Source organism: Streptomyces sp. NPDC033178, from assembly GCF_055577685.1.
Genome location: NZ_JBVIPT010000035.1, coordinates 1 through 57,671, shown reverse-complemented (window position 1 = coordinate 57,671; position 57,671 = coordinate 1). Strand labels below are relative to the sequence as shown.

Sequence of the window (57,671 nt, the reverse complement as noted above, 5' to 3'; positions counted from 1 at the left end):
CCGTCGAGACGGACTCAAGCGTCCGTACGACGACCTGGGGGAAATTTTGCACACCAGAACGAGAAGATCTCTGGCAGTGGTCGCAGCGTCAGTCCTCGCGTTACTTGTGCCCATCACGGCCAGTGCCGATACAACGTCTTCGGCTCGACCGGTATCCGCAACGGCGGATGACGGACGGACCGGCACCGGATTGGCTGCTCAGAAGGTAGGCGATCAGCCATCGGATTTCCAAGCTCTCCCTGAAACAGAGCAGGCTTCACCGCAGTCCAACTGTGCTGAGACAAAGCGCAACCTGAAGGCTCTCAGGGAGTCCGGCCAGAAGCGGGCCGTATGCTTCGAATGGCAGACCCCGCAGGAGCTCGCAAAGACGCAGGGCTCGTCAGCCTCGTCTGCGGCGAGCGTGGTGTGGTGCGGAGAGAAGGCAGAGAATCAGGTCTATGTGACGCGCGATTCCATTTGCTCGCGGCGTGGCGTTGTCATTGTCCTGATGGACACGGTCACAGGCATGATCTTCGGCAAGGCCTACGGCACCCTTGAGCAGGAGATCGACACCCAGAACACGAACCCCGAATTCTTCGAGTACATGAAGTTCGACCTCACATCGGCTGACATCACGTCGAGTGTGATGACAGTGAAGGTGGACGCGGTCTGCTCGCTCAACGCCAGCTGCAAGCAGAACGCAGACCCGTGGAACGCTCCTCGACCGATCACGGTCGGTGGGTCCATCGACGGCGGTTTCACCCGCCTGTGGACCGAGAACGCGGGGAACAAGTCCTTCCTCATCAGCTATGCGCTGACCGTCAACATCGGAGGGACGTACGGTACGGCCAGGTGGGGAGACGCGGGGGAGCCGAGCGCCGGCCAGTACATGGTGCGCTGCGACAAGGAGATCAACGGTTCCACCAAGGGGTGTGTCGTACCGGCGTTCACCCCCACCTTTGTGGTGGACCAGAAGTACAGTGAGGCCCGTCAGTTCATCGGCATGGTCCAGGCGAGCATGGCCACGCACCCGGGCTGGGAGGGCCGCGGGCAGCCTCTGCACCGCGAGTCGGACGAGAGCGTCGTGAGCAAGAACCGCGCCGTGGTCTGCGACAGTACGTTCAAGCCGCACACGAGTACTCCGCCGCCAGTTCAGTGCGACGAGTTCCCGTTCGCCAGGACGAAGGAGAGCGGCAGACAGTTGGGGGTCACCTCTGGAGCGTCCTGCCAGCAGTACATGGTCACCTCCCAGACCATCGAGGGCAAGCAGTACCTGTCTCTCACCTGGCCCGGACTCAACCAGGGCCAGATGCCTGCCGCAAACGCAAAGTGCGCCCGTGCCAGCATGCCGAAGAACCAGAATGAGGGCGTGGGCGGCGACCTCGGCAGGAGGACAGTGGAGTGGCGTCTCCTTGAGGGCGACGCCTACTGGGTGGACGCCGGCCAGCCGGTAAATTAAGATCCGCGCGGAATACGCGGTCCGGACGCTGTTCAGCGGTCCGGACCGCGCAGTGGTGGTTGGTTAATAAAACGAGGTAGCACCGTGAGCACCAGCATCTTCCCGAACTCGCAACTCTACGGAACCGGGTACTGTGCCCTCTTCGTTAGAGGGATTTCCCCCACCGAGCTTCTGGCCAGGGTGTCAGGAAGAGAGATTCAGCCGATTCCTTTGACCCGTCTCGAAGCAGATGCCATCAAAGCGCTCGGGGAAGACATTGACGAAGACGACGTCCCCGAGCTGAACATGGATGAATTGCACAGCAGCGGCATGCTCGACGGCACTGGTCCACTGCTGCGTGCCGGAACCCACGGCGACTGGTCCTTCGTTGTTGAGTCGGAAGGACCGTACCTTGCGAGTGACGAAATCCTCGCCTCCGTTTCCCGCGACGCAGTCGCCCTGTCTGTAAGACTGAGCGAAACAGGATCCACGTGGATCTCGTACGCGAAAAACAGCGAGATCCTCTCCTCCTTCGATCCGCTCTTCCCTCAGCATGACTACGGAAAGCGCCCGGCAACTCTTGAGGAACTCACCGGATTCCGGGAGGCTATCGACAGCGGGGACCGCTCAGAAGCTTACGAAAATGCAGTTCGGAAGATTCAACAGGAACTACGGTGCGCCGTGCCCCAAGAGGCAGACACCGCGCGCCTGCTTGCCGTCCGTATCGCTGGAGGGTATTGACGACGGGATCCTGCTATCCGCGCAGAGCGCGGCGCCGGGCTCTGCGGTTGTAGTGCCGTGGGCTGCCGCGTTCTGAGGCGTTCAGGCTGTTCAGCTCAAGGGCTTGGGCGCGCGCGGCGTGCTTGGATCAGCTTTCCGCCGTTGCATGTCCTGGTTGCTGAGCGCTCACAGTGCCTTAGTTCACCAGCTGTTTTGAAGCGAGGGTGTTGAAAGGCGGCGGGCCCGGTTCATGGGTGATGCTGGCTCGGGCGGCTGGTGAACTGCTCATGCGCCTGAGGGGCAGCCCGGCGAATTCGCAGGCCTACGCCGTCAACTGGCCCCGATGCGGTGTGGGCAGTTCGCCAACCACAAGCTCGCACGGATGCATCCTGTCGATTGGACTGATCAGGCCGGATAGTTGCCGTGGTGTGGGGCGAATACATCCGTGTTTTCCGATCATGGCTTGAAGTGGCCACGTCATGACGGTGTGTGTGGGAAACGTGTGCTGTCGTGCTCGCACTGTTGTCCTTCTGTGTGTACGTTGTGACGCCTCGTGTGGGGAGTGCGGTCTCACGTGCCTCGCGGGGTGCGTGAGCGTGCCTGGGGGAGGGCTCTGTGCGCATGCACAGCGAACGACTCGTCAGAGGACTGCTGTCGGCGCGCTCCAGAGCGATCGCCGCTGGAGCGCTGGTACTTGCACTGGCTGCGGGCACTGTCTCCGCACAAGCCCCGCCCGGCGCGGCGGCTTCCTCCCCGGAAGCGGCCCTGGCCAAGCCGCCGGCGGCCGCGCAGGCCGCGGCTGACCCAGTAGGCCCGAAGGCTGACGCGGCAGACGAGCCGACCACGAACGACGCCGTCTACGCCCACGATGCGGCCGGGCGTCTGGTCGGGGTGAGTGATCCTGACGGGCAGACCGCCCGCTACCGTTACGACGGGGCCGGCAACCGGCTCGGGATCGACCGCTTCCCGACGAGCCAGCTGTCGCTGCTTGCCGTCGTGCCCACGCGTGCCGCGGCGGGAGCCAAGGTGACGCTGTCGGGCACCGGCTTCTCCGCCGCGCCCGCAGGCAACACCGTTTCCTTCAACGGCAAACCGGCCGACGTGGTGAGCAGTACGGCGACGCGTGTGGTGGTGACCGTTCCCGACGGGGTGACGGCGGGGAGCGTGTCGGTCACCGTCGGCGGGACGACGCAGCCGTCGGCGGAAACATTCACGCCGACCGTGCCGCCGAAGCTCACGGGCATGACACCCGCAACCGGTGCCGCGGGGACGGAGGTTGTTCTCGCCGGGGCGAACTTCGCCGAGACCCGGACGAACAATGTGGTCCGTTTCAACGGCGGCATCGTCGCCGAAGTAACCGGCCAGTCTGCGACTTCGCTGACCGTGCGGGTGCCCCAGGGCGCAACAACGGGGCGCGTCACGCTGGACACGTCGGACGGACGTGCCACTACCGCAGGAGACTTCACGGTCCCCTTCACCGACGAGCAGCTGGAGATGTCGCTGCGGGCCGAGGCCACGGATGCACAGCCCACCCCGTTCGCGGTCACCCAGCCGGGCTTCCGGGCGCGCATCCTGTTCGACGCCAACCAGGGCGAAGACATCTCCCTTGCGCTGACCGAGTCGACGTTCCGCTCCGTGTCCGCGAAGCTCATCGACCCGCAGGGCACCCAGATAGGCAGCACCACCACCTACAACGGCGCGGCCTACGACTGGGACCTGCGTGATCTTCCGCTCTCGGGCACCTACGCCTTGCTCTTCGTCCCCGGCTCCAACGGCGTGGGATCGGCCAAGGCCACCCTGTCCTACCCCGTGGGCGGGAAACTGGACTTCGCCGCCGCCCCTGCCGCCACCGACATCCAGCGGCAGGGCCAGAACGGCCGCTGGACCTTCGACGCCACCGCCGGTGAACCCGTCAGCCTGGGCATCGACGCCCTCACCCTGCCCCAGACACTGACCGCCACCGTGTACGGGCCTAACGGGACCGAGGTCGACGACCTGACGATCGCGGCAAAGAACGTCGGCTCCATCGACATCAACCAGCCGGACAAGACAGGCACTTACCAGCTCGTCCTGGACCCCAGCAGCGCCGCCACCGGCACCGTGAAGGTGTCCGCCTCGCACTACGCGGACGCCGGCCAGCTGACCACCGACGGTGCGGCGACGAAGGTCACCATCGACCGCCCCGGCCAGAACGGCATCACGCGCTTCTCCGGCCAGAGCGGCCAGCGCCTCTCGCTCGCGGCGACCATCACCGGATTCGACACCCTGGCCGCGCTGGACATTCGCGGCCCCGACGGGAAACAGGTCGACAGCCTCAGCGCCGTGGGCGGACCCAAGGAATGGGACCTGGCCCCGCTCCCGGCCACCGGCACCTACCGCATCTACGTGGAACCATCCCGGCTGGGCACCGGCACCGTAACCCTCACCCTGTCCCGGCCCGTCAGCCTCCCGCAGCTGTCCAGCACTGCCACCGAGCCCGTCCGGGCCGTCATCTCCCGATTCGGCCAGGACGCCGAAACCACCTTCCCGGCCAGCACGGGCAACGACCTTTCTCTCGGCCTGACGTCCAACACCTTCACCGGCAACCTCTACGTCACCGTCCTCGCTCCGTCCGGCGCCGCCGTCATCGACGGCAGAGTCGTCGCGGCGGGCCAAGCGGCCTCCCTCACCCTCGGCGATCTGCCGGAGACCGGCACCTACCGCGTCGTGCTGGATCCCTTCCAGGACGCCACCGGCGCGGTCAGCCTCCTGCTGTCGGCGGATCTGCACAGCTCCCCGCCGCTTGACGGCGCCTCAGCACCGGTGTCGATCAACCGGGCCGGACAGCACCTCAGGGCCGACTTCACCGCCCCGCCAGGCGGCACCATCGGCATCGGCATCACCGACAACACCCTGACCGACACCCTCAACGTGGCGCTTCTCGCGGCAGACGGCACGGTGGCCGAAGACCTCGGCACGGTCACTCGCGCGAGCACCGGCGCGAAATACATGGCGGGCCTGATCCCAGGAGCCGCCTACACCCTGCTCCTGGAACCGAACAAGGCCGTCACCGGCTCCCTGACCCTGTGGCTGTCGAGCCCGGTCACCGCCGGAACCCTCTCCGACAGCGCCCCCACTGTGACCGGCAACCTCGCCCGGCCCGGACAGCAACTCGTCTTCCTCGTGCCCGCGACAGCTGGCAGCGGGAAGGCCGTGACCTTCACCAACAGCACCCTGGGATCCACCCGGATCGCCACCGAGACACCCGATGGCAGCATCACCAAGAACGCATCCACCCTCACCGCCGCCACCGGCGAGGTGGACCTGCGCGCCCCCCTGGCCGCCGGCACATACCGGGTACTGCTGCGTCCCGACAAACCCGTCACCGGCGCCGCCACAGCCACCCAGATCCGCGACATCGATGCGGGAGCTCTCATAGCCGGGGGAGCCAAACGGCCCGCCGCGATCACAGCCGGCGGTCAGAACGCCCACTTCACGTTCACCGGCACCCAGGGGCAGAAGGTCACCGTCACCACGGACACCCCGCCCTACGCCTGGGACCTGTCCGTCGCGAACCCTGATGGCACCTGGCTGGCCGACGCCCGTCGCATCACCCAGACCACCACCTCACTCATCCTGACCACCCTGCCGGCCACCGGCACCTACACCCTCACGGTGGACCCCTCCAACCAGGCCACCGGCACCCTTTCCGTCGGCATCACCGCCGCAGCCTCAGCGGCCACCTCACCGCAGCCGGTCCGGCCGCGCGACAACGCCATCACCGCCAGCGGCATGACCACCGGTCCGAAGGCCACCGGCCCCAAGGACCGGCCCGAAACGGAACGTCGCAGCGGTAGCGTGCCGACCGGCCCGGACACCTGGCAGCCCGGACAGGCTCAACTGGCCGGGCGCACCTGGAGTACCGGCCGGTCCCACACCCCAACCGCCCCGGCGCCACTGCCCGCACGGCGCGGCACGACCGCGCTCACCGGCCGGGTACTCAAACTCGACGGAAAACCACTCGCCGGCGTCATCGTCCGCATCGGCGGCACGACCCGGCGCACCGACACACGCGGCCGCTTCGTCCTCGACGGCCTCAAACCCGAGGCCACCACCCTCACCGTCGACGGACGCACCGCCAACACCCGCACCCGCCACTACGGCATCTTCGACATCCACATCCGCCTGCGCGACGGCCAAGCAACACGGCTGGGCTTCCCCGTATGGATGACCCCGCTGGACACCAAGCACACGGTCGCCCTCGACGCGCCCACACGCCACGACACCGTCCTGAAGACTCCCAAGATCCCCGGGCTGGAAGTACGCATCCCCAAGGGAAGCGTCGTCAGGGACCAGGACGGCAAACCGGTGACCGAACTGGGCATCACCGCCATCCCCATCGACCGGCCGCCCTTCCCACTGCCCAAGAACAGCGAAGTCCCCGTCTACTTCACCGTCCAGCCCGGCGGCACCTACGTCTTCCCCAAGGGCGCCCAGATCATCTACCCCAACTACACCCACCAACCGCCCGGGCAGCGCACCGACTTCATCAGCTACGACCCCAAAAAGAAGGGCTGGCACGTCTACGGACACGGCACCGTCTCCGCGGACGGCACCCAGGTCATCCCCGACGACAAGACCCGGGTCTGGCAGTTCACCGGGGCCATGATCAGCACGTCCGACCTGCTCCCGTTCGACATCCCTATGCTCGACGACGTCATCGACTGGCTCTCCGGCGACCCAGTCGACCTCGGCACCGGCCTGCTCACCGACGCCCGCACCGACCTCGCGGTCGCAGACGCCTTCTTCCCCGGCGAGGTGAACCGGACCTACTGGCAGGGGGACAGCCGCACCCGCGCCTTCGGAGTGGGCCGGGACCTCTCGTACAACATCAGCTTGTACGACACCTCCCAGAGGCGGCGGCAGTCCCTCGACATGATCTTTCCTGGAGGAAGGGTCGTCCCCTTCAAACGCACATCACCAGGTGACGGTTTCGTTGACGCCGTCTTCGAACCGCTCAGCAATGCCACAGCACTCCAAGGTGCAAAGATCACCGCGAGTTACGACGTCAACTGGGGGTTCTGGCGCCTACGCATGCGTGATGGCACCGACTGGTTCTTCCCGCAATACGGCCCGATGAACGGAATGCGGGACCGCTACGGCAACGTCCTGCGCTTCACCCGATCCAATGGCGGCCGCGGCGATTTGACACACATTGCCACGCCGACGGGTCGGTGGATCGACCTAGCCTACGACGACAAGCATCGCGTCACCTCAGCAAAGGACAATGCCGGCCGCGGTGTCTCCTATACCTACGACGCCGCCAGCCGCCTCGAGACAGTGACCGACCCGGCCGGAAAGACCAGCCGGTACACCTACGACGGCACAAGCAACCGCATCAGGACGGCGGTAGATGCCCGCGGCGTCACCTACATGACCAACGACTACTACGCGGACGGCCGGGTCGAAGAGCAGAGACTCACCGAGGGTGCGGCCTACTCTTTTGTTTACACCACCGGCACCGACGGCAAGATCACTGCCACCGAGGTCACGCAGCCGGGAGGTGCCGTCAGACGTGTGCAGTTCGGCACCGGTGGATTTGCCACCTCCGACACCCAGGCTCATGGCACCTCCCTTGCGCGCACGACTGCCTACCAGCGTGGCGGCACCAATCACCGCATCGAGAGAATCACCGATCCCTATGGGCGTCGCACCGACCTGACCTACGACGCCCAGGGACATGTCACCGCCACCACACAGCTCGCCGGAACGGCCAAGGCCCGTTCCTCTGGCACGACCACTTACCAAGGCCCTTTCGACCAGGTCGACTCTCTGACCGACCAGCTCGGCCACACCACAACCGTCGGATATGACGGCACCGGCCAACTGCAGAAGATCACCGACCCCGAAGGCCGCCCTCTGACGTTCGCCTTCACCCGCGAAGGCCAAGTCGAGACGGTCACGGACGCCTCCGGCGCCACCACTCGCTACACCTACCGGAACGGTGACCTTGTCTCCGTCACGGACGCGGAAGGCCACACCAGTAGCCAATTCACGGACGCGGCCGGTCGTCCCACTGCCGTGGCAGACCCCGCCGGCTCTGCCACCACGGTCACCTATGACGAGCTCAACCAGATCAAGCTGACGACTGACCCCCTGGGACACGCAGTCAGCTTCGGCTACGACGAGAACGGCAACCTGACACAGCTGACAGATGCCCGGCGCAACACGTCCACATGGACTTATGACAACGCCGACCGGCCCAAGACAGCAACCGACCCGATGGGAGCCCAGGCGGCTTTCGCCTACGACGGGACAGGCCAACTCGCCACGGTCAGCAACCGCTCCGGGCAGACGTCCACCGCCGCCTACGATCTGCTCGGCCGCCCCAAGGAAGCGAGCTTCGGCGTCACGGCGGGCACAGCCCAATCCAAGGTCACCTACGGCTACGACGACGCCGACCGGCTCAAGGAAATCAACGACACCCAGTCCGGCACCCAGACCTTCACCTACGACGACTACGACCGGCTCGATTCCACCACCGGGCCCACCGGCACGGTCACCTACGGCTACGACGCCGCCGACCGCCGCAAGCAGATGACGGCAGCCGGAGCCACCACGCTGTACGCATACGACGACTCAGGCGTCCTCACCTCCCTCCAGCGCGGCACCGACCAGATCACCTTCGACCTCGACACCGTCGGCCGGGAGCGAAGAGCGCACCTTCCCGGCGGCTTCACCCGCACCACCGGATACGACAAGACCGGCATCCCCACATCGCTGGACTACACCCGCGGCACCGCGAACATCGGAAACCTGACCTACGACCGGGACAACCGAGGTCTGCAGACCTCGCTGACCGGCAGCCTCGCCAACACCGCGCTGCCCGCCCCCGAGACAGGCACGGCCTTCGACAAGGACAACCGCATCACCACCTTCGACGGCCGGGACTTCACCTACGACAGGAACGGACAGCTCAAGACCGACGGGCTGCGCGCCTACAACTGGGACGCCCGCGGACAGCTCACCGGCCTCACCTCGCAGTCCGGCCAGCCCTCCGCGTTCACCTACGATCCCCTCGGCAACCGCACTGGTCTGACCACTTCCGGAAGCCAGAAGAAGTTCCTCACCGACGCCTCAAACCCGCTCATCGAGCAAAACGGCTCCGGCGACACCACCGCCACCGTCACCACGTCGGGACTGGATCAATTCCTCACCCGGACGGAGAACGGCAAGACCCAGATCTACCTCACCGACGCCCTGGGCACCGTGCGGGGCCTGGCCGACGACGACGGCTCCATTGCCACCCGCTACACCTACGACCCCGCAGGCCAGCCCACCCCCAGTGGCGCCACCAGCTCCAACCCTCACACCTTCACCGGCCGCGAAGACGATGGAACAGGGCTCCTCTACTACCGCGACCGTTACTACGACCCACAGACCGGCCGCTTCATCTCCCAAGACCCCATCGGCCACGAAGGCGGCCCCAACCTCTACGAGTACGCGCTGTCCTCCCCGACCGCCTACACCGATCCCACAGGAGACAGCCCGCTGTTCGCGGGCTGTGCTGTGGGCGGTGTGCTCGGAGGCGTCCTCGACTGGGGCGTACAACGACTGTCCGGACGCAAAGTGAACTGGGGACAAGTCGGTGGTGCCGTTGCGGTCGGATGTCTGGAAGGGGCCTTGGGGGCACGGGGGATGTGCACGCCAGGAAACAGCTTCACCACCGACACACCCGTCGTCATGGCAGACGGCACCCGCAAACCCATCCAGGACATCCGAATCGGCGAACAAGTGCTCGCCACTGACCCGGAGACCGGTGAACGCGGACCTCGCAAGGTCACCACACTCATCGCGAGCCAGGGAGAGAAACGCCTCGTCACCATCACCCTCCACACTAGCGGCCCAAGGGATACCAAGGCCACCTCTGTCACAGCGACGGAAGGGCACCCCTTCTGGGTGCCAGACCTGCGCCGATGGGTTGATGCAGGGGACCTTCACTCCGGCCAATGGCTGCAGACCAGCGCTGGCGCATGGGTCCAGGTAACCGCGGTCGAGCGGCGCACCGCCTCCGTCGAGGTCTTCAACCTCACAGTTGATGGTCTGCATACCTACTTCGTTGGAGTGGGCACGCAAGACCTCCTGGCTCACAACGCCACATGCCTCCTCGGGCGTAAGACAGACATTGAGGACTACATCGCCGCGAGGCCGGGCGGCGGGTTCGATGCCGACTTCCTCAACATCCGCGGCACTATGGCCAATGGAAAGAAGGGTGTTGGGGGATGGAACTGGACCCGTAACAAGCGCTACATGGATGATGCTCTGGCCAGCGGAACACCGATTCGGTTGGTCACCGATCCGAACAAGCCGCTGTATCGCGGAGGGAACGTTTACCAGCGGGAGCTTAAGTACTTGAGGGACAAGGGGTACGGATGGCGGCAGGTCGGCGACTACTGGGAAGTCTTCAGAATCCGCCCCTAGGTCGGACCGGCAGATGAGAGTTGGAAGGCGTGAATGGTCCCTGCAACGAGGCTCTTCTTCGCAGAGGTACGCGCGGCCTACACCGAGATTGCCGACAGCTTGCGACTGGCCGGCCCGAGTGAGACCGAGCGGGTCATGCCAGTCGTCACATACACGGGCAACGGTGCGGAATACCGGGTACGGCTTGATGCCGCGGAAGGAACCGTGGAGTGCAGTGTCAAGACCGAGACGGATTCGGTGATGCTCACGGTGGACATCGAGGCGCTGGCCGTTGCCGCGCAGGTTGTCGAGCGGCCGGGAGGGATCTCGCGCAGCGCCCGTAACCTGAAGCAGCTGAGGAAATCTCTGCTGGGCCAGGCAGAGTACGTCCGGCTCGTCCACCCGTTCCTTGCAGGAGCCGCAGCGGAGACCCTGATGCGCCGGGCCGGAGCCCGTGAGTGGCATAAAAGCGCGGATACATGATGCGGTGCCCAGTGGCCGTGACGGCTTCATTCACCGCAAGGTGCGGTCAGGACAGACGTTCATGTCGCTTTCCTGCCGGGCCACCAGACGAGGATTCAGCCAAGTGCGCTTCCTCTGCGCTCAATTGACAGCACCGCAACCCCGACGGCCTATACCTAGGAGGTTGGAGCTGGGTTCAGCTCGGCGCTGCAGTGCCGTATTGGCAGGCAACAGACCAGGGCAAGCACGGTCCCGACGAAAAAGAATGATGGGGGAGTCAGTGAGAAGGCGGACAGCCATACTCATACCATCCCTAGTCGTGCCCCTGGGCGCCGCAGGCCTAGCAGTTTCCGCCACAAGGAACGACGGCACACCGATGCCCACCGCGCCGGAGACTCTGCGCGATGTTCTGCCCCAACCCCACCTGGCCCTGGCGGCCCTGGACAGAAAACCCGGCACTCCGTTACGCCACGCCACGCGTGAACTGGCCGATGCCCTTCAGCAGGCACGTCGGCACAACCTGTGTGTGGATCTCGGGATCGGTCACTCAATGTTCACCGACGGGGCCACCCGCCCCCGGCAACTGCGGGCCATGCCTGCCTACCCTGGCGACGTGCTTGATCCGGCCCGCAGTCACGGAGACATCCTGATCCAGATCGCCGGCCCCACAGCCGAGAGGACCCGCACCGCCCGCAAACGGCTGCTGGCTGAACTCCCGGGCTGGACGGTGCGCTGGCAGGCCACAGGATTTCGGCCGGACAACCGGATCGAGAACAACAAGGCGCTCACGCGTAACCCCTTCCACTTCGAGGAAGGCTTCGGCAACCCGCCAGACCTCCGCAGTATCGCCGATACAGCCCTCGTGCGTGCTGACCAGAACGAACCGCCGTGGGCAGTCGGAGGCAGCTATCAGGTCGTACGGGTCATCGAGCTGGCCACCGAATTCTGGGAAAAGGATACTCTCGTCACACAGCAACAGATCATCGGCCGCCGCCGAGACGGTCGCTGGCTCGACGGCACACCCGCCAACGAACGCCCCGACTTCGCAGCCGACCCCCGCGGCAAGATCACACCCCTGGATTCCCACGTCCGGCTCGCCGCACCCGACCGCCGTAATCCGCCTCCTCTCGTACGTCGCGGTTACCGCTATGACCGAGGCCAGGGAAGCACCGGCATGCTCTTCTCCTGCTTCCAACGGGACTTGGCACGCGGCTTCGAAGCCGTGCAGAAGCGACTGCAGCACGAGTCCATGGCCCAATATCTCCTGACCACTGGTGGCGGGTACTTCTTCGTTCCGCCGCCCGGTAATTCCTGGACTGACGCACTGACTGATGAATGAAGCTGTCTGTCTGTGATGCGGGGGCGTGAGTCTGGAAAGACCGCGGGTCACGCCGGAGTGGCTGGTGGTGCCGGTGTTGAGTTCAGGTGCAGGGTGGGGTGAACGCGAGGCCGGTGAGGTGTTGTTGCCAGGCGTCGCGGGTGAGGGCGTCGCGGGTGGTGTTGCAGATGTGGCGTTTGTTGTCCTGGGCGTTCAGGTGCCACAGCCACACGGAGCCTTCCAGCGATCCGCTGGCCAGGGATCGGCCGTCCGGGCTGAAGGCCAGTGCGGACACGGGGTCCCGGTGACCGGTCAGGGAGCGGTCGACGTACGTCGGGTGGGCGCGGTCCGCGATGTCCCAGAGTTGCACAGCGGTGTCCCTGCCGCCGGTCGCCAGCAAGTGCGCGTCCCTGCTCACCGCTACGGTCAGTACGTCGCCTGCGTGGCCGGTGAGGGGCTTGCCGAGCGCTTTGGGGTTGTCTGGGTTGGCGACGTCCCACAGTCGTGCCTTCCCGTCGTGTCCGCCGCTGACGAGGGTTTGGCCGTCAGAGGTGAAGGCGAGGGACGACACCATGTCGGTGTGTCCCTTCAGGATTTGGCCGTGCCGGGGGTGTGCCGGATCGGTGACGTCCCACAGTCGGATGTGATGCAGACGGTTGGCGGTAGCCAGCGTCCGCCCGTCCGGGCTGAAGGCCAGCGCATTGTTCGTCTCGGGTTGACCGGGCAGGGGGGAGCTGAGAGGCCTGGCGTGGCGCGGGTCGGTGACGTCCCACAGTCGCAGCGTGCCTCTCTGGTCGAGGCTGGCCAGGGTGTGCCCGTCCGGGCTGAACCGCACGGCCTGAAGCGTGGCGGTGTGTCCGGTGAGGGGTTTGCCGAGCGGGGTGAGGCGCGGCAGGTCGGTGGCGTTCCACAGCCCGACGGTGAGTTTGTTGCCGCCGGCCAGGATCCGTCCGTCCGGGCTGAGCGCGATGGCTGGTCCGGTTTCGGCCTCTGTGGGTGAAGGTTTGGCCGTATTTGTGGTCAGTAGCCGGGGGCGGAAGGGGTCTTTCAGCGTCCACACGCTGGCTACCCCGAGGGCTGTGCCGGCCACCAGGAAGGGACTTCGTGGGCTGAAGGCCAGTGTGAAGGCGCCCGTGTCGTTGTCCGGCAGGGCTGTGGGGAGGGTCCACAGCATGATCGCCCGGTCATCTGCACCGCTGGCGAGCGTCTGCCCGTCAGGGTGGAACGCGACCGCGTTGACCGGCGCGGTGTGGCTGTTCAGTGGCCTTCCCCCGGGTGCGGGGTACTCCGGCTGGTCGACGTCCCAGAGACGGACGGCACAGTCCTCCGAGCCGCTGGCGAGCGTGTCGCCCGCCGTGTTGAAGGCCACTGACCGGACGGCCCCGGTGTGCCCGGTCAGCCGCTTGGCCAGCGCCTTCGGGCGGTCGCGGTTGCTCACATCCAAGAGCCTGATGGTGCCGTCGGAACCGCCGGTGGCCAGGGTGTCGCCGTCCGGGCTGAAGGCTGCGGACAGCACTGAGCCGAGGTCGGCGGCGTTCACCGGCGTGCCCAGGGCCGTGGGCTGGCCGACCACGTCCCAGAGCCGGATCTCGCCGTTCGTGTCGCCGGTGGCCAGAGTGTTGCCGTCCGGGCTGTACGCCAGGGCAGAGGGGAAGTACCCCGGGTAGGTGGCGAGTTGCTCGGCCGGCGGCTGTGCCGCCCCGGTGGGCCCCACTTGCCACAGCCGTAGCTTCCGGTCCCCGCTGACCACGGCGAGGGTGCGGCCGTCCGGGCTGAAAGCCGCGGTCATCGCGGCACTCTTGAGGGATGCCAGGGGGCCGCCCAGGGCTGTGGGCCGGGCCGGGTCGGCCACGTCCCACAGCCGCACCGTGCCCCGGCCGCCGTACGCGCCGCAGGCCAGCAGGTGCCCTTTGGCGGACAGGGCCACCGTCGTGACCGTCTCGGCGCCGCACTTCAGGGGCGTGCCCAGGGCCTTGGGCCGGGTCGGGCGGGTCACGTCCCACAGCCGGACTGTGCCGTCGCCGCCACCGCTGGCCAGCAGCCGTCCACCCGGACCGTACGCCACCGTCCGCACCACGCCCTCGTGCCCGGTCACCGGTGTGGCCAGCGGTCCGTTCGCGTCGGAGATCAGGTGCAGACGTACGGCGGCGTCCGGGCGCATGCGGTGGGCGACCAGGTCGAGTTGGGCTGCGAGTGCGGCCTCGGGGAAGCGGACGTTGTCGGCCTCCGCAGTGATGCGCTTGAAGATCGCGTCGTCGCGCTGGTCGCGTGCGGTGGCGCGTTGCTGCAAGGCGACGACGGCGGCGAACGAGGCGATCAGGGCGAGCGCCGTCACGACTGTGATCAGCGTGCGGCGCAGGCGTGTGGCCCGCCGCTGGTGCTGCGTCGAGGTGGTCAGGAAGCGTGCCGCGGTCGCCCTGAGGCTCTCCCGGCGAGGGCCGTCGGCCCAGGCGCGGACGGCCTCGAGGCGGTGACCGCGGTAGAGCAGCCCGGTGTCGTGGTGTGCCTTGAACCAGTCGGCCGCGGCCTCTTCGAGCTGTTGGTGGGCAAGGTGCCCGGCCCGGTCGGTGTCGATCCAGCGGCGTAGCCGCGGCCAGGCATGAAGGAGCGCCTCGTGGGTGATCTCGACGCTGTCGCGGCGCCGGGTGAGGAGGCGGCCGCGGGCGAACGACTCGATGACCGCGGCCGTGGCGGCCGGATCCTTGCCGATGGCCTGCAGTTGGTCGTGGGGGAGCGGGCGGCGGGTGTCGTCGAGGCCGTCGCCGAGCTTGACCAGGCGCAGGAAGACGGTGCGGGCGGCCTGTTGCGCGGCCGGTTCCAGAGCGGTGAACAGGCGCTCCGCGGTGGTGGCGACGGCCTGGTGGATGCCTCCGGTGGTGCGGTAGCCGTCCACCGTGAGGGTGTGACCGTGCCGCTGCTGCCAGGTGACGCGCAGCGCGTGCGCGAGCAGCGGCAGCCGGCCCGACTCGTAGTTCTCCGTGGGCAGCGTCGATGAGTTTTCTGCGAGGGGCAGATCATGTTCGTCCGCAAGTGAAAGGCCGTTGGTGTCTGTGCGGAACGTGGGGATCCCGAGGTCGCGCAGCAGCAGCTCGACCAGGCCGGGCTCGATGTCCAGGCCCACCGAGCGGGCCGGGAAGAGGATCGCCTGCCGCAGCTCCGCCTCGGTCAGCGGCGCGACCAGGACCTGGCCGTGGCTCAACACGGCCCGGAGCTGCGGGTATCGGGCACAGGAGGTGTAGAAGTCCGAGCGGAGCCCGAAGACCACCAGGGCCGCCGGAGGGCCACCGCGCGGGTCGGCGAGGGCGAGTGAGGACAGCAGGTCGAGAAAGGCATGCCGGTCCGGCTCGCTCTCGCACGCGGTGAACAGCTCCTCCAGCTGGTCCACCACGATGACCAGACGGTGGTCCCGCAGGCGTTGACCTTGCCCGTCGACCGCAGCGCCCAGGGCGGCACGGGCTGCCGTCGCCCACGACCGCGACACGGCCGCACCGGGCCCGGCCACCTGCCGTGGGTCCAGGACCAGCGCGTCCGCGAGCCGGGTGGTGAGCATCCTGACTGGATCGGCAGTGGGCGTCAAAAGCAGGCGTGGCCAGCGGGCCGAGCCTGGCACGGGTAGCGCCCCCCGGGCCAGGGCGGGGAGCAGCCCGGCCTTCAGCGCCGAGGTCTTACCCGCCCCGGACGGGGCGACGACAGCCAGGGCCCCGCCCCCGCGCAGCCGTTCGTCAAGACGGCTCAACAACTCGGCGGTGAGCCGGTCCCGGCCGAAGAACCACTGGGCCTGCTCTCCCTCGAAGGCGGGCAGACCCGGGTAGGGGCAGTCATGGGCGCCGACCTCGTCATCGAACACGACCCGGCGGGCACCGACGGTGCCGTCCGCGTAGTGCAGATGTAGATCGCGCTCGGCGATGTGCTGCTCCCGCCCCGCCTGGTAGATCCGGGCAGAGCCGGACGCCGTGGCCTCGAATCGCTGCGGGTGGCCGGGATCCTCGTTTGGACCGGACGCCCCAGCGGGGTCACCGGGCACCGTCAGTCCCCGCTGATGTGCTGGTCATGGCCTGCCTGGTAGACGCGGGCGTGGCCCGATGCCTCGGCCTTCATCGTCAGAGTGCCGATGTGCACCCGCTCGTCAGCGGTCAGGGCCGGCATCAGTTCTGTGGCCAGCAGGTGCCGCAACTCCTCGGCGGCCGCCGGGTTGTGACGGATCAGAGACTGCAGCCGCAGCTGCCAGTCCGACACCAGGGTTTGTTCAGCGTCGGCGTCTGACGACCGGCGAGCCGCCAGTAACTGGGCCCGGGTATCGGAGAGTTCCTCGCCGACAGCCTCGGTCTGTTCAGGGCGCAGCCGTCGCCAGAAAGCGAGGAGGGCGGCACGGGATTGTTCCCATGTATCAGTGGCGATGGCCCCAACGAGCGCCGTACCTGCCGCCAAAACGATTGGATCCATGACTACCCCCCGGGGGATGCGGATCCTGCGCTTGAGCGCGCCCATCCACGCTAACCGAACGCGCCGGTGAAAGCTGCGGCCCGTTGCGGGCTTCCGTACGACCGTTACCGCCGCATACCCCATCACGGCGCAGCATCAGAGGCCTGAGCAGAGGATCCGCTGCGGTCCGCATCCGAGGACCGAGCGCAGCCGTCAGCTGCTCCATGCGGACTCGGTGCGTACTGGCGGAGAGCGCTTGTTCCGCAGCGGTCGTATTCCTGGCAGCGTCCGTACCTGTAGTGGCAGCTGACGCGGGCGTTGCCGTCAGACTTGTTCCCTCCGCTGGCGAGATGGCCACTGATGAGGTCCCTCAGCGTGGGCAGTGTCGGTCTGCGGGTTTGCCCGTCGATTACCTGGGCGGAGGCCTTCTCGCCGCTGGCCTTGGCAGCGAGCTTTGAGGCTGGACCAGGCGCGGGCTTGCTCTTCGTCTTGGCGGTGTGCACGGAGGGCAGGAAGGCGACGCTGAGCAGGGGCCGTCACCGGGCCGTGGCCCAGTGCTCCAGGGACCGCGGACGCCGGTAAGACCATCACCCTGGCCTGCTCACCCATACCGTCAAGCGCCGCAATCGCTGCTCGCCTACAACCGCACCATCGCTCATGGACCCTAGGCAGCTTCCCCCGATACGTCCTGTGCCAGACCGCCAACGCACTGCATTCGTGGGGAAGGGGCGAGTCGCGGTGCTGTGGCATTGTCCACTCGGCTTCGCCCACGGTGTCTGCTTGTGCTGCTCTCGTACCAAGGGAGACATCCGGGATAGACCGTCGCTGTGTGCTGGTGAAAGTCCACTGTCTGCGCTGCTGTTGCACTGTCATCTGGCTGACAGCGCAACAGCAGTACCCGTAGGATGTTCAGTCCTGCTGGCGACCGATAGCGGAGACGACTGATGGCCAGTACCGCCCTCGGCCCTGCTGATTCCGGCCACACCTTACAAGCAGGTACTTCAAGTCGCTTGCCATATTTGTCGTCAATGCCAAGGCAGGCTCAAGCAGTTCAACACCTCGACCAACCCTCAATGACATGGTCGGCGTTAGTGGGCGAGCTCAGGGACCCCCTTATTGACGAATTCTCTAGGCAATGCCGGGGGTTCGTCGCGGCCGATGCCGAGTTATGCGAAATTAGTGCCCGAGACTTCGATATTCAACTACGCTTACACGCCCCGCTGGTGTTCAAGGCGGGATGCTCGCAGTCCTATGCGTCCCTTTACGGAGAGATGCGTCCGCGGCTTATCGCTCGCTGTAGCCGAATATCCAGCTACGTCAAAGATGCAGATCTCGGCGCCAACAGTTCTCTGCTCCTGGGGGGTGGTGAGGCCCGGCGGAACTTCACCGTGCGTCGCCCGGACGGCTCCTCCGTCGGAGTGAACTTCGATCTGGTGCCCCCTGGTCATGGCTATCTCTACCAATCGAAGCTCCACTACATGCTCAGCCCCAGGGCTGACACGATGGTTGAGGCCGGGTGCTATCTGCAGGGAGCGTCCCATCCCGTCACCTACCTCGCCTTCTCTGTCTGTGACAGGCCCGGCATTGTGCAGGCACTGCGACTGCAGGGAATTCCTGCTGAGCGCGGCAACTTGCTTATCCTCACCCGTGCTTTAGGGTTGTCAGGAGCGGTGCGAAACCTGATGAGCTTTACCGTTGGGCAGGCTGTAAAGTCTTTACGGGCAATGGGGTGTAAATTTATCGTGACAGCTTTCAATCCCTTGCTTGGATTCACTGGTTCGGCGCTGCATGCTACCAATTTCACCCCCTTCGCGACCGCGCCAGTAGCCTACTTCTACGACCAATTCGGGAGCTATGTGACGCGGCGGAAGTCGTTTTCGGATAAATGCATGGATCGTCAAGCCGGAAACTATCGAAACCTCTTGGTGGTACTCGGCACCGATAGCGCAGCGAGAAAAGAAATTCGCAAAGTGAAAACCCTGCAGCACGTAGCAGAGCCGACGAACGGCACGTCCGTCGGCGAACCTCCAACGCTTGACCCTGACGAACTGCGGCACTACCGCCAGCGGCTGGAAGCCGCCTGGTCGCTCAGCACGGCACACCCGAGCTACGCCCGGGAGCCTCTGTCGTCGAAAGGGCAGTGCGGCGTCAGCTCGGTGTGGTTGGCCCGCCAGCTGCGGCTGCGTGAGATCGAATCCACCTACTGCTACGGAAGGCTGAGCTTCGACAACCCATCGATTTCGTCTGTAGATCATCACTGCTGGATCGAGATCGGATCGTCCTCCGATGCCACCCGGCAAGTCATCGACCTGACCTGTGACCAAGCCGATGGCTTCGAAGAGAAGGTGATCTACCGTCGACATGACGAACTTGCCCGTGTCGGCATCCGCTATGAGCCTGTGACGCGTCTGGCCGTCGACGACCTTCCAGACGACCGCGTCTGGTCACGTTACACACGCCTTGAAGAGTCCATGCTCGCCAAATGGGGCATGCAGAAACTGTGCGACTCAGTCTGAGGTCCACGCGATCAGGCCAGGGGGGACGTGAACAACCAGGAAGAGCGCCCGCAGGTTCTGCTGCTGTCATCGAACCTGCGGCGCCGGTACGCCGAGGACATCCTCACCGCGCTAGCCCTACCTCGAGGCTCCATCGTTCAGTTCCGCTACGAGGCGCAGTATGTAGCCCCTTCTCTGCAGCAGAAGGTGGCCAACGGAACCGTTCTTCAACAGCGCGCGCTCATCGGCTTTATCGCCGACGCCACGTCATCGACGGACAGCTTTCTGCTTCCCGTCAGGGTTGCCGATGTTGTGGCCGCAGAGTGTGTTGCCGAGGTTTTCCTCTTCAGGCTGCGTGTCACCGACCACGTTGATCTTGACGATTACTCCCTGTCGCGAGGGGAGATCAGCATCGAGAGCCGCAAGGCTATCGACAAGATCATCGAGGGGAACGGTGGCTCCTACTACCCTGCTGTCCTCAAGTTTCCCGCCTTCCCCATCCGTACGAACGGGGACCAAGCGCAGCTGTGGATCAGTGTCGCGCGACGCCTGGCACTCCACCCCACCTTCGAGAACTCGTACTTCATGCGAGTTGATCAGCCAGCCCATCTCACGAGTGCCGCAGCCTTTGATTTTGAGCCGCAAGGACGCTTGAGCTTAGGGGACTTACAGCCCGCACGGCTTCCGGTCAGCTTCTACTCCCAGCGTTACACCGAGACACCAAAGATCACTCTGACCTGCTCCACCGACGGACGCTTCCTGCGTGTCTCCTCGGACGACTCCCACGACGTGGCGCTGCGCTACGACTCCACCGAGTTCTGGCTCCAGCCCGACGCTTCATCATTCGACGCTCTCACCCACGTCACGATCCGACTAGGCTCCGAGGAAGCCAGCACGACTCCAGTTGCCGCCGTGCGCTTCCCCGTCATCATCAAGCACTCCCGCATACGCCTGATCTCACGTGTAGTCATCAGCGCGGTGGGAGCAATCCTGGTCGCCACGCCGGCAATCCTGGGCCCGGCTTCCTCGCTCACTCTGCGAATCCTCGTGGCTGTGATCGGCTCCGCGTTCTTGAGTACGGCCACGATCGTCATGGGTCGTCCCCGAAGCTGAGCGGAATCGCGGCGGGGCACGAGAAGCGCAGGTTCGGTGCCCCTGGGTGTCACGGCAAAGCGCTGTGCGCAGGAGCTCAACGCTTCAGCTCCGCCCCGATGACACCAGCCCTCAGCTTGTGCCAGCCGAAACGGTCAGACCGGAGCATGGAGCCGAAGCCTCGTGCAAAGCGCAGGTGTGGCCAACTCGGCGCAGAGTTCGGCAGACGCTTAGAACGAACTGGCTGCCCTGCCTCGTCACCTACGGGCGCCTCAAGCGCCAACCGCCCCTGGCTACTGATCGCGTACGCCGCAGGACTGATCTCCGATCCGGGCCACTGTGACACGGACGGCGACTGGTAGGCGCCCCTACCGCGCCGGTTGTGCTTCTTTCACGCCCCACAAGCGCTCCAACTCCGCCTGGTTCAGGTGGCCTTGGCCCCTCTATGTTGGTCTGTTCGCCTGTTGAGCGGGCGGGCTCCGGCAACGTGTGGCCGGGTTCGGAACACGAATCGCAAGGGGTGACACGTGGACGCCATAGTGCGGCACGCTCGCAAGGAGAAAGTGGCCGCCCAGGCACAACAATGGGCTGACGCGCTGATCGATTTCGGCCCCTACAACACGCTGTTGCACTTCAAGGACACCAAGACCGCATCCCTCGACGTGAGCGACGCCGCGCCGCAAGCACTGTCCTCGCTGCTGGCCGGCCGCAAAACCCGCCTGGGCAGTCTCTTCCCCGACCCCGCACAGCACGGACCCGCCTGCACCCGGGCCAGGAGCCTGCGCCGCAAGACCGTCGAACTCGACGAAGAACAAGGCATCGAGGCCGGACGCCTGGCCCTCGGCCTGCTGCGCGTCAACCCCCCGGCCACCCGCGGAACCACGCCCGTGCCCGCGCTGCGCGCCCCGCTGCTGCTCCAGCCCCTGGCCATCCAGCCGCGCACCGCCTCCGAGAACGACTTCGTCCTGGAAGCGGCCGGCGAGACGGAAATCAACCCGGTACTGCTGTATGCGCTCAGCCGCCAGTACGGCATGGACGGCGACACCGACGCTCTCGCCGACAAAGCAGCCACCGCGATCGAGGAATGCGCGGATCCGGCCGACCGCATACGCGTCACCTACGAGATCCTCGCCTCTGCCCTCGCCCGCAGCGGGCTGACCGTGGAGCTGGAGGAGCGCATCGTGGCTGGCGTCTTCAGTTTCGACCGACTGCCCATGGCCAACGACCTGCGCAACTCCGCCGAGTTGCTCGCCGACCACCCGGTGATCGCCGCCCTGGCCGGCGATCAGGAAGCAAACCGCCTGCTGACCGCAGACACCGGCCGACCCGAGCCGGCTGGCGCCGACAGCATCCCGCCCCGGTCGGAATACCTGGTCCACGACGCAGACGCCTCCCAGCAGAAGGCCATCAGCACCGCCCTGGCCGGCTCCCACCTCGTCATCGAAGGACCGCCGGGCACGGGCAAGAGCCAGACCATCGCCAACCTGATCGCCATCCTGTCGGCCCAGGGCAAACGGGTCCTGTTCGTCGCCGAGAAACGCGCCGCGATCGAAGCCGTCACCGACAGCCTCGCCCTCGTAGACCTGGACGGCCTCGTCTTTGACCTCCACGGCAACAAACTCAGCCGCCGCCAGATCGCCCAACAACTGCAGCACGCCCTGGAGCGCGCCGGCCAAGAAACCCCGCCCCGCCCGGCCGACCTGCACGACGGCCTGGCCCACTACCGCGAGCAGACCATCCGGCACGTGCAGGAGTTCCACCAGCCCCTCACGCCCTGGCAGGTGAGCCCGCACCAGGCGATCACCTACCTCATGGGCTGCCCACCAGCCCACCGCACCGGCCTCCGCCTGCGTGGCCCTTCACTCCGCCGGATGCAGGGCGAGCGTTACCGCCAGACCGAGCAGGACCTGCGCGCCTTCGTCGCCAAGAAAGGCCTGACGGTCCGCCGGGGCGATTCCCCCTGGTCCCAGACCCAGGCCCGCACGGACGACGAACTACGCGCTGTCGTGGAGGGCCTGGACCAGCTCACCGGCACCACACTGACCGCTACCCGTCGCACATTCGAAAACCTGGTGGACACCGCGGGCCTGCGCCGGGCCGACGACCTCAACGGCTGGCAGGCACTGTTCACCCTCCTGCAGGACGTCACCGCCACGCTGGCCCGCTTCGAAGCAGCCGTCTTCGAACCCGGCCTGGACGACCTGATCACCGCGACAGCCGACCGGGCCTGGCGCAAACAGCACGACCGCCCCATCGGCTGGTGGCGCCGCCGCACCCTCATCAAACGGGCCCGCAGCCTGTCCAAGGACGGACTGCGAGAACGCCGTCCGCTTCATGCAGCACTCCTGCAGGCAGCCGACCAGCACACACGGTGGCAGTCACAGTCGGCCACCAACACGACCCCCTGGACCGTTCCCGGACTCTCCAGCACCCTGGCCGCCTTCACCGTCCTGAGGGACCGGCTGGCCGCCATAGCCCTGTGTGTGCGCTGGGAAGGCTGGGAGACCGAACCCACCGACGAAGTAGAAAAGGCCATCCAGCGCCTCGACAACGATCGCGACACCCTGCTGCGCATGCCCGAGCTCAATCAGCTCGCCGACCGACTCGAAGCCGCCGAACTCGGCCACCTCCTCGACGAGTTGACACATCAGGACGCCGACCCCGACACGGCGGTCGAGACCTTCCACTACCTGTGGTGGTCGTCGGTACTCGACGAAGCCAAAATGCGCTCACCCCACCTGCGGTCCTTCACCCGCACCGAACACGATCACGTCGTCGAGCAATTCCGCCGCCACGACGCCATCCACCTGAAGAGCAATCCCGCCCGCGTGCGCTACGAGGTCGCCACCCGGCTACGGAAGGTCCGCGACGCCCACCCCGACCAGAACACCCTGATCCGTACCCAGGCACACCGCAAGACCCGGCACCTGCCACTGCGTAAACTCGTCGACAAGGCCCCCGACGTCCTCCTGGCCGCCAAACCGTGCTGGGCCATGTCCCCCCTCGTCGTCAGCCGAGTCCTGCCGGCCACCCGCCTGTTCGACGTCGTCATCTTCGACGAGGCCAGCCAGGTCATGCCCCACGACGCGATCACCTCGATCATGCGGGCCCGGCAGGTCATCGTCGCCGGAGATCCCCACCAACTGCCGCCCACCGCCTTCTTCCAACGTGTCCTGAGCGGAACAGACAACCAGACGGACGACGACCTCGACGACGACTCGGCACCCGCCCTGTTCGAGTCGCTCCTGGACATGCTCTGCAGCCGGCTGCCCCACGTCCACACCCTCAAATGGCACTACCGCAGCCGCGACGAACGCCTGATCGCCTTCTCCAACCACACCATCTACGACGACCGGCTCGTCACCTTCCCCGGCACCACCCTCGACAGCCCCATCCGCCTCGAAACCGTCGACGCCCACGCCCGACCCGGGCAAAAAGGTTCCGCCGACGAGGAAGTCGAACGTGTCGTGGAACTGGCACTCGGCCATGCCACCCACCAGCCCCACCTCAGCCTCGGCGTCATCACCATGGGGCAACACCACGCCGACCGCATCATCCTCGCCCTGCGCGACGCCCTCGAAGACCGTCCCGACCTCCAGGAGTTCTTCAGTCCCGACGCCGGCCCCCGAAAACGCTTCTTCACCAAGAACCTCGAACAGGTCCAAGGTGACGAACGCGATGCCATCATCCTCAGCATCGGCTACGGCAAAGCCGCCAACGGTCGCCTGTCCATGACCTTCGGCCCGCTCAACAACGCCGGGGGAGAGCGCCGCCTGAACGTGGCCATCACCCGCGCCCGCCAGTCGATGACCGTCGTCAGTTCCTTCACGCATCACGACTTCGACCCCGGCAAGCTCAAGAGCACCCGCAACCGCGGCCCCGAACTGCTGCGCGACTTCCTCGAGTACTGCTCCCACGGAGGCGACCTCCAGCACACCGGGGCCGCACGCACCGACTGGAACCTCAACCCGTTCGAACAGCAGGTCCTCGCCACCCTCGAAGCCGCCGGAGTCCCCGTCACACCACAGTGGGGCGTATCCGGCTACCGCATCGACTTCGCCCTCGGCCACACCCAACGCCCCGGCCAGATGATCCTCGCCGTTGAAACCGACGGCGACCGCTACCACCGCGCCCCCAGTGCCCGCGACCGCGACCGCCTGCGGCAGGCACACCTGGAACGACTCGGCTGGCGCTTCCACCGCATCTGGGCCTCCGACTGGTTCACCGACCCGCACACCGAACTCGACCAGCTCCTCGCCACCTGGCGCGACGCTGTACGACAGGCCGACGAAGCCCCCACCCACCCCACACCTACCCCCCAGCCCAAAGCAACGCCGCCACCAGCAGACACACGCGGCCCCCGCCCCGCCCTGCCCGATGGGGATCGCATCAGCGACTACTCCGACGCCGACCTGCATGCCCTGACCTCCTGGCTGCTGAGCGATGGATTCCAACTCGACCGCGACACCCGCATCACCCAGGCCATCACCGAACTGGGCTTCAAAAAACGCGGCCGCGTCATCGTCGAACGCCTCACCCACGCCTTCGAACAAGCCCAGCACGCGGCAGACAAGGAGCCCCAGCGATGAAACCCCTCGACCCCTCAACGCTCGAACGCGTCGCCCGCCTCATCGTCGACATCGACGGCCCCTTCGAACGCCGCGGCTACCAACTCACCCAGCTCCTGCAACGCGCCGCCTGGCCCAAGCCCGAGGAATACGACGGCTCCCCCCGCATCGGCTGGCTCACCGACATCCTGACCAGTGCAGACGACCCGTCCGCCGTCCACCGGCTGTTGTGCCGTATCTGCGACCCACTCGAATACGACGACGGCCTCGCCTCCGCCGACCTCATCCGTCAGGAACTCAACACCCACCTGGCCGCAGAGCGTCTCGCCATCACCTACGTCTCCAGGCGACCCGTCCTGGGCGAACTCGGCGCGGACGGCCACACCACCGTCATCACTGTCCCCGACGACCTCGAAGCCCGCATACGCCCACTCGTCAGCAGCGAGGACTTCCTCCAGCAGCTCATGGAACGCGTCACCGAGACACAGATCTGCGAACAGCACGGCGCCTACGGCCTCACCATCATCGGCATCGGCAGCTTCGCGGAAGCGCTGCTCCTGGACGTCCTCACCCACCGCGACCCCACCCTGCTGCAAGGCTTCGTCCTGCCGAACGGCAAGCGGGCTGCTCCCGAACGAGCAAGCTTCTCCCTCCTGCTCGACACCGCTCGGACCCGCGGCTGGATCCAGATGGACGCCCACGACTTCATGAAGATCGTCCGTGACTACCGAAACTTCGTCCACCTGCGCAACCAGCAAGAACGAGGCGTCACACCCGACCGCGACACCGTCGGCATGTGCTGGGGCCCGGTCCTCGCCGTCCTCAACGACCTCGAGACCAGCCGATAGGGGTTCGGCTGCGTTCTGTGCTTTGCCGCGCGAGCGACCGCAGGAGAATCCGGCGACCCTGCGCGCACCCCTCAGGGACTCCTGGGCTCCTGCTTGCGGCGTCGGCGGAGTTCGCGCTGGGCCTGGGCGCGGGCACATTCGCGGGAGCAGTACTTCACCCCGGTGGTGCGGTGCTGGCGGTATGCGGCCCGGCCGCGTTGGCGGACGAAGGCGCGGCCGCACCTTTCGTTGGCGCACTGGTGGACGGTGGCGCCTTCGACGAGGTGGTTGTACATCTGCAGGAACGCCACGGAGCAGACGGTGGGGTAGCGGTCGGAGAGATCACCGATACCGATACTGAAGCGGCCCAGAGCCCGGTTCAACACCTCCTCCAGCGACGTGAGTTCGGCGTCGATGAGGATCTCCTGCAGTTCCTCGAGCGACTGTGGCCAGGGCTGCTCGCGGTGTTGGGTCTGTGACCGCAGATCGGCCAGGGTCTCCTCAGTGACGTGCTGTCGGACAAGTTCCTCGAGTCCGCCCTCGCGCTGGCAGGCCAGCCATGTCGTGATCGCGTCCTGCGCGGTCTGCACGTAGATGGCCACCAGATCGCGATGCACACCGAACGGATGAGGCTGCTGATCGCCGCCGGCTTCGGGGATGTCCTGCAGCTTCTCGTACACATCCTCGCGGTCGAAGGACAGATCATCCCGGTCGATACCGAAGAGGGGTCCGTAGGCCGCCATCATCCGGGCTGCGCCCTCGAGGTCGTCGGCCGGCAGTTCCATCAGCTCACGCAGGTAGAAGTCCTCGGGCAGCTCTACGGATGTGCGGTCCTCGAAGGGAGCGGGGGTCCACAGGATCCAATCGCCCTTGACGCGCACGTTCTTGATGCGTCGCATCAGGGGCGGGACCGGGATGGTGGATCCGGGCCACAGCGTGGGACGAAAACGTGGGTCAACGTACTCCGTCATGGCGGCATCATAGCCGCTACGGTGGTAATACAAAACAGTGGCACTTCGTACTACGCGAAGAGGCTGCGGACGAGGAGGCACAGCAGTGGCCGACTGGCAGGCACGACGGATCATCGGAGACCAGCACGAACACACCGTTAAGAACGCACTTGAAGCACGCGGCTGGACCGTCCACTCCTGCGGACAGGGCACCTACCCGGCACCCATCCAGCAAGCCCTGCGCCACACGCCCTCTCCACTGCGCTACTTTCCCGACCTTATCGCCGCCCGCGGCAGCGAACTGGTGACCATAGACGCCAAAACGCGCATGCCCAGTACCGCTTCCCGCAACTACGCCATCTCCCACAAGTGCGCCCTGGCAGGACTGCAGTTCATGGGCGTCCATGCGCCGGTGCCGCTGTACTACGTCCTAGGCGACCTCCGTGTCCTGACGCCCGCCGAGGTCCTCTACGACGCCTTCCACACCCTCCGCCCCACCCACGGCGCCTACCACCTGGTCAACAGCCGGCGGGCCTTACCCTTCGACGAGGTCTTCGGGACCGGCAGCGTCCAGGAACGCGCCGCCTGACATGGTCAAACAGAGGGCTCCACGAAGAGCCGGCGTCCGGCTGTCCGTCGCCTTTACCAGGAATCCGTGTCCGACCGTCGAAGACGCCATCGGGCCGGTTCTTCTTGCATCGCTGCGGGGAGCGGCTCAGGAGGAATCCGCCCTCGGATGCGTGATCAGGAGCAGGATGTTGGAGGGATGTCGGCGGGGAGAGGAGCGGTCTGTGGAGGTGGGGGAGCGGTGGGCGTACCGGGCGGCGCCGCACCACGGACCGGTGGCAGAAGTCGAGGTCCTGAAACTGGGCACGCAACGCCCCGTGCGGGTCAAAATCCGCTTTGTCGCGGAGGAAGCGGAAGGCCGGCAGGAGTGGGTACCGCCGGCCCGGCTGCGCGCGGCCTGGAAGGACAAGGACGCCTGGCTGGCCAGTGAGGAGCGGTGGAGCGAACTGACGCGGGACAGCCCGGACGACGAGGATCCCGCGTTCCGGGCGGTCATCATCTTGTTCGATGAGCACCTGTGGGAGGGGGTGGTGTCCTTCGGCGTCAACTCCCGTGACCGGGGCCTGCTGTACGTCGACGACGTGCCCGCACTGGCCGAGCTCCTCGATGTCCCCGAAAGCTTCTTCTGCAGCGACCCGCGGACCTTCACTGACACCGACGGCTCACTGACTGCGCCCTGGCCCACTACCGTTGAGGTGGCTCGGCTCCTGGCCCGCACTCGGGCCGACCACCTCATGACCCTCGTAGACAAACACGAACGTCAGGCGCGCCAAGACGCGATCTACGGCCGCTACTACCCCGGCCGCGGCAAGAACCCAGGCACTCACATCAGCCCCGAGATCTGCGCAGAGGTCGACCGCAGCTCCCAACCCGCCTACGACCTGCTGCGCCAGTGGTGCGGTGCGGACGTGGTCGAGAGCTTCGAAGAACTCAAAGCCCTGCGGGACGAGGTCCTGCGTATCGGCCAGCTCATGGAGCAGGCCATCGGCTGCCTTCGCCAGGCTGGGCAGGCCAAGGCAGCCGACCGCTTCGAGCGGGAACTCGGCGTTCCTCTCGAGACGCTGCGCCAGGCCGAGCGCGACGACTGACACCCCGACCGTCCTGGCATCGACGACAGGAAGATCCGTGGCCCGCACCAAGATCAATGAGCGCCAACTCGACGTCCTGCGCCGCATCTGCCACGGCGAGACACCTGTCACCTCCGATGACTCCGGCCTCGCCCCGACCGTCTACGCTCTGCGCAATCGGGGCCTGGTCACCACACTCCGGGCCGATGGCCGCTGGAGCGCAGCCCCCACCGAGGCCGGCCTTGAGTACCTTGCTCACACGGACGCCGCGCCCACCCCACGCCTGAGCGCTCCTACCCCGTCGACGGCACCCGAGGCGGCCGAACTGATCAGCAGACTTCAGCAAGCAGGCGGCACCTTGCGCATCGCCAACCCCGCCTCGGGCGAGCGGGCCCACTGGCGCCGCGCCCTGCACTCCGCACGCGCAGACCACCTGATCCCCGACGGCCACCACCTCCAGCACACCGGACGTGACAAAGGCGACCTGGTCATCACCCTGTGCCCTGGGCCACCGCCGCGACGCTCCACACCCCCAGACGAGAGCGTCCCGGTTCCCGACAACCTGCCTTCAGAACTCCTGCACTCCGTAGCCGCGGCAGCACACGTCCCGGCCTGCCCCGACTGCCAGCCCCGCGCCCGCCGTATACTCCACGCCCTCTGCCACGCAGCCGAAGCCAAGAACTACACGGTCAGTAACCCCGAGTCCGGTTCAGCAGCCAGCTTGGTGATCAGCATCGGCGACAGTTCCTTCCGGCTCTCCTTCTACGAAGGCGCCTACGAGGTCCCCGACCCCAGCGGGACGAAGTACGCCTGGCAACGCGTGACCGCGCGCACCACGCGTCCGTCTCACCAACTCGAGCTCAGCCTTGAGCACACCTACGCCCATCGAGGCCGGCGCTCCCACTGGGGAGACCGCCAACGGTGGCGCCTGGAAGACAAACTCCCCGCCCTCCTGCAAGAGATCGCCCACCGCGCACACGTCGAGTACGAACGACGGCAGGCCCAGCAGCGCAAAGAGGAAGAGACACACCAACGCTGGCTGACCGCGATGCAGCAGGCTCGCACTGCCCTGCTGGAAGACCACAGACTGAAAGCCCTGCGCGCGCAGGTGCAGGCCTGGCAGGAAGCCACCGCCATCCGCGCCTACTGCGACGCACTCGAAGACCACCACGCCACCCCCAGCGCGGCCGAAGCAGTCACCGCCTGGACCACGTGGGCCCGGGCCTATGCCGACCGCATCGACCCCGTACCCCTAAACCCAGGACTGCCGGAACCCCCAACGACCACACCGGAAGACCTGCGCCCGTACCTGCACGGCTGGAGTCCGTACGAGCCCAAGCGGGCCTGACAGAGCCTCAGCCCATTGTGTCGACGAAGTCGGCGGCCACCTGCTCGAGTGCCACGCCCGGGCCACGGTGCCCCACGACCCGCACGACGTCCTCACGGAACTCTTCGGGATAAGGGTTGGGCACAGCGACATCCTTCCCACCCGCCCCACAGGGCAAGCCAGTTCAGATGTCACCCGATCGTGCGGCAGACCCCAGAGTGCCAGCGGGGTGTTATTGCCCCCGCCACCGCCATAGAGTGTCGGCTTTCATTCGTTTCTGGTTGTTATGAGTGCTTGTCGGTGGCTTGAAGTAGGGTCGCGGGGCACGGGTTTCTGAGGGGGAGGCCCCTTGTCGTGTCGTGGGGAGTGAGGCTGGGTGGGGTTGCCGGGTGGGGCTGCGGACAAGGCAGGTAACCGGTACGAGGACTGGTGGACTGCGCTGCGTGCGGCCGAGCTTGTGCGGGGGCGGGCATCGTGGATCCGGCCGGAGCCTCCGGGGCCGGCAGGCGAGGGAATCGAGTTCCAACTCGAGGAGCCTGACGGCATCTGGTGCGAACAGGTGAAGGACGTCCCCTCAAAGGGTGCATGGACTCTGACGGCTGTAGGGAAAATCCTCAAGGCGGTCACGGGGCATCTTGCGGAGGGCAGGAAGGTACGCCTCGTGCTGTCCACAGGGGCGCCTGAACTGGATGACCTTGCCGAGCGGGCACGGGCTGCCGAGACGCTGGCGGAGTTCGAAGGAATCCTCACCAAGGCCCAGGTTCCCCAGTTCGCATCCGTGCTCACGAACTGGGAAGTGGACGGGACACTGGTCGACCGGGAGGTCGGCTGGCGGTACCTGAAAGCCGTGCACGTGGAGCACATCTCACCAGAGGCCCTGCGCCGACTGGTCGTGTCCACCTATGAACTGCTGTTTGTCGGGGATCCGGAAGTCATCGTCACACAGCTCAGCAGCTATCTCGATGGGCGCCCCCATCAGCGCCTGACCGGCTCACAGATTTACAGCCATCTGCTGACCATGCCGGGTGTGCGCCCACGGTTGCTGGCCGGTGACCCTGGAACGCTTTCCGCTTTGGCCGCTACCGTCGAGCGCCTGGTTCGGCGTGTACGGCGAGGCCAGCCCGCTTTCGGCATGGCCGCCCGACCGCACACGCAGGAGCTGTACGAGCGTCTGAGCCTCAAGGACGGCCCGCAGATCGTGGTCTGTGAGGGCGGCGCCGGGTTGGGCAAGTCGGCAGTCGTCGCCGATGTCTTGGCGCGGTGGACCGAGCAGGGTTGGCCGGCGGCCGCGGTCCGTATGGACGGCGTCGACGCGAGTGTTCAGACAGCCGTGGGGCTGGGGGATGCTATGACACTGCCGGATTCCCCGGCAGTGCTGCTGGCCGGGGTCGCCGCCGAGGGGCCGGCACTGCTGGTGATTGATCAGCTGGACGCGGTCAGTACCTACAACGGGAGGATGTCGGACGCCTACGAGTCCGTCGAGGACGTCTTGACGCAGTTGGTTGTGGCCCCGAACGTCAAGGTGCTCCTGGTGGCCCGCACCGTCGACATCGACAACGACCGGAGACTGTCCCGTCTGGTCGCCGACGCCACCCGGGCAGCCCGCTTCCCTCTCGGTGTCTTGGACGTGGACGCGGTGCGCACGGTCCTGTCCTCGAGCGGCACGGATCCTGACGGACTGGGCCCCGTGACCCTGGAATTGCTGCGCACTCCCTTGCATTTGTCCGTCTTCGACCGCCTTTCTGCCCCCGCGCGTGCTGTGCCGTACCGCACGTTGCAGGAGCTGTACGCGCGCTACACGGACGACGTTCGCGAGGCCCTCGAGCGAGAGGTCGCCACGCTGGACTGGTCCGGTATCACCGGCCTGTTGTGCGCCTCCATGAGCGAACGCGAAGAGCTGCACGCACCGGTGGCCCTCCTCGATGGCTTTCCCCGCCAGCAGGTCAAGGCTTTGAAGTCACACGGTGTGCTGGTGGGCGACGGGGATCAGATCGGGTTCTTCCACGAGACCTACTTCGACTTCCTCTTCGCCCGGTCCTTCATCGCCACCGGCGAAGACATCCACGACTTCCTCGCCGAGTCTGGACAGCACCTGTTCCGGCGGGCCCAGACCCGGCAGATCCTCGAACACCTCGCCGGCACGTATCGCGAACGCTTCCGCATCGTGGTGGTCCAGCTTCTGACTTCGAGCCGGATCCGCTCCCACCTGCACGATGTGGTCATCGCCGTCCTCGCACAACTCGACGCCACCAAAGCTGACTGGCAGGCCCTCGAAGCTGTCGCCTGGGGCCAGGCTCCCGTGGCCCTCAAGGTCCGCGGCCTGCTCTCCCGGCCGCAATGGTTCGCCGCCGCCGACCACGATCAGAACTGGGAACGCTGGCTGAGCACGCCGCAGACTTCCGATGCGGCATTCCGGGAACTGCTGGTCGCCGCTCGACACCAGCCCCGGCGCGTCGCGGAGCTGGTGCGGCCGTATGTGGGCACCACCACGCAGTGGGGGCAGCGCCTTCTGGGGCTCGTTGAGTGGGCCCTCACCCCCGACCTCGTCGATCTTGCAGTCGAGCTCATCGAAAACGGCCATGCCGACGAGGCCCGCGGACCGATCGCCGTGAACAGCGACTTCTGGTCCCTGCTGTACAGCCTGTCCGAGACCGCCCCCGCCCCCGCCGCGCGCCTCGCCGGTGCGTATCTGCACCGTCACCTTGCCCGGGCGTGCGCCGACGGATCCGACGATCCTTTTGCGTCCGACCACCTGTCCACACGGTCCCAGGTCGCCGACACGGTCCTCTCCCGCATCGCCAAGGCCGAACCGGCAACCTATGTAGAGCAGGTCCTGCCCTTCGTCATAGACGTAGCCACCGCCACCAGCACCCACCGCGCTGGGATGACTGCCCTTGCAGGCCACTGGGCCTACCGCCACATCGGCGGCCACGGCGTCGACACCGCACTTCTGACTGCTCTCGACCTGGCACTGCGCTCCCTGGCCGCCCAGTCCCCGACAGCCGCCGACGCCGCGCTGCAGCAACTGGCCGCATCACCCGTTCAGGAACTGCGATTCCTTGCATGCCGTACCTACACCGTCATGGATGTTCCTGATGAGGCGATCGCGTGGCTGGTAAGCGATGAGCGCAATCTGCGCCTGGGATGGCTGGACAGTCCGAGCTGGGCCTCGCGTGAACTCATCGAGGCAGCCACGCCCCACTGCACCGGCGAGACGCTGGAACGTCTGACCACGGTGCTCCTCGGTTATTACACAGCGTGGGAGCGCAGACGCCAGAAGGGACAGCGCAGTTCATGGGGCTGGGCCCAGTACGAACTGCTTTCCGCGGTCAGCCCCGCTCGCCGTAGTGAAGCGGTGAGCCGACAGCTCTCAGAGTGGGAGCGCAAATTCCCGGGTCAGCTCCCATCGCCGCCGGCACCCATTCAAGCCGGGTTCGTCGGCTCGCCGATCAGCGATCAGGCTGCCGGGAACATGACCGACGCCCAGTGGCACCGAGCCTTGGACAAGTACGCCAAGCCGCAACCAGAACGGCGCTGGCCGCCCCAGGGAGGCGCTCACGAACTCGCACAAACCCTCGGCAGGCGAGCCGAGCAGGACCCCGATAGCTTCAGCAGATTCGCATTCACCCTCGGCACGGACTCCCCGGCCGTTTACCTATGCGCGATCGTGGCCGCGGTCACGCCTCACCTGGACGACGAACGCTGGCAACAGTTGGCTCTTCACACCCACCAGATGCACGGCTCCGCCGCCGCGTCCACGATCTGTCACGCCCTGCAGTCGGCTCCCCAGAACTTCAGTGACGCAACGCTTCCGGTGCTCGACAGCTACACCACCGCCACCGACCCCGAACACGACATCCGCGAGGCCGACGGGACTCGCACGGACCTGCTGACCGCCGGCATGAACGCCACCCGAGGCCAGGCAGCACTGACTGTCGCCGCCCTGCTCTTTCACGGCAGTGAGCATTTGAGCGTGCTGACACCGCTGATCACCCGACTGGCCAACGATCGAGTGCTTGCTGTCCGAGTCTGCACTGCGGAGGCCGTGCTCGCCCTGATGAGGCACGACCCGCAGAGCGCACTCGACACCGCTGAACAACTTCTGGACCACCACGACGTCAACGTTCACAACGCTTCCACCACACAACGGCTGCTCATCAACGCGCTGATCCGTGAACCCTCACGCTTCTCCGCCCACCTGGCTTGCGCTCTTCAAGCCCCAGGCGCAGCCGCCGAACTCGCTGGCGGGGCATGGGCCGTCACCACCATTCACGGATCTCTCACCCCAGACCTTCCAGGGACCGCGGGCGGCCTCAATGTCACCGCCCGCCGCGGCGCGGCCGCAGAGCTCGCCGCCAACATCAGCCACTATCCGCATCTCATCCCGCTATTCGACGACGCAGACGCCGATGTGCGAAAGAACGCATCTCAGGCGATGCGACAGGTCTTTGACCTCTTTCCCGCCCAAGCTGAGGAACTCATTAACGCCTTCCTTGAAAGCAAGGCCTTCCCAGACCACCTTGAGCATCTGGTCTTCGCTCTCCACGAGCACACCGGGCCCCTTCCCGCCCTCGCGGTTGATGCATGCGAGCGCATCGTCCAGCACGCGGGCCGCGACCTCGCAGACATCAGGACGCACCGCGCAGCAGACGGCCACTACTTGATCTCGGTCGTCCTCCGCCTGTATCGGCAAAGCCCACAATCCCTACGGATCCGCTGCCTGGACATCATCGACAGACTCGCCCAAGTAGGCGCCTACAGCTTGACCGCTGCTTTGGAATACGAGCGCTGATGGAACGCCCCCGTTTCTGGCCGGCAGCATGCTCATCTGGCGCCCGTGCGGGAGGCCTCGGCACAACTATGGCGTCCCGCTCCGCCCTGCTACCAGCGCATGCCGATGGGTCCAAGCAGCGCTACGTTCGGGCTCAGCTTCGCGGCCCTCCTGCGGGCATTCGCTATGACCGACCCCCAACCCGAGCAACTCGCCATCGACGTCCTCTCGATGCTGGCGGGGGACTTGCAGATGTCCTTCCCGGGCGTGGGAAGCCCGGGCGGCCGCCGGGTTGCGCCCACGAGCCGGCGGCCCGTCGGGTAGTGGTGATGTCTCGGATGCCGAATGGGCTCACCTGGAACCGCACCTGCCGACAAAACGTCCCCGCCGCGAGTGCCGCGGCACCCAGTCTGCTTCGTTCCGCCGATGGGTGGCACTTTCCGCAGCTCGTGATGCGCTGTCGGGCTCCTGCCCTACGCCGCTGACCGAGAGCAAGGGGAGTGGTGTGGGGAAGAAGAAGGGCGGGCGCCCGGGGCCGCCGCGCAGGCTTGTACCGGCGGCCGGGGCCACCTCTGAGGAGACGGCCGAGATCGCGGGAAGACGCTGTTCGGCCTATCTCAAGGAGGTCCATAGCGGTATCCGGGCGGGCTGAGCCTGATGCACCAAGGCGTTCAGGGGCACCGTACGGCGCCCAGCGGCGTTCACCGGCTCAAGGCGCGGGGTTGTGAGCGGTCGCGTAATTCCCCATCAACGGCACCTCCAGCACCGCGTAATTCCCCATCTCGGACGAGGCCGGTGACGGGCCGCCCGACTGCTGAGTGTGGGGCTGGTCAGACCAGTCAAGGGCGCCTTCGGCGGCGCTCTGCGCTGGCCTGCGGCCACCCTGGACAGTCCTGACCAGCCCGAACGACCGGCGGGTTATCGGGCGGCCCGGGAACCCTGGCGCCGTGGGGACGACGACGCGCCTCCGTCCTCCCCATGGCCAATTACGAGGAGTTCCGCATGGGGAAATATGCGATCTTCCACACGGGGTTGTTCCACTCCTCGGAGGCGGGATCATCGAGAGGGTCGGTTGGCGGCGCCGCGCTGGCGTCCGTCACCGCACCGGCGGGGCCGAACTGCGCCTGCTTGTTGGAGCTGAGGGCTGGCGAGGCGGGTGTCTGCGCGTGGTCGACGCGCGGGTGAGCGGATCCGTCCCCCTCCCACGCCGTCTGGTCCATCAAACCGTGTTGGAGGCCGTCGCGCGCGGTCTCGCCGTTCACGGAGGGTCCCGCCGATGTCCGCCAGCCGATACCGCGCGCGAGGGCCGTCCGGCTGCTGCACGCGAGCCCAGCGGCGTTGCGCCGGCGCGTGCCGGCTATCCGTCGAATACGACATCGGCGGCACAGGAATGATGCAGCGGGGCGCCCGTCACCGGGTCTCACACGGTCCGCCCGGTGGCCCAGCCGGGCTGGGGGTTGTCGGGCTGGCTCAGGATGACTGTGAGGTGATCGGCCGTGGTGTAGGGGATGCGGGGGTCGGCGAGGAAAGCGGCTGGCTCGATGGTGCGGGTGACCATCAGCGGCAGGACGCGTCAGGGGTGTTCGCCGTCGACACCGCAGGCTGCTGCCGCGTGGGTCGCGTGCTGGGCGACGGTGGTGGCTTTGGCTAGCAGTTTGTCCCGGTAGCGGGTGGTGAACTTCTTCATGTGTTGTTGCAGGGCGTGGATCGCGACGGCGCGGGTGGGGTTCTTTGCCTCGATCACCCACAGTCGGTGGGTGTCGGGGTCGGCGACCAAGAGATCGATCTCTCCAATCAGGCCGGGGATGCCGAGTGTGGCGGCGGTCTTCTCCAGGAGGCGGAAGCGGTGCGGCAGTCCGGCATGGCGGGCGGCGTCCCGTACGTCGTTTTCCAGGCGCTGGTCGAGTTGCTGGCGGTGGCGGAAGAGGGCGTCGCGGACAGGGTGGGGGAGTTCGGGGTGCGGGAGGTGGCCGTCGTCGAGGTTGGCGGCGTACATCTCCAGGGAGACATGGGCGAGCCAGGGCAGGACGAGGAGCTCCTCGCCGTGCGCGATGAGGGGGTGGGTCAGCGGCCGGATGCGGCGCTCGACCTCGGTGTAGGAGTGCTCGCCTGGGCCAGCGGCGTTGCCGGGGTGCAGGCGCAGCCGGTCGACGGCCGCATGGAGGTGATCGGAGGGGAGCCCGGACCATGCGGCGCTCTCAGCGACCAGTTCCTCGGGGGTGGCTGTGGTGGTGCCGCTCTCGCCGGTGGGCCAGTCGCTGGCGGTGGCGAGGACCGCGGTGATCGCGTCCAGACTGCATCCCCAGTGCTGGATGAGGAGCTGGTCGGCCGTGGCGAGTGCGCTCCCGGCGGGAAGAGCTGCAGCTGTGAAGGCGACGGGCGTGCGCACGTGTGGGCGGGCGGGCAGGCCTGTCGCGTCGATCGCTTCGAGCTCGGTGTCAGCGGTGGCCGCGATCATCCGCTCGTGGCGGGCGTAGTGGTAGGCGCTGGCGTCGAACCCGAGATGAACGCCCGGAGCTGCGGTCTGTTCCGGGCTGGTGGGAGCGTCCGTCTCGTCGGCGTCGGCGCTGAGGGTGAACAGCCCGCTGGGATCGATGGTCAGGGCGAGGTCATGCAGACGGCGCGCGGCTGCCACCGCTGTGGTGCCGGTGCTGAAGACGAGGTCGGCGAGCGCGGCGAGCTCGGCGACGGCCAGGATGTCGACGGGCCGATCGCCGACGGGCGGGGTGACGAGCGCTTGCTGCAGCAGCAGGTGCAGTGCGGTGGTGGCGCCCATGGCGTCCTGCTGCTGGCGCCGGGACTCGTCCGCCCAGTTGTCCGCCCAGGGGGCCGAGAGGTTGACCGCGATCGACGTGTGCGAGCGGGTGCGGTGCGACCAGGCGGCGTTCAGGTGCCGGGCAAGTTCGCCGAACAGGGCCGGCTGGTAGGCGCTGATCTGGTCGGCGAGTTCGGCTTCCAGGGCACGCAGGAGCTGCTCGGCGGGCCCACCCGGACGGCATGCCTCGGCGCGATGCCATGTGCCGGCCTGCACGCTATGGCGGCGGACGGCGGCGGCCGCGGCACGCAGGGCGCGCACGTGCAGGTGAGGCGTGCGCGGCAGCATGTAGGCGGGGCTGGTGGCGGGCCAGAAGGTGGTGATGCCGGTCAGGAGCAGCAGTGGATGGGCGCTGTTCCACGCGTCGGTGAAGGTGTCGATGTCGGTGCCGGGGCCAGCAGTGCGGCCGGTGCGGACTTGGGTGATGAGTTCGTGGACGAGCCGGCCCAGGATGCGGTGTCCCTGTTGGCCGTCTCCGGCGAAGGAGGCAAGGAGCGGCGGGTCGATGACGAGGCCGATCCGCGCGGTGGCGGGGTCGGCGCCCGCCCGCACGAGGAGCCCCTCTTCCGTGTCGGCGTTATCGGCCGGCTCCGGTTTTCCGGTGGGAAGTTGGTGAGGTTCGTCGGAGACGGTCACGTCCACGATGAGGGGTGCGCCGTCGGGGAGGGTCGCGTGCGTGGCGGCCGGGGCGATGGTGGTGAGCGTGGTGTGCAGGGCGTCGGCTAGGTCGTCCATGCCGCGTGCGTCGAGCGGGCCGCCGCGCTGCGGGGAGGGGACAGCGACGATCACCATCGGCGGGACGGTTGACGTACGGGCCAGCAGGGTGCCCTCCGGACTGTGGTACTCCAGACGGGAGCTTGTCCCGTGGGCCCCGGGCTCGGGAGGGACCAGCGTGACGCGTGTGAAGTCCCGGACGCCCGGCAGGCCGGCAGCGCTCAGCACACGGTCGGTGGCCGCGTGCACGGCGGCGTGTTCCCAGACCTCGTCCAAGGGCGTTGCGGGGACGAATGCGATGTCGTCGCTGTCGGGGCCGGGCAGCAGGAGCGTGGCGTTGCGGTGCCAGTGTGACCACGCGTCGAGGGCATCGAGGTAGGCCACGCCATGGACGCCGGGGTGTTCCGTGAGCTCCAGGACGAACAGGGCCGCCAGGGTCGGGTCGCCGTTGGACTGCTGGAGGATCTCGGCGAGTTCCTCGACGTGAAGGAAGGCGGTGTCGCGGATCAGCTCGCGGGTCAGGACGCGGGGGCCTCCATAGACGACGAGGCGCCCGCGGCCCGGCGGGGTGGCGGCGAGAGCAGCGCGGCCTTCCTTGATGCGTCCGCTCAGGGTGCCGTCCGTCAGTCCGCTGACGACGGCGATGTCGTAGCGGTGGGTGGGCGAGGTCATGCGGCACACCGGTCCGGGGCGGGCGGGGATGTGGTCCAGGCCGAGGAGCTGGGCGAGCCGGGCGACGATCACTTCCTGCAACCGCTCCTCAGCGGCAGGGAGTTCGGCCGGCGGCAGGAAGGCGAGCAGCCGGGTGGCGGCCGGGGCGATGGCGTCCGTCGCCGCACCGGCGGGAACAGGCAGACGCCGGCCGTGCGCGGTAACGGCCAAGACGGGGCCGAGCAGCGGCGTGTCGGGGCGGTAGCGCAGCGGAAGGTCTTTGACCCGGCTGGTCAGCCAGTCCAGGGCGCGTCCGGCGCGCTCCGGGTGCCGACAGGAGGGGAGGAGATCGACCGGGTCGGCCGTCGCGATCGCGCGGGCGGCGTCGACCTCGGCGGAGGTGAGACGGCAGGCAACCTGGTCCAATTCCGGCTCGTCCGGCGCGGCATACGGCTCGGGCCATGCGGGGGTGAGTGCGTCGAGCGCCCGGTCGGTGATCCGCAGAGCCAGTTCGAGGACGTCGCTGATCCCGAAGCCGATGGTCTCGCACAGCGGCTGGTCGACGGCCAGGGCGGTGAGCTCCAGGGTGCGCAGTACGAGCAAGGGGTGGGCGAGCTGCCCGGGGTGGACCAGCAGCAGCTCGCCAGCAGTGGTGCTGGCCACTCCTGCGCGCAGGTCGCTGGGATCGCGGTCGGTGAGGACTCCTCGTCCGGGGGCGGCGCGCACGATGGCGTCGACCAGTGCGGGCAGGTCGTCGGCTTCGGCGTGCACGCCTGGGCGGGATGGGGTGCGCAGCACGCGGGTGAGCATCAGCAGGAGGTGGTCCTCAAGACGTTGGAAGTCCGGCGATGTGAGGGCGGCCTGGAGCAGCACGATCAGGGAGTCGGTGGAGTACGGGGCCAGGGCGCGGTCGAGGACCTTCCAGTCCACGCGGCGGTGTGTTGCGGAAGTGACGGGCGTGTTCGTGGGCATGGTGCGTGTCCTGGTCTCGTACCGGTCTGATCCGACGTATCCGACCCGATAGCTTCGCAGGCGGATGTCGTACCGTGCCGAAAATTTCAGACGGCGCGAGGGGCGGGTACGCGCTTCGGCGCCTACCGTTTGACCGGCTGGACCTGGAGCGGGCCGACGCACCAGGTGCGGGCGGTTGAGGGGCCCAAGCAGCTTCTTCCGGTCATGCTGGACGGCGAAGAGTCGCGGCGCTGAAGGACGGAGGCCTAGATATGGAGGCGGAGAAGCCCGAGGAACAGGGCGAGCCAGCCGGCGACGTCCACTACGTCAACGCGGACGACACGGTCAGCGTCACCGAGTCGCATGTTGTCGACGGCTTCGGCGAAGGCGGTGACACGATCGTCACGGGCGGCGACGGACATGACACCAGCGTCCAGGCCGATCCCGCAGGGCCAGTCAACGTACAAGTGGGCCGTAGACCCTCCACGCCCGAGTCAGAACTGCGAACAGCGCAGCTTCTTGTACAGCGACTCAATCAAGCCGGCGCGCAGTGGGCCCCTCCGCAACTGACTAACGCGAGCGCCCGCGATGAGAGGGGCGTCGACTGCGAGGCCAGTGGTCCGAATGAACAGCGGCTCAAAATCCAGGTGACGACTCCCGAGCGCGCGGCATGGCCTGAGCTCGCACGCGGATCGGAATATCGCGCTCGTACCAGCGCGGAGGCGCTGGTCGAGGCTCTCCGCGTCGCGATCAAGGCGAAACGGACACGGTCCGATCCCGAGATCCATCTCGCACTGGATGCCGTTCATGCCCCTGCGCACGCGCTGCGTTCCGTCGCGGAGGCGTTCCGCCGACAGCACGGCCGGTGGGCCACGGGCGTCGGGTTCCAGGAGATCTGGCTCGTGGGTCCCTCGGTCGACCTGGTGCAGCGCCTGGCGCCCTGACGTCCCCAGGTGGCGCCCTCCCGCCTCACCGCTCGAGCTGCTGCTCGCTCTCCGTGCAGGTGGCTCGGTGGAGGTGCTGTCAAAGCCTCATCGGGCAGTCGTTTCCCGGGCCGGACCGTATTGTCGATGCTCGGCCCTACGCTCTGGCCATGACGATTCACTACACGACCTTCGTGATGCCAGGTTCGATGATGCGCTGTCGTACGACACCCCGCTCTTCGTGCTCGGAGCCGATTCCGCAGAGGAGACCGCGCCATCCTGGCGGTTACGTTGCGGCACCGCATCGGGAACTACGTGATGCCGTTCAGCCACGCGTCCATGGTCCTGGGGGAGGTACCCGTCACGGCCTTGTGGGCGTCTGTCTCGCGCGAGCAGTACGACGCGCGCGAAGGCCGTGATCCTTCGAGACCCGGTTCCGCAGGACGTCTCCACGGAGTACGCCGAGTTGGCCGAGGGAGTCCAGGGAGCCGACACCCCGCCGTGGGTGGGGCTGATGCTGGTCATGGAAATCCGGTCGTACGCCCGGAACGTGCCAGTGACCGTGGGAGAGAGCGCTGAGGACGTGCTGAGCATCGGCATCGATCTTGCGGCGCCGCCGACGTTCCCGCACTGGGCACAGCAGGTCCTTCCGCCGGGAAGCTGACCGTGAACGTGCTGACCTCCGTCTTACGGGCGAAGTCAGCGATTGGCGGGTTGACCGAGTCTGGGCGCGGCGAGTTCGGCGCTGAGACTGTCCCGTCCTGCGCCAGCCGTGTCCCGCGCCCGCTGCTGCAGTTCCTCCAGTTCGCCGTCGGTGAGGTCTTCGACCCAGGCCTCCATCCGCCGCTGCTCGGCCTCTTCCTCCGGCCGCGGCTCTGGTGGAGCTGAAGGGGGTGTTGCGCTACCACGGCACCGGCGCCCGCCACCTGGGGGAGATCCTGCGGGTGCGCACCCTGTCCCGGCTCGGGGTCGACGTCCGCGTCGGCATCGGGCCCACGATCAGGACGAACAACTCGCCGTCACCGACGAGCTGTCGGGGGAGGGGGAAGACGTCCTCGACGGATTCCTCGGCGAGGATCGGGCCGCCGGCGGCGATGCGGCCGACCAGCGGGACGTAGGACGCGGCGGGCTTGCCGGCGGTGTCGGTGGGCTGCGTGGAGGCGGCCTGGTCGGAGCCGCGCACCCGTATGCGCGTGGGCGGTGCGGGTCGCGGCGCAGGAAGCCCCTGCGCTCCAGTGCCATGAGTTGGTGTGCGACCGAGGAGGTGCTGGAGAGGCCGACGGCCTGTCCGATCTCCCGCATCGACGGCATACACCGGCTCGAGTCAGCCCTGGGCGGTGACGGTGGGCGCTGTCTGCGTGGTGGTGACGTCGGTCCTTCTCGATGGCTTCCTTGGCGGAGAGTGGTCGTTGCTTTCGAAAGGTTGCGCCAAACACACGTGAAGAGGGGGGCCCAAGAAGCCTGGCGAGGCTATTGATTCTGCTGTGAGGAGGGTTGGGACTTCATGCACTGCCCCTTCTGCAGGCACCCCGACAGCCGTGTCGTCGACAGTCGTACGACGGTACGTCGATCCGCAGGCGCCGCCAGTGTCCGGACTGTTCCCGTCGTTTCACGACCGTGGAGACGTGCTCGCTCATGGTGGTCAAGCGGTCCGGAGTCACCGAGCCCTTCAGTCGTACCAAGGTCATCAACGGCGTGCGCAAGGCATGCCAGGGAAGGCCTGTCACGGAGGACGCACTCGCTCAGCTCGGCCAGCGGGTCGAGGAGGCGGTGCGGGCCACCGGAAGCGCCGAACTGACCACCCACGACGTGGGACTGGCCATACTCGGCCCCTTGCAAGAGCTCGACCTCGTCGCCTATCTGTGTTTCGCGTCCGCCTATCGGGCGTTCGACTCGCTGGAGGACTTCGAGGCCGCCAGACGGTGGCCCGGAACATGAGGTGCCCAGCATGGATGATCTGTCAGACCCCGTGCTTTCCGAGGTGAAGACCGCGGTCGTGCTGCACCGGCCTGCCGCACCTCATACCCGAGACCGAGTTGACCTGATCGCAGCACGCGGCTGGCGGGCCACCGGGACGGCTGCAGTCAGATTTGAGCCCGAGTACCACCGGCTGGTGGACCTGCCCAACACATAGACCACAATGCAAAAGGCTGAACCTGCCGCACAACGCCCATCGCCCGCCGCCACCTCCAGAGACCGAGGGACCAACTGAGGCATCGACTGCGATGGTGTCCCGGCACGTTACGTGGAGCTTTCGCTGACATCCGGGCGTGCGGTCTCCCGTTTCTGTCTAGGCTGGTCGGTTGTGAGTGACACTTCCCAACCTGCCGCAGTAAACAGCGATTTGAGCCACCTCACCCCGACGGTCGCTGCCATCGACGGTGCAGATCCAGAACTGGTGGCCATCGGAGAGCGCTACTGGGCAATGGCCGGGTTTCACCCCGATCTCGCCACTCCCGCCTGGTGCGAAAAGGCTGCCGACATCGACAGCCAGGGCTGGGGAAAGCCGCTGTATGTCGTCGCAGCTGCCGGTGTGCGGGCCACCGTCGCTGACCAGGCCTGCCCCCAGTGCGGGGGCCCGGCCACTCTGACCAGCCGTACGGCTCTGGCACAGGTGTGCAACGGGCAGATCCCGCCCTGCGTGGAATGCACCGACTCCCTGCAAACCGCTGTGCAAGCGGTCCTGGACCCGCGACGGAAGGCGAAGCGGGACATCGCTCGGAAGCAGGCAGAGGAACAACGGATCATCACTGCGGCTCGTGATGAGTGGACGGCCGCGCAGCGACAGTCCATGGCCGTGAACTACGCCTTCCGGTTCAATACCGACGCAGACCTGAAGCTGCCGGTGCGCGAGATGCTCGCCACCTTGGCACTCCTGCGCTACGCCCCCTCCACAACGCAGATCCGCAACATCGGTGACTGGCCCGGCCCTCTGCACCCCGACCGGGACAAGGTGCCGAGCCTGCTCGGAGAACTCGTACGCAGCGGCCTGATCGCCATTCATCCCCAAAGCCCGGTACAGGCAGTTGTCTGGGAGCCGAAGTCCTTTGAGGCCGCTCTCGCATCAGCGGAAGGTGACCTTGATGCGGTGGCCGAACCGCAGGAGGGCTCACGCTTCTACCCTCTCCTGGCGCACTACTACGCTCCTTACGGCACCAGTGCCGGCACCGGTGCGACCCTCCTGGACGACCTCCTCAACACTGCACTCGCTCCCGAAAGACTGACCTCAGGCCGCCAGGACGACCTGCTCGCACTGGCCCAGGAGCTCCTGACCGCTGAAGCCGTCCGGTATTTCCAGCACCGGCTCGACGAGGTGAACCTGCCGGCCATCACCGAAACGCACCGCCAACGACTTGAAGACGCCGCGTCCAAAGCGGCAGCACACCGCCCGCTCGGCGAGCTCTACAACCTGGTCTGGCGTTCCACCCGCGCAGCCGCCGAAGCGGCTCAGAAAAACCCCAGAGCCCCACGCATCAACATGAGCACCCACGCGGTCAACCAATTCGAGACCCACGCTCACCGTGCGGCAGCCGACAGCAGCTTCGAGATCAACCCATTCAACGAAGTCTCCTCCTGCCCACTCGCCGCGATGACCAGGACCCTCCTCTACACCGTCCTCGACCGGTCGCCTTTCGAGACGAGCCTGCCGGACATCAAGAACTCCCTGCCCGAGCCAGCCATCGACCCTGACGTCTCACCCGCCGCACCGATTGCAGACCAGCACCTCGGCGATCTCGACGACGTGACGATCACTCTCCAATGGATGGCCACCAGCCCGGACGCCTGGGACGCCAACGCCATCCCTCGCGCACTCGAACGCCTGAACCTGCCACATCCGGACGCGGACTGGAACGTCGACATCCGAGTCATCCAACGCGCGACGGCCCGCCTCCAACGGCTCCACGCCCACCTGTTGCCCACCCTCGGGCAACGCCAGAGCGCACTCGCTGTCATGGCAGCCAGCAGCGACCTCCTCACCCACCCCACCACCGACCCGACAGACCCGAACATGCCTCGCCCTGTAGGCAAAGTCATCTGGGATGCCCTAGCGGCCGAGGTCCTCAACGACACCTTTGATCCGCCGGAGGACCTAGCAGAAGCAGGACTACACGGCGACGACTGAGCAATGGGCAGCGACTTTCGACACCCGCTATGCGAATTCAGCATAAGAAGTGCGTTATTCGTGTTAAAGTGTCGACGTGAGTATGAGCTTGGAAGAGCGGGTGCGATCAGCCGTTGCTGCCCTGCTTCACGCGGTCGGCGAGTCCCAGTCCGACCTCGCCGCTGCGTTGGGGGTGAGCCAGGCGCAGGTGAGTCGGCGTCAGTCCGGTACGGCTGCGTGGAGCCTGGCCGACTGTGAGGCGGTCTCCGCGCATTACGGCATCACTGCGTACGATCTCCTGGCCGGTCCGACCCGGGCCGTCGAAGCCCTCCCGGCGGAGCGCCGCCGCATGTCGGGCCGCCCGGTCGGCGGTGTCCGCTCCGCTGTCGTGGACGGGGGAGCCTGATGGCGGACTTCGACGCGATCGACGCCCTCCTTGCCGCCGTCAGGCAGGAGACACCGCTGCCCCCCGCAGGAGAACGACGCTCCCTGCGTGAAGATCTGAACCTCTCGCGCGCACAGCTTGCGCAGGCCCTGGGCGTGAGCCCGTCGACGGTCGGGGGCTGGGAGTCGGGGCGGGACCCAGGCGGCGAGATGCGGGAGAGGTACGCGTACTTCCTTGAGGGCGCTCGCACCAAGCTGGACGCCACCACCGCGGCCGCGCCCGCCAGTGAGGCCACGGACGACAAGCCGGCCGAAGCCGAGCAGACCGAGGACGACACCGACGTCCTGGCCGTGGCGCAGCCGTGTGTGCTGTGCGGGCAGCCGGCCCGGCATCAGGTCGAAGGGTTCCCCCAGCATCTGGACCCTGCCGAGTGCGCCCCCGCCCCGGCCGGGCCCGTACCCGCGCAGGCAGAGAAGCCCGCGCCTCGCACAGCGCCGCGGCAGTCGGCGCCGGCCGGGAAGCCGGAGCGAGCAGCCGGCGGTGTGAAGGTCGTGCCGGTCGGCAGGCGGGTGCAGGCGGCCTCCGACACCCCGGACCTGATCGGCTCCGCGGTCGCGGCCGCGCTCGCAGAACACTCTGGTGATGTCGAAGCGGCGACGGCTGCGCTGATCAAGCGGGCGATTCCGGACGCGATGGCGCTCCTGGACCACACACGCAAGGGCGGTCGCTACGACGTCGTCGCGCACCCGTGGCTGCCGGACATCCTGCGCAAGCAGAGTGCCCGCGGCGCCGACCAGGTGTGGGAGGCCCGGCCGAAGTGGAGCCGGCCGGAACTTCCCTCAGGCGAGCACGAGATCACCGCGCTCGACATCAACGGCGCCTACCTGTCCGCGCTCAAGACGCATCTGCCGCTCGGCCAGCTGGAACACACCGTCGGCGACCACCACGACCGGCGCCGTGCCGGCCTGCACCTGATCACCCCGCCCGCCTGGGACCACGGCGCCTACCTGCCGGACCCGATCGGCAACCGCGACGAACCAGGCCCCCTATGGGTGACCGAGCCGACCCTGCGCCTGCTGCTGCGTGTTTCCGGGCCGAAGTACGGCCTGTGCGACCCGCCTCAGATTCACGAGTCGTGGACGTCGGGGGCCACGGAGGGGCTGCTGGAGAAGTTCCGCATCGCTTTGAAGGACGCCCGGGACCGGGCGATCGCCGACGGCGACGAGGTGACGCTGGAGTATGTGAAGGCGATGTACTCGAAGTTCGTGTCCACGCTGGGGGAGTCGAACTTCAACCGGGAGCTCTACCGCACCGACTGGATGCACCTCATCCGCTCCCAGGCGTTCGCGAACTTGTGGTGGAAGGCCCACCGCGCCTACGACGAAGGCCTGATGGTCGTCCGCGCCATGGGCACCGACGAGCTGCACGTCACCGGCGACTGGCGGACGGTGTTCCCCGAAGGCCGCGGCGTCACCGAAGTGAAGGTCAAGGACGTCTACACCGTCGGCACCGGCCCTGACACCGCCAACGAGCCTCCTGAGGGCGCCTCCTAGCGCCGTTCTCCCGTCCCGGCGCCAGCTCCCCGCCGGGACGGGAGAACGGCGCTCACGGCCCCGTACAGTGATCCACTCCCGAGAGTCCGGAAGAGACGATGCCTGAGCGGAACATCGAGTTCGGCAAGTACGGCGCCCGCGGCCTCAAAGGCCACGAAGCCGTCGCCCGCCAGCTGGACGCCCTCGCCGGCTACATCGCCACCCCCGTCACCGCCCGCCGCGGCCTCCTCGCCCGCCTGCACTACCTCACCCGCAGCACCCACGCCCGCGAGGCCGCCCGCGCGGCCGGACTGACCGTCACCGACCGCACCCTGCGCGCCTGGACGGCTGGCCCCCGTACACCCTCCCGCCGCAACCTCGCCGCGATCGAGCAGGCCTACCGCACCGTGCGCCGGGAGAACGTCGCCCGCTACCTGACCGCCCGCCTCAACCGTGAAGGCCGCGGTACCCGCGTGGAAATCCACCCCATCAACCAGTCCGCTGTCGACCGGCCCCGCCAGCGCGCGGTGGAGTTCCGCACGATGAACGTCCGCCGCTGGGACCGCATCGTCGCCGCGTGGGCGGCCGGTGACGACCAGGAGATGGACGAGGCGTGGGTCGACCAGGTCGTCGACCTCGGCTCGCAGTGGGGCCAGTACGAGTACGTCACCAACGTCGGCTTCGCCGCGTGATTCTTCCGGTGTTGCGACAGTGGCAACACCTGCACGCGACCCCAGGTACGTCGGCTACATGAATGGGTGCGGAATGTCGGCTGTCAAGCCAAAAGTTTGTTAGTTACGTCGGTAATCTGATGGTAGAGAGATTTCCGTTCGCGCATTAGATGCCGGGTCTTTTTGTCAGCGTGCAGCACCGCGGCTAGATCCTTACTTCCGAGCAGCGCCGCGATTGTGGGTACGGAGTGATCCGTCAACTCGCGGCACAGATACATGGCGATTTGCCGAGCTCCCACCAGGGCGCGGCTCCTGTCCTTCGCCCGCAATTCCTCTACCGTGATGTCGAAATGATCTGCAACGCCCCTGATGACGTTTTCTGCCGTAATCTCTCTACTCTCCGCCTGGAAAGGATTGAGTACGTTACGCACTAGCTTCGCATTTACAGGTTGCTTGTAGATTCGCGAGTGGGCGATTACGCGTGCTATTGCTCCTTCCAGCTCTCTAATGGTCGCCCCTGAAATAGCAGCGATGAGTGCCATCGCCTCCGTTGAGGCATCGCTTACTTCTCCCTGGAGGTCTCTCCTGACGATTTCTATAAGTTGATCTCGTTCGGGGGGTTCCATGCCGAGAGTCAGCCCTTCCTGAAGGAATGAGGCAGCATCTGTGCTTAGTCCAGACTGTTCCTTCGGGGGATTAGGCGAGGCGAAGACGATCTGAGTCGAACCATCTCGGAGCTGTCGGAGCAGGTCTGTGAGCTCCTGCTGGGGGTTCCACAGCAGGTCCTCGAAGTCGTCGATCAATACGAGGTCAGCCATTATGAGATTGGCGCTGGTCCGGCGCCAGGATTTCCCAGGAGGTGCTGGACTGTACTGTCCGCGGATTTCTCTTACCAGGTCGCTCATGCTGCCGTAGAAGATTTTCGACTTCGGGTAGAGAGTGCGATGATAGTTCCCTATTGCGTGCAATAGGTGGGTTTTCCCTTGACCTGTATTACCGAGCAGGCAGATAGGGTTTTTGGTTTTCCATGACAGCTCCGCTACCTTTAATGCCGCGCCGTATGTGAAGCGATTTCTGGAGTCCACGGCGAAATTCTCGAAAGTGTATCTGTGGTTCAATCCGACAGAGAGAATTTCGCTATTCTTGGCCGCAGTTCTGGCTGACGCATTTCCGGCGGGCAGCAACTCCGCCCGCCCTGCTTCGCGATTAGAGTCGTCTTTGTCTTCGGCGGTGTCGATTTCCCGTTCGAGCTCCTCGCAGCGCTGTTCTGCGGCAACTCTACGGATATGGACGTCCCTTAGTTCAATGCGGAGATCTTCTACCTGATCTTTCAAAAGGTCCCGCTCTTGGCGAAGGCTGAAAAATTCGTCGCTGTGACCCCACATGGACTCTTCAGACGGTGAATCATCCGGAGCTGCTGTGATCTGCCGCAGCTGTAGCTCCACGTCAGCGATCCGGTGTTGCGCCTCCAGCAACGCGTCTTCCAACGCCCTCTCGCGCAATGCGCTGCGGCGTGCCGCGCGGTCAGCATCTGCCAGCTGCAGTTCGAGCAGCTGCACACGATGCTGAGGTGAACCGCTTGCAGCCAGGGCACTACCGTGCAGCTGCCGCAGCAGGTCCACCGCATCCGGTGTCACCGCTCCGCGGATCTCTGAGACATCCCTGATCAAGTCTGCAACGAACTCCCAGGTGGGAACCCGCGTGCCGTTCAGGTAGCGAGAAACGGCGCCGGCATCGCGGTTACGCCGGGCCGCGTAGCGTCGGACGCCGATACCAAGCGACTCGAAGAGTCGCCGCAACGCAGCGGCCAGCTCCCCCGCTTCCGTCCCCAGGGTATTGCTGAGAGGCTCAAGACTCTTCATCGGCTGTCCTTCGTGGTGTTGCCGTCAATCGGCAACTGTGCCAGCTCCCGCAACACTCTGACGACACGTCACTGTGGTTGCACACTTTCGTAGATACGGCCGATGAGGGCGTAGCTCAGCCCGTGTAGCGCAGCGGCTGGCGCGCTGTGAGAAGGAGCTTGGTATGGCGTCCCCGTCTGTCCCCCCAGGACCGCCCGACCCAGGGGAGGGGCCGCTGCTGAGCCAGCGCGCCGCCCTGATACTGGTGACTGCGTTCGTTATCGGCGGGCTTGCGGGCGGCCTCTCTCTTCTTGGAGGAGGCAACCTAGCGACTTCCCTACTGGCTGGGCTCACCGCGTGGGGTGCCTCCATCCTCGGACTGCACAAGCTGATCGGTCACTGACACCCAGCCCCTTCTGACGCGGTCGCACGGGTGCTGCTGAGCCCAATGGCGCCAGAGCGCGCGGCAGCAACTGAGAGGCTGCGGCCCGCGTGTACGCCAGCTGGACGACGCGTGGGTGGCGGTACGCGGCTCATCAGCCGTGGTCGGCCGGGCCGTACGATGATCGCCGTGACCACCCGCGCCGCACGCTCGGCGCCGGCCCCGAGGCTCCTGCCCAGGGCATCCGCGCCACCCAGGCCGACCTTCTTGACACCCTCCCCGGTGTCCGCATCGCAGATCTCGGCGAACTGCGGGACCGTGGAGTCGTTGGACACCTTCCCCCTGCACAACCGAGAACCCGGCGCACCCTGGGGGCAGGTCGTGCGGTCCCCGCCTCGCCCGACACCTCCACCTGAGAGGCGCAACCACCGCAGCGTTGGCGGCCGGCGACGATCAGGAGATGGACGAGGCGTGGGTCGACCAGGTTGTCGGCCTCGGCTCGCAGTGGGGCCAGTACGAGTACGTCAGCAACGTGGGGTTTGCTGCCTAAAACTGCTCTCGGCGTCGGTCCCTACGAGCCACAGACTTTGATCGACCGTCATGACACGGACCGGTATAGTCGCCTCGTCTTTGCAACAGCGGTAGAGCGGACCTGGACCCGACGTTCCAGGTCAAGGCCATTGTCGCCTTACGCTTGATACGCACGGTGAAAAAGGGAGTGCGGCGACCTTACGGCTCTAGCCAGGCCACCCCCATGAGCCCCAAACGTCGGTGGGCCTCAGCAAGACCACACGTGTCTCACGTGGTGGTCGGGCTGAGGTCTGACACCCGGTCCGATCACCAGAAGGGTATTTCGGACCGTTGAACCTCTCTCTCGGTGTCAAAGTCCTGCTGGTCATCATCTGCGCTTTGCTCTCCGCTCTTATCGGCTTGGGGGCTGGCTGGATGAGTCACACGCCGGGCGCACGCAAGCGCGATGCTGTGCTCTACGGAAGCGGCGCTTTCGGAGGCTCGCTGACACTGGCCGTGTTCGTGCTGATGGCCATCGGCCTGCTGTGAACGAGTCGCCGCTTCGGAGACCATCCAGTTCTCCGGGGCGGCGTTCGGCGGCAATGGCATCAGCTCAATTGCAGCAGTCCCCGCAACAGGTCACGGCTCTCGTCCGGGCTGGGGCTGTCCGCCTGCAGCTGCTCCATCGCCGCCTTGTACTGGGCCACGTCCACCTGCCTGTCCAGGTAGAGGGCGCTGGTGAGGTGTTCCACGTAGACCACGTTCGGCAGGTCCGACTCCGAGAAGCCGAGGATGGTGAAGGTGCCGGACTCGCCGGAGTGACCGCCGAAGCTGAACGGCATGATCTGCAGCCGCACGTTCTCCCACTGGGACATCTCGATCAGATGCCGGATTTGGCCGCGCATCACCTCACGGTCGCCGTACGGGCGACGCAGGGCAGCCTCGTCCAGGACGATGTGGACCTGCGGGGCGTTCTCGGAGACAAGGCGCTTCTGCCGTTCCAAGCGCAGCGTCACGTGCTTCTCGACGTCGCTGTCGCTCGCGTTCTTCATGCCTTGCTGGACATTCGCGCGAGCGTACGGCTCTGTCTGCAGCAGGCCGGGCACGTAGTTCATCTCGTACGTGCGGATCAGCGAGGCCTCGTGCTCTAGGGCGAGGTACGTCGGGAACCAACTTGGCAGCCCGTCCGAGTAGTTGTGCCACCAGCCAGCGAGCGCTCGTGCAGCGTGGGCCCGAACGGCCGGCGTGCGAGCGCGGAGGCGGCGGGCCCCCCGGCTCCCCAGGGACGTTCCCTCCAGCAGCGCGTCGAAGTCGTCGTTCTGATCAGCCATGGAAGTCTCCTTCCTCTTCGCGCTGCTTCGCTTTCGTCCGCCACCGGTACAGCAGACCTTCGATCGCGCGGATCGACTTGGCGTCCAGGAGCTGTTGGATCTCCTCTTGGGTGTAGCCGTCGACTGTCAGGGCGACGGTGGCCTGGGTCCGTGGGTCGTCGATGTCCCGGAGGCGCTGAAGCACCCGCAGGTTGCCCAGTACCTCCTCGGTGACGCCCTGCACCGCGAATCTGTCCTCGGTGGTGATCTCCTGGGTGGCCTGGCCGCGGTGCCACCGCTTCTGTTGCACGCGGTGGCGCCGGTATTCGTTGGGGAACTCGTAGGCGCACGCTCCCATGAAATAGGTGGCGATGCTGGCGCCGCCATCGGGTTGCCATCCGGCCTCGACCAGGGCCCGCCGCCGGAAGACCGGGAGGGCCCGGGCGACGGTCATCATCGCCAGTTCCTCCCGTAAATCGCTGTCACGGGCCAGTTCCTCGAGCTCCCGCTCGTCTGGCTTAAGGTCGAAGCCTCGCGAAGCGGCGAGTTTGAACACGTAGCCGGAGAACAGCCAGCCCCTTAGCACCGAGATCCCGTACCGGGCGAGCGCTTCCTCGAAGCGGTGGTAGTGGGTTCCGGCGAAGCCGCTCTCCGACAGCAGCCGGACCATTTGCTGGTCAGCCATCCGCCGGTCCAGGTTCTCCTGCAGCTTCCTGGCCCGCCGTGTGTCGACGGCGTTCATCTCATGCTGAGCTTCGAGAGGCACGGGAGCGCCGAGAAGGCGCCCCTGCTCGCCTACAACAGGTTGTAGGTGCCGGGCGAGCGGGGCTGCGGACTCCTGGTCCACCGCCTCGTCGTCGCCCCTCATTGCCTCCCCTTCCGGTCGTCGTCGAAGACGACCCCTTGTACGTCGCGCCCCTCAGGGCACCCCACGAACCTTTTCAAGATTTTTTCGGGCGGGGCCCGGGGCGGAAGTCGGCCGTGGGGTATCGGGCCGACCGTGACGTATGAGCGGAAGTCATCGTCGCCAACAACCGCTGGAGCGCACGTGAGTTCGCCGCCTGAGCCCCCTTTCATCAGCATGCACACCACCGTCGTCCTCCTGACTTCGGTCGTCATCGGGCTGGTCGTCGGCGGGCTGACCTTCCTCTCCGACTTCTCCGCCCCCGGGGCGGTCTTGGCGGGGCTGGGTGCCACAGGCCTCAGCGTGCCGGTGCTGCGTTCCCTCATGCGTTGACGCTGGCACAACGAACGTCGGCAGCTCACCGAGTACGCGAACGGCGCTGCAGCCGAAGGCGCAGCGCCGTTCGCGTACTCGGTGAGCTGCCGACAAACATGCCTGCCCCACCCCTTTGGGCGGACCGGATTCGCCCGGAATGAGTCTCACGGCCCGAGCGGGCGCTACCGTGGTGGAACACGCCAGTTCTGCCCTCTGGAGCCCTCGATGAGCGAACAGCCGGCCCCCGCCGACACCGCCGCGCGGCAGCAGCTGGAGCCCGCGGCCGCCGACGGGCTGCGCGCGTACGCGGCCAAGACCCGCGCCAGCGCCGACCAGTTCGCCGCCGTTCTGGAGGACATCGCCGAGAACGGGCTGCCCGCGGTGGAGGACTGCACCCCGTGGGAGGACCTGCGCGAGACCCACCTCGCCCGCCTCGCCGCGCAGCGCACCGCCGTCGCTTGATGCCCCCGCAGCACGGCCCCCGCCGCGCCCGCATTGCCTTCTCCGACGCCGCAGCCAAGCAGTTGGAGAACATCACCAACGAGGCGGAAATCCACGCCCTGGACCGCGCCCTGGTCGTCATCTCCGTCGACTCCGACGCCGGCGAGCCGATCCCCGGCGACACCACCGGACCCCAGCTACGCCAGTACACCGACGAAGTCGAGTCCGTCCGGGTCCTGTACTTCGTCACCGCCCTGCGCACCGTCGTGGTCGTGGCGTACATCGAGGTCTAGCCGACCGATAGGGGTGGTTCGGAAGGCACTGCCAGGCGGCACAGTTCGCTCAGGACGTCGTTCCGTGGCCCGCAGGTTGCGTCCAACAAGATATTTGGGAGAGGGAACGTACCGGGGCAGCCTATGCTTTCGTGCCATGAAGAACGAGAGTGAGCAATCAACCTATGTGGGGCAGTGGTGGCTGCCGCACCGTCCCGAGCAAGTAATGCACGGCAGTCTAGAAATTGGCGTAAGCCACCCAGAACTTGCGATTTACGAAAGCTTGCCATTTGGTCAAGAGGGTATCGCAAAGGAGCCGAACCACTCCATTATTCACGGCAGAAGTATGGGCGTTGACGTGACCCTACTGGACAGTCGCCAAGTCAGCGAGCGCAGCACTCAGCAAGGCGAGAACGAAGAAACTTACAATGTCTTCATAGCAAACACCGTACTGATCGGGGATGAACCTCTTAACGAGGACGAGTGCCGCTTTAACCGTGCCCACTTCCGCTTGTTCAATTTGGATCAGTGGAGCAATCGCACGATGTACAAGCATTCGGAAAGCGCCGTTGAAGCGCTTGATTTGCCAGACCTGACGGCCCGTATACCCGGATGCGAGGTATCGCTGAAGCGAAGTACAACTGTCAATCGAGGCCGGCTAACGGACGCGGGATTCACTAGCCACGAAGTGATTGAACTCAAAATCGAAGAACGAGTATCTCTTGAAGAATTGGAGCACAAGTTCATTCGACCGATTGAACAAATGCTTACCCTGGCCACGGGAAAGCATTGCGAAGCCTTCTCTCTGAGGGTAGGCAACTACGATGAAACCAAGGAATGGCGCGACACTTGGCCCCTCAGGTTTCACAAAGTCCGTCGGAAGGAATCCGACCAGAAACAACCAGGTAAGCCTATGATCCGCGAGCGTATGCGCTTCGGAATGAATAGCCAGCATTTTCCGCCAAACGTTGAATTTGGCATCCTGGTCCCTAACTGGTACGAGCTACAGGCAAAACTTTCATCCCAATGTGATTGGGTCTTCTCTCTGCATTCCGAAGTCGGAGGATATCTGCAGCAACAGGTATTCACGATCGCTTCGGCGATTGAAGCGCTGCACCGAGGCCTCAATCCCCAACATGAAGAGAAGACAGATGATGATCGTGCCAGAAACCAGGCGATTCTGTCGGTGGTGAAGAGGGAATGTCGGGAGCACCATCAGTGGCTAGCGGATGCTATCCAGTTCGCGCACCGAAAGAAATATGTATTCCGGGGGCGCGAGCTGCTTGAGTACACAGATCATCTGATGGTCGAAATTGTAGGCGATGAGGAAAAGTGGCTGCAGGAAGTACGCCAAATTCGAGACGGCATTGGGCATGTACTGAATTCGAGCGATGACTACACTGTAGAGCAGATGGTGGCCTTGCTTAGATCGACTTGTCTGTTCGCTGAACTCGTACTACTTCGACAACTTGGATTCAGTAAAGAAGAATGCCGTCAAGCGTTGCGTCATAATTGGGAATCGGAAAACGCGAGACATCGAATGGAAATCAGTTTCCCGGAATGGTTTGATGCAGCAGCGGACAAAAAGTAATGCCATCTTTTCTGGTTGAATGTCGCCGGTCGGTGAATCTGCACAGGGCCGTGATTCTGACCTGGGGTTGTGCATTTTGGGTGAGCGGGTTTTTGGCTGGGTGTCTCACTGAACTTGCGCAGGGTTGGGAAGGCCCGGCCGTCTGACCCGCGGGGTTTCTGGCTCCGGGGTGGCTGTGCAGGTTGGTTGAGTGCTGCGCAGTTTCAGTGATCCCCGGTAGGTGGTGGGGTGGGGTTGGTGTCGAGCCAGGTGGTGGGGATGAGTTTTTCGCCGCCGCGCCAGTTGTTGCGGACGGAGTCCTGGTACCAGGGGTGTGGCAGGTCGGCGTGGTCGCTGACGATGATCTGGAAGCCGGGGGAGAGTTCGGTGACGACCTAGGTGGTAGCCGACGTGGTTCTTGCCACTGCCGATGCGGAGCAGTTCGGTGATGCCGTTCGGGGTGTCGGTGCCGACGGTGATCCTCTTCAGGTTCAGGCGGACCAGGCCGTCGCCGTGCTCGAGTCTCAGGAATTTGGCGTGGCTGTTTATCTTGCCGCTGATGTAGCCGAGGCTGTGGGCGAGCTTGTCGTCGATGGCTTCGCTGTCGAGCTGCTCTTCGAGTTCTTGAACACGTTGCTCCGCGATGTCGACGTCGGCTTGCAGACGCTGGAGGTGCCCACGGCCGGTTGTGGTGCTGATATGGCCCAGGTAGGAGCTGATCCTGCCGCGGGACGCCGCGCATCCTCCGGTGGCCAGACCATCCAGCAGCTGGCCCAGGCCATGCCCGCCCATTTCGTCGTCTTCGACATCCCTCAGGTCGGGGCTGCGTGTCCACTCGTTCGAGTTGAAGTGCTGCATATCCTGTTCGGCTCCTCTTGCTCGGCGCTTAGCGTCGTGCCGGTAGCGACCAGGACAGAGGCGCCCGACGGGAAGACCGCTGTCACTGCATCTGAGTGGATGGACCGGACTGCGATGGCGATGGCACTGGACATGACAGCCGCATCGGAACTGGCGGTGCTGCGGGCTCTGGAGCGAGCGGGAAAGCGCAAAGTCCCACGCTCCGAGCGAGGCAGGTTAAACGACGTCCTGCCGTGGGAGATCTACACCCACCGCCCCCCGGTGGACCCCAGCGATCTCGACAAGGCGCTTACCAATGCCTGGGATCTCCCCGCAGCAGTGGGATTCTCGGAAGAGCTCATCTCTGCTCTGGATGCCTACGCCCGAACTCTCCTCGCCTCCGGCCACGCGTTCAACCGAGATGATCTGCAGCGAGTTCTGGCACGCCTCTGACCGTGTGCGCCGGACGGGCCGGGCATGAGCCGCTGGGTTCGAAAGCTCCGTCGTGGTCGGCGCATCCTCCCGAATATTCGCACAGTGCCGGCTTGCACCAGCGGCTTCCCGGGACGGACGTCCCGGGAAGCCGCTGGTGCAAGTGCTCGTCTTCACACCGGTGAGTTCCCCAGTCCAGAAGCCCGTGGGCGCGGTCGACTAAAAGCTCCCCATGATTGAGGGTGTACGGGAGCGCTGCCACCTCCGGATCGGCCTTGATGATCGCGAGAGCGGACCCGGCAGCACATCGCGGGTCACTTCGGCTTAGACACGCGCCGGCGCCATGCTCGTACAACGGCCCCGGAAGCCCCGATCACGGCGGCCGCGACAAGGTTCGCGGGCAGCTCCGCCACAAGTCCGTGGAGCGCGTTGGTCACCAGCTGGCTCACCACCAGGTACTGCGCAGCTGCGGTGTGGATGCCCGGGAGGTCAGCTGTCGAGGGCTTGGATGAGGGTGGGGTGGCAGTCGATGAGCTGGTCGTGGCCGACGGTGGCCAGGACCCGCTGGACGGCTTCCCGGGCGCCGGCGATGCGCAGCCATCGCCGAGGTGACCGCCCTACTCACGCCCGGCGACGCCCGGCGCTGAGCTGGCCGCCGGTTGGGCGGGGCTGCTACTCCCGGTCCTCGGCACGCTCGCGGGCCTCGACCACATCGGGGTGGTCCTCGCCGAGGAGTTCGCCGGCCAGCCTGGCGATGTAGTCCCAGTGGTTGGCGACGGTGTTCTTCGAGGACACGGTCTTCTCCATGCGCTCGGCCTTCTGGTACTGGTCGGCGAGGTGTAGGTAGGCGTTGCCCGTCTTCCTGAGCGCCTGGACCCGCAGGCTGGGCGGCGGATCGGCCTCCGCCCTCGCGGCCTTCTCCCACAGGTCGAGGAAACGCCTGGTGGTCGCGTCCAAGTCCATCTTGCGGCCGGTGGGTGCGCGCTCTACGAGCAGGGCGATCAGCCGCTGCATCGTCTCGGAGTCCGGCAGCCGGGACTCCGACAGCACGTAGCTCATCGTGCTGGTGCTCAGGTAGCCGGACTCGGTCGTCTGCCCCGAGCTCTTGGAGATCTTGGAAAGGCTGGGGCGTCCCACCGACATGTGCAGGTCGTGAAGGCCGTAGATGAGATCCCTCAGCGGGCCGACGTCGATCTGAGGCTTCTTCAGAATGCCCGGCCGCCCCATCGCTTCACTCCCCATTCAGTGTCCAGAACTGTCCAGGACTCTACAGGGCTACTGGGCTGGCGGCCGACCCTGCGCGACCGGTGTCCGAGGGCTGGAGGTGCCCAGCCAGCACTGGCTCGGGGTCCCACGACCAGATGGAGAGTCCTTCCAGGGCACCCGCCGGGTGCCAGAGAAGGAGGTTGAACCCGTGCATGACCTGATGGTTGTCGCAGCTCATGGGCTTGTGGCCGAGCTTTCCGCGGACCTTGTCGCGGCTGCCGTGATCGGGGTCTTCGGGGCCGTTGTGCGGGCGTGGCGTCGGCGCGCGTCCAAGTCGAAGTGACCTGGGGTGGGGGGGGGGGGGGGGGGGGAAAAAAACAAACACCCCCCCCCCCCCCCCCCCAAGCAAGCCCCCCACACCCCCCCCTTCGTCATTCATGGGGATGCGGGCTCCCTTCCCCCCCG

The 57,671-nt window shown here is 66.4% G+C and carries 37 protein-coding genes and 4 pseudogenes; 27 read left to right on the top strand and 14 right to left on the bottom strand.

The window, feature by feature from the left end; all coding sequences use genetic code 11:
- The first annotated feature begins 487 nt into the window (after positions 1–487).
- The 5 genes from ACZ5VQ_RS47555 (at position 488) to ACZ5VQ_RS47535 (ending at position 12,377) form a co-directional block, all read left to right on the top strand.
- Entirely contained in the window at positions 488–1,438 is a 951-nt protein-coding gene (locus tag ACZ5VQ_RS47555) for a hypothetical protein (protein ID WP_469110463.1), read from the top strand.
- Positions 1,439–1,522: 84 nt separating this feature from the next.
- On the top strand, positions 1,523–2,158 hold the full coding sequence (locus tag ACZ5VQ_RS47550) for a DUF6461 domain-containing protein (protein ID WP_469110462.1): 636 nt from the start codon (positions 1,523–1,525) through the stop codon (positions 2,156–2,158).
- Positions 2,159–2,758: 600 nt separating this feature from the next.
- Positions 2,759–10,597 carry an RHS repeat-associated core domain-containing protein gene (locus ACZ5VQ_RS47545; RefSeq protein ID WP_469110461.1) on the top strand — a complete coding sequence of 2,613 codons (7,839 nt, stop codon included), beginning with the start codon at positions 2,759–2,761 and terminating at the stop codon, positions 10,595–10,597.
- A gap of 33 nt (positions 10,598–10,630) precedes the next feature.
- On the top strand, positions 10,631–11,059 hold the full coding sequence (locus ACZ5VQ_RS47540) for a hypothetical protein (protein WP_469110460.1): 429 nt from the start codon (positions 10,631–10,633) through the stop codon (positions 11,057–11,059).
- Between the two features lie 355 nt (positions 11,060–11,414).
- Positions 11,415–12,377 (top strand): Dyp-type peroxidase, encoded by a 963-nt coding sequence (locus tag ACZ5VQ_RS47535; RefSeq protein ID WP_469110459.1) that lies wholly within the window; start codon positions 11,415–11,417, stop codon positions 12,375–12,377.
- Between the two features lie 82 nt (positions 12,378–12,459).
- Here the strand turns inward: ACZ5VQ_RS47535 and ACZ5VQ_RS47530 are convergent, their stop codons facing one another.
- Positions 12,460–16,380: an NACHT and WD repeat domain-containing protein gene (locus tag ACZ5VQ_RS47530; protein ID WP_469110458.1), complete on the bottom strand. Its 3,921-nt coding sequence runs from the start codon at positions 16,378–16,380 to the stop codon at positions 12,460–12,462.
- Between the two features lie 2 nt (positions 16,381–16,382).
- Entirely contained in the window at positions 16,383–16,844 is a 462-nt protein-coding gene (locus ACZ5VQ_RS47525) for a hypothetical protein (protein ID WP_469110457.1), read from the bottom strand.
- 878 nt (positions 16,845–17,722) lie between these two features.
- On the opposite strand from ACZ5VQ_RS47525, the gene ACZ5VQ_RS47520 reads away from it, so the two are divergent.
- From ACZ5VQ_RS47520 to ACZ5VQ_RS47505, 4 genes are all read left to right on the top strand, one after another.
- Positions 17,723–19,294 carry a hypothetical protein gene (locus ACZ5VQ_RS47520; RefSeq protein WP_469110456.1) on the top strand — a complete coding sequence of 524 codons (1,572 nt, stop codon included), beginning with the start codon at positions 17,723–17,725 and terminating at the stop codon, positions 19,292–19,294.
- A gap of 27 nt (positions 19,295–19,321) precedes the next feature.
- Positions 19,322–20,386, top strand: a complete 1,065-nt coding sequence (locus tag ACZ5VQ_RS47515; protein ID WP_405541039.1) for a hypothetical protein — start codon at positions 19,322–19,324, stop codon at positions 20,384–20,386.
- Positions 20,387–20,892: 506 nt separating this feature from the next.
- Positions 20,893–24,954, top strand: a complete 4,062-nt coding sequence (locus ACZ5VQ_RS47510) for an AAA domain-containing protein (protein ID WP_469110455.1) — start codon at positions 20,893–20,895, stop codon at positions 24,952–24,954.
- Positions 24,951–25,781, top strand: a complete 831-nt coding sequence (locus ACZ5VQ_RS47505; protein ID WP_405541037.1) for a hypothetical protein — start codon at positions 24,951–24,953, stop codon at positions 25,779–25,781. Before ACZ5VQ_RS47510 ends, ACZ5VQ_RS47505 begins: the two co-directional genes overlap by 4 nt.
- Before the next feature lie 71 nt (positions 25,782–25,852).
- Here ACZ5VQ_RS47505 and ACZ5VQ_RS47500 read toward each other — a convergent pair whose 3' ends face one another.
- The gene (locus tag ACZ5VQ_RS47500) at positions 25,853–26,731 is read right to left on the bottom strand and encodes a hypothetical protein (protein ID WP_405541036.1); all 879 of its coding nucleotides are present in this window, start codon (positions 26,729–26,731) and stop codon (positions 25,853–25,855) included.
- An 85-nt stretch (positions 26,732–26,816) separates the two neighbouring features.
- Here ACZ5VQ_RS47500 and ACZ5VQ_RS47495 point away from each other — a divergent pair, with 85 nt between their 5' ends.
- The 4 genes from ACZ5VQ_RS47495 (at position 26,817) to ACZ5VQ_RS47480 (ending at position 34,463) form a co-directional block, all read left to right on the top strand.
- The gene (locus ACZ5VQ_RS47495; protein WP_405541035.1) at positions 26,817–27,299 is read left to right on the top strand and encodes a hypothetical protein; all 483 of its coding nucleotides are present in this window, start codon (positions 26,817–26,819) and stop codon (positions 27,297–27,299) included.
- Between the two features lie 253 nt (positions 27,300–27,552).
- A complete protein-coding gene (locus ACZ5VQ_RS47490) occupies positions 27,553–28,365 on the top strand; it encodes a hypothetical protein (protein ID WP_405541034.1) in 813 nt (270 codons plus the stop codon).
- 37 nt (positions 28,366–28,402) lie between these two features.
- Positions 28,403–29,692, top strand: coding sequence for a hypothetical protein (locus tag ACZ5VQ_RS47485; RefSeq protein ID WP_405541033.1), 1,290 nt, complete (start codon positions 28,403–28,405; stop codon positions 29,690–29,692).
- 538 nt (positions 29,693–30,230) lie between these two features.
- Positions 30,231–34,463, top strand: coding sequence for an NACHT domain-containing protein (locus ACZ5VQ_RS47480; protein WP_405541032.1), 4,233 nt, complete (start codon positions 30,231–30,233; stop codon positions 34,461–34,463).
- 965 nt (positions 34,464–35,428) lie between these two features.
- Here the strand turns inward: ACZ5VQ_RS47480 and ACZ5VQ_RS47475 are convergent.
- The 3 genes from ACZ5VQ_RS47475 to ACZ5VQ_RS47465 form a co-directional block, all read right to left on the bottom strand.
- Positions 35,429–35,704, bottom strand: coding sequence for a hypothetical protein (locus ACZ5VQ_RS47475; RefSeq protein ID WP_405541031.1), 276 nt, complete (start codon positions 35,702–35,704; stop codon positions 35,429–35,431).
- 158 nt (positions 35,705–35,862) lie between these two features.
- Positions 35,863–36,000: a hypothetical protein gene (locus tag ACZ5VQ_RS47470; protein WP_469110454.1), complete on the bottom strand. Its 138-nt coding sequence runs from the start codon at positions 35,998–36,000 to the stop codon at positions 35,863–35,865.
- Positions 36,001–36,015: 15 nt separating this feature from the next.
- A complete protein-coding gene (locus ACZ5VQ_RS47465; protein WP_469110453.1) occupies positions 36,016–39,594 on the bottom strand; it encodes a hypothetical protein in 3,579 nt (1,192 codons plus the stop codon).
- A 251-nt stretch (positions 39,595–39,845) separates the two neighbouring features.
- Here ACZ5VQ_RS47465 and ACZ5VQ_RS47460 point away from each other — a divergent pair, with 251 nt between their 5' ends.
- Together ACZ5VQ_RS47460 and ACZ5VQ_RS47455 are read left to right on the top strand one after the other, a co-directional pair.
- A complete protein-coding gene (locus ACZ5VQ_RS47460) occupies positions 39,846–40,517 on the top strand; it encodes a hypothetical protein (protein ID WP_469110452.1) in 672 nt (223 codons plus the stop codon).
- A 394-nt stretch (positions 40,518–40,911) separates the two neighbouring features.
- Positions 40,912–41,160 (top strand): hypothetical protein, encoded by a 249-nt coding sequence (locus ACZ5VQ_RS47455; RefSeq protein WP_469110451.1) that lies wholly within the window; start codon positions 40,912–40,914, stop codon positions 41,158–41,160.
- 35 nt (positions 41,161–41,195) lie between these two features.
- On the opposite strand, the gene ACZ5VQ_RS47450 is transcribed toward ACZ5VQ_RS47455, so the two are convergent.
- Positions 41,196–41,336 carry a hypothetical protein gene (locus ACZ5VQ_RS47450; protein ID WP_405541027.1) on the bottom strand — a complete coding sequence of 47 codons (141 nt, stop codon included), beginning with the start codon at positions 41,334–41,336 and terminating at the stop codon, positions 41,196–41,198.
- 97 nt (positions 41,337–41,433) lie between these two features.
- Positions 41,434–41,804 (bottom strand): annotated as a pseudogene (locus ACZ5VQ_RS47445) (LexA family protein); the annotation flags it as partial.
- Between the two features lie 196 nt (positions 41,805–42,000).
- On the opposite strand from ACZ5VQ_RS47445, the pseudogene nrdR reads away from it, so the two are divergent.
- The 5 genes and pseudogenes from nrdR to ACZ5VQ_RS47420 form a co-directional block, all read left to right on the top strand.
- Positions 42,001–42,413: pseudogene (gene nrdR, locus ACZ5VQ_RS47440) on the top strand (transcriptional regulator NrdR); the annotation flags it as partial.
- A 388-nt stretch (positions 42,414–42,801) separates the two neighbouring features.
- Positions 42,802–44,619 carry a hypothetical protein gene (locus tag ACZ5VQ_RS47435; protein WP_405541025.1) on the top strand — a complete coding sequence of 606 codons (1,818 nt, stop codon included), beginning with the start codon at positions 42,802–42,804 and terminating at the stop codon, positions 44,617–44,619.
- 82 nt (positions 44,620–44,701) lie between these two features.
- Positions 44,702–45,004 carry a helix-turn-helix domain-containing protein gene (locus ACZ5VQ_RS47430; RefSeq protein ID WP_405547690.1) on the top strand — a complete coding sequence of 101 codons (303 nt, stop codon included), beginning with the start codon at positions 44,702–44,704 and terminating at the stop codon, positions 45,002–45,004.
- Complete coding sequence (locus tag ACZ5VQ_RS47425) at positions 45,004–46,536, top strand: helix-turn-helix domain-containing protein (RefSeq protein WP_469110450.1); 1,533 nt, start codon at positions 45,004–45,006, stop codon at positions 46,534–46,536. The genes ACZ5VQ_RS47430 and ACZ5VQ_RS47425 overlap by 1 nt, the downstream gene beginning before the upstream one ends.
- A 98-nt stretch (positions 46,537–46,634) precedes the next feature.
- A complete protein-coding gene (locus ACZ5VQ_RS47420) occupies positions 46,635–47,207 on the top strand; it encodes a transcriptional regulator (protein ID WP_469110449.1) in 573 nt (190 codons plus the stop codon).
- An 83-nt stretch (positions 47,208–47,290) separates the two neighbouring features.
- Here the strand turns inward: ACZ5VQ_RS47420 and ACZ5VQ_RS47415 are convergent, their stop codons facing one another.
- Positions 47,291–49,048: a DnaA ATPase domain-containing protein gene (locus ACZ5VQ_RS47415; protein WP_469110448.1), complete on the bottom strand. Its 1,758-nt coding sequence runs from the start codon at positions 49,046–49,048 to the stop codon at positions 47,291–47,293.
- 800 nt (positions 49,049–49,848) lie between these two features.
- Here ACZ5VQ_RS47415 and ACZ5VQ_RS47410 point away from each other — a divergent pair.
- A pseudogene (locus tag ACZ5VQ_RS47410) lies at positions 49,849–49,959 on the top strand (transcriptional regulator); the annotation flags it as partial.
- Positions 49,960–50,270: 311 nt separating this feature from the next.
- The gene (locus ACZ5VQ_RS47405) at positions 50,271–50,468 is read left to right on the top strand and encodes a hypothetical protein (RefSeq protein WP_405541020.1); all 198 of its coding nucleotides are present in this window, start codon (positions 50,271–50,273) and stop codon (positions 50,466–50,468) included.
- A gap of 59 nt (positions 50,469–50,527) precedes the next feature.
- Here ACZ5VQ_RS47405 and ACZ5VQ_RS47400 read toward each other — a convergent pair whose 3' ends face one another.
- Positions 50,528–51,250, bottom strand: coding sequence for a DUF5753 domain-containing protein (locus tag ACZ5VQ_RS47400; RefSeq protein ID WP_405541019.1), 723 nt, complete (start codon positions 51,248–51,250; stop codon positions 50,528–50,530).
- Positions 51,243–52,097, bottom strand: coding sequence for a hypothetical protein (locus tag ACZ5VQ_RS47395; RefSeq protein WP_405541018.1), 855 nt, complete (start codon positions 52,095–52,097; stop codon positions 51,243–51,245). The genes ACZ5VQ_RS47400 and ACZ5VQ_RS47395 overlap by 8 nt, the downstream gene beginning before the upstream one ends.
- Positions 52,098–52,277: 180 nt before the next feature.
- Here ACZ5VQ_RS47395 and ACZ5VQ_RS47390 point away from each other — a divergent pair, with 180 nt between their 5' ends.
- From ACZ5VQ_RS47390 to ACZ5VQ_RS47375, 4 genes are all read left to right on the top strand, one after another.
- On the top strand, positions 52,278–52,466 hold the full coding sequence (locus ACZ5VQ_RS47390) for a hypothetical protein (RefSeq protein ID WP_405541017.1): 189 nt from the start codon (positions 52,278–52,280) through the stop codon (positions 52,464–52,466).
- 207 nt (positions 52,467–52,673) lie between these two features.
- The gene (locus ACZ5VQ_RS47385) at positions 52,674–52,910 is read left to right on the top strand and encodes a hypothetical protein (protein ID WP_469110447.1); all 237 of its coding nucleotides are present in this window, start codon (positions 52,674–52,676) and stop codon (positions 52,908–52,910) included.
- A complete protein-coding gene (locus ACZ5VQ_RS47380) occupies positions 52,910–53,182 on the top strand; it encodes a hypothetical protein (protein WP_469110446.1) in 273 nt (90 codons plus the stop codon). The genes ACZ5VQ_RS47385 and ACZ5VQ_RS47380 overlap by 1 nt, the downstream gene beginning before the upstream one ends.
- A 136-nt stretch (positions 53,183–53,318) precedes the next feature.
- On the top strand, positions 53,319–54,752 hold the full coding sequence (locus ACZ5VQ_RS47375; protein ID WP_405541014.1) for an ApeA N-terminal domain 1-containing protein: 1,434 nt from the start codon (positions 53,319–53,321) through the stop codon (positions 54,750–54,752).
- Positions 54,753–54,955: 203 nt separating this feature from the next.
- Here the strand turns inward: ACZ5VQ_RS47375 and ACZ5VQ_RS47370 are convergent, their stop codons facing one another.
- Complete coding sequence (locus tag ACZ5VQ_RS47370) at positions 54,956–55,072, bottom strand: hypothetical protein (protein ID WP_405547689.1); 117 nt, start codon at positions 55,070–55,072, stop codon at positions 54,956–54,958.
- 112 nt (positions 55,073–55,184) lie between these two features.
- Positions 55,185–55,523, bottom strand: a pseudogene (locus tag ACZ5VQ_RS47365) (hypothetical protein); the annotation flags it as partial.
- Between the two features lie 180 nt (positions 55,524–55,703).
- Here ACZ5VQ_RS47365 and ACZ5VQ_RS47360 point away from each other — a divergent pair.
- Positions 55,704–56,021 (top strand): hypothetical protein, encoded by a 318-nt coding sequence (locus ACZ5VQ_RS47360; protein WP_405541013.1) that lies wholly within the window; start codon positions 55,704–55,706, stop codon positions 56,019–56,021.
- A gap of 651 nt (positions 56,022–56,672) precedes the next feature.
- Here ACZ5VQ_RS47360 and ACZ5VQ_RS47355 read toward each other — a convergent pair.
- Entirely contained in the window at positions 56,673–57,242 is a 570-nt protein-coding gene (locus tag ACZ5VQ_RS47355) for a hypothetical protein (RefSeq protein WP_405541012.1), read from the bottom strand.
- Between the last annotated feature and the right edge of the window lie 429 nt (positions 57,243–57,671).

Excerpts from the sequence above, each read along its gene's own strand:
- ACZ5VQ_RS47500 (WP_405541036.1), bottom strand. The coding sequence starts at position 26,731 with ATGACGGAGTACGTTGACCCACGTTTTCGTCCCACGCTGTGGCCCGGA.
- ACZ5VQ_RS47460 (WP_469110452.1), top strand. The coding sequence starts at position 39,846 with ATGGAGGCGGAGAAGCCCGAGGAACAGGGCGAGCCAGCCGGCGACGTC.
- ACZ5VQ_RS47465 (WP_469110453.1), bottom strand. The coding sequence starts at position 39,594 with ATGCCCACGAACACGCCCGTCACTTCCGCAACACACCGCCGCGTGGAC.
- ACZ5VQ_RS47545 (WP_469110461.1), top strand. The coding sequence starts at position 2,759 with ATGCACAGCGAACGACTCGTCAGAGGACTGCTGTCGGCGCGCTCCAGA.
- ACZ5VQ_RS47525 (WP_469110457.1), bottom strand. The coding sequence starts at position 16,844 with ATGGGCGCGCTCAAGCGCAGGATCCGCATCCCCCGGGGGGTAGTCATG.
- ACZ5VQ_RS47415 (WP_469110448.1), bottom strand. The coding sequence starts at position 49,048 with ATGAAGAGTCTTGAGCCTCTCAGCAATACCCTGGGGACGGAAGCGGGG.
- ACZ5VQ_RS47450 (WP_405541027.1), bottom strand. The coding sequence starts at position 41,336 with ATGGAGGCCTGGGTCGAAGACCTCACCGACGGCGAACTGGAGGAACTG.
- ACZ5VQ_RS47540 (WP_469110460.1), top strand. The coding sequence starts at position 10,631 with ATGGTCCCTGCAACGAGGCTCTTCTTCGCAGAGGTACGCGCGGCCTAC.
- ACZ5VQ_RS47380 (WP_469110446.1), top strand. The coding sequence starts at position 52,910 with ATGCCCCCGCAGCACGGCCCCCGCCGCGCCCGCATTGCCTTCTCCGAC.
- ACZ5VQ_RS47555 (WP_469110463.1), top strand. The coding sequence starts at position 488 with ATGGACACGGTCACAGGCATGATCTTCGGCAAGGCCTACGGCACCCTT.
- ACZ5VQ_RS47385 (WP_469110447.1), top strand. The coding sequence starts at position 52,674 with ATGAGCGAACAGCCGGCCCCCGCCGACACCGCCGCGCGGCAGCAGCTG.
- ACZ5VQ_RS47395 (WP_405541018.1), bottom strand. The coding sequence starts at position 52,097 with ATGAGGGGCGACGACGAGGCGGTGGACCAGGAGTCCGCAGCCCCGCTC.
- ACZ5VQ_RS47425 (WP_469110450.1), top strand. The coding sequence starts at position 45,004 with ATGGCGGACTTCGACGCGATCGACGCCCTCCTTGCCGCCGTCAGGCAG.
- ACZ5VQ_RS47520 (WP_469110456.1), top strand. The coding sequence starts at position 17,723 with ATGGCCAGTACCGCCCTCGGCCCTGCTGATTCCGGCCACACCTTACAA.
- ACZ5VQ_RS47535 (WP_469110459.1), top strand. The coding sequence starts at position 11,415 with ATGCCCACCGCGCCGGAGACTCTGCGCGATGTTCTGCCCCAACCCCAC.
- ACZ5VQ_RS47375 (WP_405541014.1), top strand. The coding sequence starts at position 53,319 with ATGAAGAACGAGAGTGAGCAATCAACCTATGTGGGGCAGTGGTGGCTG.
- ACZ5VQ_RS47505 (WP_405541037.1), top strand. The coding sequence starts at position 24,951 with ATGAAACCCCTCGACCCCTCAACGCTCGAACGCGTCGCCCGCCTCATC.
- ACZ5VQ_RS47470 (WP_469110454.1), bottom strand. The coding sequence starts at position 36,000 with ATGGTCACCCGCACCATCGAGCCAGCCGCTTTCCTCGCCGACCCCCGC.
- ACZ5VQ_RS47420 (WP_469110449.1), top strand. The coding sequence starts at position 46,635 with ATGCCTGAGCGGAACATCGAGTTCGGCAAGTACGGCGCCCGCGGCCTC.
- ACZ5VQ_RS47360 (WP_405541013.1), top strand. The coding sequence starts at position 55,704 with ATGGCGATGGCACTGGACATGACAGCCGCATCGGAACTGGCGGTGCTG.
- ACZ5VQ_RS47355 (WP_405541012.1), bottom strand. The coding sequence starts at position 57,242 with ATGGGGAGTGAAGCGATGGGGCGGCCGGGCATTCTGAAGAAGCCTCAG.
- ACZ5VQ_RS47430 (WP_405547690.1), top strand. The coding sequence starts at position 44,702 with ATGAGCTTGGAAGAGCGGGTGCGATCAGCCGTTGCTGCCCTGCTTCAC.
- ACZ5VQ_RS47400 (WP_405541019.1), bottom strand. The coding sequence starts at position 51,250 with ATGGCTGATCAGAACGACGACTTCGACGCGCTGCTGGAGGGAACGTCC.